53 protein-coding genes are annotated in these 55,786 nt (G+C 58.7%); 14 read left to right on the top strand and 39 right to left on the bottom strand.

Features of this window, described 5'->3' with window-relative positions; all coding sequences use genetic code 11:
• Positions 1–289: 289 nt before the first annotated feature.
• The 6 genes from OKC42_RS20050 to OKC42_RS20025 are packed head-to-tail and all read right to left on the bottom strand — an operon-like array spanning position 290 to position 5,117.
• On the bottom strand, positions 290–1,468 hold the full coding sequence (locus OKC42_RS20050; protein WP_270820749.1) for a hypothetical protein: 1,179 nt from the start codon (positions 1,466–1,468) through the stop codon (positions 290–292).
• Positions 1,469–1,470: 2 nt separating this feature from the next.
• Complete coding sequence (locus tag OKC42_RS20045) at positions 1,471–2,133, bottom strand: energy transducer TonB (RefSeq protein ID WP_021230422.1); 663 nt, start codon at positions 2,131–2,133, stop codon at positions 1,471–1,473.
• Positions 2,130–2,531 (bottom strand): ExbD/TolR family protein, encoded by a 402-nt coding sequence (locus OKC42_RS20040; RefSeq protein ID WP_005339369.1) that lies wholly within the window; start codon positions 2,529–2,531, stop codon positions 2,130–2,132. The genes OKC42_RS20045 and OKC42_RS20040 overlap by 4 nt, the downstream gene beginning before the upstream one ends.
• Positions 2,528–3,058: a MotA/TolQ/ExbB proton channel family protein gene (locus OKC42_RS20035; RefSeq protein ID WP_042037184.1), complete on the bottom strand. Its 531-nt coding sequence runs from the start codon at positions 3,056–3,058 to the stop codon at positions 2,528–2,530. Before OKC42_RS20035 ends, OKC42_RS20040 begins: the two co-directional genes overlap by 4 nt.
• Positions 3,055–4,359 (bottom strand): MotA/TolQ/ExbB proton channel family protein, encoded by a 1,305-nt coding sequence (locus OKC42_RS20030; protein ID WP_270820745.1) that lies wholly within the window; start codon positions 4,357–4,359, stop codon positions 3,055–3,057. The genes OKC42_RS20035 and OKC42_RS20030 overlap by 4 nt, the downstream gene beginning before the upstream one ends.
• Entirely contained in the window at positions 4,356–5,117 is a 762-nt protein-coding gene (locus OKC42_RS20025; protein ID WP_005357258.1) for a DUF3450 domain-containing protein, read from the bottom strand. The genes OKC42_RS20030 and OKC42_RS20025 overlap by 4 nt, the downstream gene beginning before the upstream one ends.
• Before the next feature lie 210 nt (positions 5,118–5,327).
• Between OKC42_RS20025 and OKC42_RS20020 the strand changes: the two genes are divergently transcribed.
• On the top strand, positions 5,328–6,104 hold the full coding sequence (locus OKC42_RS20020; protein ID WP_270820744.1) for a helix-turn-helix transcriptional regulator: 777 nt from the start codon (positions 5,328–5,330) through the stop codon (positions 6,102–6,104).
• A 59-nt stretch (positions 6,105–6,163) separates the two neighbouring features.
• Here OKC42_RS20020 and glmS read toward each other — a convergent pair whose 3' ends face one another.
• Positions 6,164–7,996 (bottom strand): glutamine--fructose-6-phosphate transaminase (isomerizing), encoded by a 1,833-nt coding sequence (glmS, locus tag OKC42_RS20015; protein ID WP_270820742.1) that lies wholly within the window; start codon positions 7,994–7,996, stop codon positions 6,164–6,166.
• A 56-nt stretch (positions 7,997–8,052) separates the two neighbouring features.
• The gene (locus OKC42_RS20010) at positions 8,053–8,826 is read right to left on the bottom strand and encodes a DeoR/GlpR family DNA-binding transcription regulator (protein WP_005355851.1); all 774 of its coding nucleotides are present in this window, start codon (positions 8,824–8,826) and stop codon (positions 8,053–8,055) included.
• Positions 8,827–8,948: 122 nt separating this feature from the next.
• Here OKC42_RS20010 and blrA point away from each other — a divergent pair, with 122 nt between their 5' ends.
• The 6 genes from blrA to OKC42_RS19980 all read left to right on the top strand — a co-directional run bounded on the left by blrA (position 8,949) and on the right by OKC42_RS19980 (position 15,488).
• Entirely contained in the window at positions 8,949–9,623 is a 675-nt protein-coding gene (blrA, locus tag OKC42_RS20005; protein WP_013724228.1) for a beta-lactam response regulator transcription factor BlrA, read from the top strand.
• On the top strand, positions 9,620–11,041 hold the full coding sequence (gene blrB, locus OKC42_RS20000) for a beta-lactam sensor histidine kinase BlrB (RefSeq protein ID WP_270820741.1): 1,422 nt from the start codon (positions 9,620–9,622) through the stop codon (positions 11,039–11,041). Before blrA ends, blrB begins: the two co-directional genes overlap by 4 nt.
• Positions 11,042–11,125: 84 nt before the next feature.
• Complete coding sequence (blaOXA, locus tag OKC42_RS19995) at positions 11,126–11,920, top strand: OXA-12 family class D beta-lactamase (protein ID WP_181270121.1); 795 nt, start codon at positions 11,126–11,128, stop codon at positions 11,918–11,920.
• Between the two features lie 83 nt (positions 11,921–12,003).
• Positions 12,004–12,483: an Lcl C-terminal domain-containing protein gene (locus OKC42_RS19990; protein ID WP_144716045.1), complete on the top strand. Its 480-nt coding sequence runs from the start codon at positions 12,004–12,006 to the stop codon at positions 12,481–12,483.
• 117 nt (positions 12,484–12,600) lie between these two features.
• The gene (gene creD / locus OKC42_RS19985; protein WP_270820738.1) at positions 12,601–13,956 is read left to right on the top strand and encodes a cell envelope integrity protein CreD; all 1,356 of its coding nucleotides are present in this window, start codon (positions 12,601–12,603) and stop codon (positions 13,954–13,956) included.
• A gap of 134 nt (positions 13,957–14,090) precedes the next feature.
• Entirely contained in the window at positions 14,091–15,488 is a 1,398-nt protein-coding gene (locus OKC42_RS19980) for a DUF4832 domain-containing protein (protein WP_270820737.1), read from the top strand.
• A 32-nt stretch (positions 15,489–15,520) separates the two neighbouring features.
• On the opposite strand, the gene OKC42_RS19975 is transcribed toward OKC42_RS19980, so the two are convergent.
• The 26 genes from OKC42_RS19975 to mioC all read right to left on the bottom strand — a co-directional run bounded on the left by OKC42_RS19975 (position 15,521) and on the right by mioC (position 41,588).
• Positions 15,521–15,928: a hypothetical protein gene (locus OKC42_RS19975; protein ID WP_236375844.1), complete on the bottom strand. Its 408-nt coding sequence runs from the start codon at positions 15,926–15,928 to the stop codon at positions 15,521–15,523.
• Positions 15,925–17,052 carry a glycosyltransferase family 4 protein gene (locus OKC42_RS19970; RefSeq protein WP_270820733.1) on the bottom strand — a complete coding sequence of 376 codons (1,128 nt, stop codon included), beginning with the start codon at positions 17,050–17,052 and terminating at the stop codon, positions 15,925–15,927. The genes OKC42_RS19975 and OKC42_RS19970 overlap by 4 nt, the downstream gene beginning before the upstream one ends.
• Positions 17,039–17,530, bottom strand: coding sequence for a serine acetyltransferase (locus OKC42_RS19965; RefSeq protein ID WP_270820732.1), 492 nt, complete (start codon positions 17,528–17,530; stop codon positions 17,039–17,041). The genes OKC42_RS19970 and OKC42_RS19965 overlap by 14 nt, the downstream gene beginning before the upstream one ends.
• Positions 17,527–18,741: a glycosyltransferase family 4 protein gene (locus OKC42_RS19960; RefSeq protein WP_270820730.1), complete on the bottom strand. Its 1,215-nt coding sequence runs from the start codon at positions 18,739–18,741 to the stop codon at positions 17,527–17,529. Before OKC42_RS19960 ends, OKC42_RS19965 begins: the two co-directional genes overlap by 4 nt.
• A complete protein-coding gene (locus tag OKC42_RS19955) occupies positions 18,738–19,748 on the bottom strand; it encodes a glycosyltransferase family 2 protein (protein WP_270820728.1) in 1,011 nt (336 codons plus the stop codon). Before OKC42_RS19955 ends, OKC42_RS19960 begins: the two co-directional genes overlap by 4 nt.
• Positions 19,745–21,124 (bottom strand): capsular biosynthesis protein, encoded by a 1,380-nt coding sequence (locus OKC42_RS19950; protein ID WP_270820726.1) that lies wholly within the window; start codon positions 21,122–21,124, stop codon positions 19,745–19,747. Before OKC42_RS19950 ends, OKC42_RS19955 begins: the two co-directional genes overlap by 4 nt.
• Positions 21,121–22,335: a lipopolysaccharide biosynthesis protein gene (locus tag OKC42_RS19945; RefSeq protein WP_270820725.1), complete on the bottom strand. Its 1,215-nt coding sequence runs from the start codon at positions 22,333–22,335 to the stop codon at positions 21,121–21,123. The genes OKC42_RS19950 and OKC42_RS19945 overlap by 4 nt, the downstream gene beginning before the upstream one ends.
• On the bottom strand, positions 22,332–24,473 hold the full coding sequence (locus OKC42_RS19940) for a GumC family protein (protein WP_270820723.1): 2,142 nt from the start codon (positions 24,471–24,473) through the stop codon (positions 22,332–22,334). The genes OKC42_RS19945 and OKC42_RS19940 overlap by 4 nt, the downstream gene beginning before the upstream one ends.
• Positions 24,474–24,488: 15 nt before the next feature.
• Positions 24,489–25,028 carry a polysaccharide biosynthesis/export family protein gene (locus OKC42_RS19935; RefSeq protein ID WP_205125260.1) on the bottom strand — a complete coding sequence of 180 codons (540 nt, stop codon included), beginning with the start codon at positions 25,026–25,028 and terminating at the stop codon, positions 24,489–24,491.
• A 1-nt stretch (position 25,029) separates the two neighbouring features.
• A complete protein-coding gene (locus tag OKC42_RS19930) occupies positions 25,030–26,388 on the bottom strand; it encodes an outer membrane beta-barrel protein (protein WP_236272333.1) in 1,359 nt (452 codons plus the stop codon).
• Positions 26,372–27,775 (bottom strand): undecaprenyl-phosphate glucose phosphotransferase, encoded by a 1,404-nt coding sequence (locus OKC42_RS19925; protein WP_236272334.1) that lies wholly within the window; start codon positions 27,773–27,775, stop codon positions 26,372–26,374. The genes OKC42_RS19930 and OKC42_RS19925 overlap by 17 nt, the downstream gene beginning before the upstream one ends.
• A 20-nt stretch (positions 27,776–27,795) precedes the next feature.
• Positions 27,796–29,163, bottom strand: coding sequence for a bifunctional UDP-N-acetylglucosamine diphosphorylase/glucosamine-1-phosphate N-acetyltransferase GlmU (gene glmU / locus OKC42_RS19920; protein ID WP_069555138.1), 1,368 nt, complete (start codon positions 29,161–29,163; stop codon positions 27,796–27,798).
• Between the two features lie 93 nt (positions 29,164–29,256).
• Complete coding sequence (locus OKC42_RS19915; protein WP_005339345.1) at positions 29,257–29,685, bottom strand: F0F1 ATP synthase subunit epsilon; 429 nt, start codon at positions 29,683–29,685, stop codon at positions 29,257–29,259.
• An 18-nt stretch (positions 29,686–29,703) separates the two neighbouring features.
• Positions 29,704–31,092, bottom strand: coding sequence for a F0F1 ATP synthase subunit beta (atpD, locus tag OKC42_RS19910; protein ID WP_005339344.1), 1,389 nt, complete (start codon positions 31,090–31,092; stop codon positions 29,704–29,706).
• A 33-nt stretch (positions 31,093–31,125) separates the two neighbouring features.
• Entirely contained in the window at positions 31,126–31,992 is an 867-nt protein-coding gene (gene atpG, locus OKC42_RS19905; RefSeq protein WP_005339343.1) for a F0F1 ATP synthase subunit gamma, read from the bottom strand.
• Between the two features lie 43 nt (positions 31,993–32,035).
• A complete protein-coding gene (atpA, locus tag OKC42_RS19900) occupies positions 32,036–33,577 on the bottom strand; it encodes a F0F1 ATP synthase subunit alpha (protein ID WP_005339342.1) in 1,542 nt (513 codons plus the stop codon).
• Positions 33,578–33,592: 15 nt separating this feature from the next.
• Positions 33,593–34,126, bottom strand: a complete 534-nt coding sequence (gene atpH, locus OKC42_RS19895) for a F0F1 ATP synthase subunit delta (protein ID WP_005339341.1) — start codon at positions 34,124–34,126, stop codon at positions 33,593–33,595.
• Between the two features lie 13 nt (positions 34,127–34,139).
• A complete protein-coding gene (atpF, locus tag OKC42_RS19890; protein ID WP_005339336.1) occupies positions 34,140–34,610 on the bottom strand; it encodes a F0F1 ATP synthase subunit B in 471 nt (156 codons plus the stop codon).
• Between the two features lie 54 nt (positions 34,611–34,664).
• Positions 34,665–34,907: a F0F1 ATP synthase subunit C gene (atpE, locus tag OKC42_RS19885; protein WP_005307205.1), complete on the bottom strand. Its 243-nt coding sequence runs from the start codon at positions 34,905–34,907 to the stop codon at positions 34,665–34,667.
• A 58-nt stretch (positions 34,908–34,965) separates the two neighbouring features.
• Positions 34,966–35,748, bottom strand: coding sequence for a F0F1 ATP synthase subunit A (gene atpB, locus OKC42_RS19880; protein ID WP_005339335.1), 783 nt, complete (start codon positions 35,746–35,748; stop codon positions 34,966–34,968).
• An 8-nt stretch (positions 35,749–35,756) separates the two neighbouring features.
• On the bottom strand, positions 35,757–36,167 hold the full coding sequence (locus tag OKC42_RS19875) for an ATP synthase subunit I (RefSeq protein ID WP_019445506.1): 411 nt from the start codon (positions 36,165–36,167) through the stop codon (positions 35,757–35,759).
• Between the two features lie 190 nt (positions 36,168–36,357).
• The gene (locus OKC42_RS19870) at positions 36,358–37,266 is read right to left on the bottom strand and encodes a ParB/RepB/Spo0J family partition protein (RefSeq protein WP_005342343.1); all 909 of its coding nucleotides are present in this window, start codon (positions 37,264–37,266) and stop codon (positions 36,358–36,360) included.
• Positions 37,263–38,066: a ParA family protein gene (locus tag OKC42_RS19865; protein WP_005357226.1), complete on the bottom strand. Its 804-nt coding sequence runs from the start codon at positions 38,064–38,066 to the stop codon at positions 37,263–37,265. The genes OKC42_RS19870 and OKC42_RS19865 overlap by 4 nt, the downstream gene beginning before the upstream one ends.
• A 26-nt stretch (positions 38,067–38,092) precedes the next feature.
• Positions 38,093–38,719, bottom strand: a complete 627-nt coding sequence (rsmG, locus tag OKC42_RS19860; protein ID WP_005339331.1) for a 16S rRNA (guanine(527)-N(7))-methyltransferase RsmG — start codon at positions 38,717–38,719, stop codon at positions 38,093–38,095.
• Positions 38,720–38,740: 21 nt separating this feature from the next.
• Complete coding sequence (gene mnmG / locus OKC42_RS19855) at positions 38,741–40,630, bottom strand: tRNA uridine-5-carboxymethylaminomethyl(34) synthesis enzyme MnmG (RefSeq protein ID WP_005357220.1); 1,890 nt, start codon at positions 40,628–40,630, stop codon at positions 38,741–38,743.
• 508 nt (positions 40,631–41,138) lie between these two features.
• Positions 41,139–41,588: an FMN-binding protein MioC gene (mioC, locus tag OKC42_RS19850; RefSeq protein WP_005355827.1), complete on the bottom strand. Its 450-nt coding sequence runs from the start codon at positions 41,586–41,588 to the stop codon at positions 41,139–41,141.
• A gap of 396 nt (positions 41,589–41,984) precedes the next feature.
• On the opposite strand from mioC, the gene OKC42_RS19845 reads away from it, so the two are divergent.
• The 5 genes from OKC42_RS19845 to fhuB all read left to right on the top strand — a co-directional run bounded on the left by OKC42_RS19845 (position 41,985) and on the right by fhuB (position 49,517).
• Positions 41,985–44,081 (top strand): TonB-dependent siderophore receptor, encoded by a 2,097-nt coding sequence (locus OKC42_RS19845; protein WP_270820719.1) that lies wholly within the window; start codon positions 41,985–41,987, stop codon positions 44,079–44,081.
• A gap of 79 nt (positions 44,082–44,160) precedes the next feature.
• Entirely contained in the window at positions 44,161–45,807 is a 1,647-nt protein-coding gene (locus OKC42_RS19840; RefSeq protein WP_236297242.1) for a multidrug ABC transporter permease/ATP-binding protein, read from the top strand.
• A gap of 46 nt (positions 45,808–45,853) precedes the next feature.
• Positions 45,854–46,618, top strand: a complete 765-nt coding sequence (locus OKC42_RS19835) for an ATP-binding cassette domain-containing protein (protein WP_270820716.1) — start codon at positions 45,854–45,856, stop codon at positions 46,616–46,618.
• 35 nt (positions 46,619–46,653) lie between these two features.
• Positions 46,654–47,538, top strand: coding sequence for an ABC transporter substrate-binding protein (locus OKC42_RS19830; protein WP_270820751.1), 885 nt, complete (start codon positions 46,654–46,656; stop codon positions 47,536–47,538).
• Complete coding sequence (gene fhuB, locus OKC42_RS19825; RefSeq protein WP_270820715.1) at positions 47,535–49,517, top strand: Fe(3+)-hydroxamate ABC transporter permease FhuB; 1,983 nt, start codon at positions 47,535–47,537, stop codon at positions 49,515–49,517. The genes OKC42_RS19830 and fhuB overlap by 4 nt, the downstream gene beginning before the upstream one ends.
• Positions 49,518–49,940: 423 nt before the next feature.
• On the opposite strand, the gene OKC42_RS19820 is transcribed toward fhuB, so the two are convergent.
• From OKC42_RS19820 to intI1, 5 genes are all read right to left on the bottom strand, one after another.
• The gene (locus OKC42_RS19820; RefSeq protein ID WP_270820714.1) at positions 49,941–51,260 is read right to left on the bottom strand and encodes a type II toxin-antitoxin system HipA family toxin; all 1,320 of its coding nucleotides are present in this window, start codon (positions 51,258–51,260) and stop codon (positions 49,941–49,943) included.
• Positions 51,260–51,514 carry a helix-turn-helix domain-containing protein gene (locus OKC42_RS19815; protein WP_270820713.1) on the bottom strand — a complete coding sequence of 85 codons (255 nt, stop codon included), beginning with the start codon at positions 51,512–51,514 and terminating at the stop codon, positions 51,260–51,262. Before OKC42_RS19815 ends, OKC42_RS19820 begins: the two co-directional genes overlap by 1 nt.
• A gap of 169 nt (positions 51,515–51,683) precedes the next feature.
• On the bottom strand, positions 51,684–52,112 hold the full coding sequence (gene hepT / locus OKC42_RS19810) for a type VII toxin-antitoxin system HepT family RNase toxin (protein ID WP_270820712.1): 429 nt from the start codon (positions 52,110–52,112) through the stop codon (positions 51,684–51,686).
• Entirely contained in the window at positions 52,105–52,554 is a 450-nt protein-coding gene (gene mntA, locus OKC42_RS19805; protein ID WP_160836704.1) for a type VII toxin-antitoxin system MntA family adenylyltransferase antitoxin, read from the bottom strand. The genes hepT and mntA overlap by 8 nt, the downstream gene beginning before the upstream one ends.
• A 635-nt stretch (positions 52,555–53,189) precedes the next feature.
• On the bottom strand, positions 53,190–54,203 hold the full coding sequence (gene intI1, locus OKC42_RS19800) for a class 1 integron integrase IntI1 (protein WP_000845048.1): 1,014 nt from the start codon (positions 54,201–54,203) through the stop codon (positions 53,190–53,192).
• 291 nt (positions 54,204–54,494) lie between these two features.
• On the opposite strand from intI1, the gene OKC42_RS19795 reads away from it, so the two are divergent.
• Positions 54,495–55,049 carry a fluoroquinolone-acetylating aminoglycoside 6'-N-acetyltransferase AAC(6')-Ib-cr5 gene (locus OKC42_RS19795; RefSeq protein ID WP_063840321.1) on the top strand — a complete coding sequence of 185 codons (555 nt, stop codon included), beginning with the start codon at positions 54,495–54,497 and terminating at the stop codon, positions 55,047–55,049.
• Between the two features lie 96 nt (positions 55,050–55,145).
• Entirely contained in the window at positions 55,146–55,598 is a 453-nt protein-coding gene (locus OKC42_RS19790) for an NAD(+)--rifampin ADP-ribosyltransferase Arr-3 (RefSeq protein ID WP_001749986.1), read from the top strand.
• Positions 55,599–55,786 lie beyond the last annotated feature (188 nt).

Here is a 55,786-nt window from a genome sequence, read left to right as displayed (position 1 = left end):
GTGAGTGCCCACACAGATTGCTTGATTCAAATTGTTAAAGAGCGTCACGCTTGTCGCGTTGAGGAGGCGCATATTACGCTCCTCACTTCGAAAGTCAAGCGATTGTTTTCGCTTTTCTTTCGGCGCCCACTTCACTAGGAAGCTGGCTCATCAGTTCGGCGTGTTCCGCCGTGCTGGTAGGGGCGCATTATAGGGAGCCGCGCCGGGATGACAAGGGCTTTTTGCAAAAATGCGTTCGTTTGCTGAAAAAGCGAACTGAACACCCCAAAACAACCCCTTGGCATCTCTTTTACGCCGCTTTTTTGCTCAACTCTTCGCTTTGTGCCCGGATATAGTTGACCCAGCTGGTTGCCTTCTGCTGCCAGTTATCCTGTTGCTGCAGCTCACGGGCCAGTTCCAGCGCCTGGGCATACTGCTCCTTATTAAGGTGTGCCTGCACCAGCAGCGCTTTGGCACGATTGCCTTGCTCGCCTTTTACCGACTTGATGGCGGCGAGCTGGGTCATGGCAGCATCTGTCTTCCCCTGTTGCAGCAGCAGTTCGGCGGCGCGCATAGCGGCTTTGGGCTGACCATGCTGGTTGGCGAGCAGCTGCCAGCTATCGACCGCTTGTGACCACTCCCGGGCACCTTCCCATAATTGGGCCAGCAGTTGGCGATTTTCGGCACTTTGCTTCATCTGTCCCTTGGCCATGGCCGCCTCCAGCAGACGGGCACCACGATAAGGCAGCCCTTGCCAGGCATAGAGGCGGATCAGCTGATTGCGGGCAGACGCATCATCCATCAGTTTTCTATCGATAGCTGTTTGCAGCAGAGCCAACGCCTGATCGCCACGTTTGGCGGAGAGGTTGAGCGACACCGCCTGCTGCCACCATTTGCTCTCTGTCGGCTCGTGACGGATCAGCTCGGCCGCCTGATCGGCCGCCACGCCATAACGTTGCTGGGCGGTGAGGGCGGATAGGCGAATAATTGCGGCCTGCTTCTGCCAACCCTTCTTCAACAACTGTTCGCTCTGGCCGGCGGCGTCACCGTACTGCTTGTTGTGGTAATAGAGGCCGGCCAGACGCAGGCGTAGTGCATCGTCTTGCTTGAGTGCCAGTGCCGCCTTGTAGCTGGCGATGGCACCAGACCAGTTGGATTGCTGGGCCTGAATATCGCCGCGCAGTCGCAGCAGCTGGAGCTGTTGCTGCTCGGGCCACTCTTTATAGGCAAGAGCCTGTTCGACATAACGGCTCGCCTGGGCGGTCTGTTGCAGATTGGCCGCCAGCGAGGCTTGCAACTGCGCCAGCCAGGCACGCTCGGCATCGCTATTTGGCTTGAGGCCGGATGCCTTGCTCTGGGCTTGTTGCCACTGACCGGACTGATAGAGCTTCATCACGGGTTCAAGCTGACGGGAGAAGTGAGGGCTGACCTCCATCGCCAGACAGGCTTGGCCGACCAGGGCCAGCAGACAGATCCAGATCCGCAACATAGTTATGACTCCAGTTTGAATTTGAGCGTGATGACTTGCACCAGCTTGTCGGTGGCGCCCGGTCTCGGCTGATAGCGCCACTTGTTGATCGCCTGAATGGCCGCCCGCTCGAACTGACGCTTGGGCTTGGCCTCGACCACTTCCACATCCTGCACGCCACCTTCCGCATTCACGCTAAAGCGCAGGGTGACGAATCCTTCGATCCCTGACTGTTGGGCACGATAGGGGTAGACCGGCTCGATCCGTTGCAGCGGCATCAGCATGTCACCGGCGCCGATACCCGCTCCCTGCTGCTGGCCGTGGTAGTTGCCACTCAATACCGGTGCGGTACTGGTCGCCACGCCGGGGGCATAGACCTGCACCGCACTGAGGCTGGAGACCAGATCCAGACTCGGCTCAACGGCCGCCAAAGGGGCCGCGGCAGGCATCGGCAGCGGTGTCGAGGCCAATGCAGCGGGAGGCTCTGGCAGAGGCTCGGGCTCCTGCGGCACCGGACGCTCGCGCACCTGCACCTCGGTCACCTCGTTCTGCATATTGATGACGATGGGCTTCTGTTCGCTCGCCACCTTCTCGCCCCGGGGCGGTTCAACCAGCGTGGCCATGAACAGCAGGATGCCCAGACTGAGGGCAACCCCCAGCCCCAGGCTCATCAGCTTGTATTTCATTTCGGCGCCACCGCCACAGCGATATTGGCGATACCCGCCGCCTTGGCCTCATCCATCACCCGCACCACCTTGCCGTGGGGCACCCGCTCGTCGGCCTGGATCACCAGACTGGCATCGGGTTGCTCCGCCAGCAGACGGGCGATGGTGGCCTGTACCCGCTCCACATCGATCTGCTTGCGGTCGAGGAAGATCTGACCCTGAGCCCCGATCGCCAGCATGATGCTGGAAGATTTCTGCGCCTTGGCCTGACTGGCCTGGGGTCTGTGCACCTCGAGTCCTGCTTCACGCACGAAGGAGGTGGTGACAATAAAGAAGATCAGCATGATGAACACGATATCCAGCATGGGGGTCATGTCGATCTGCACTTCGTCACGCTGGCGTTTGGATTGCCGTCTCATTGCATTACCTTCTCTTCTCGCAGGCCGTCCCGGGTCTTGGCCAGCGCACGCTTGGCCTGACTCTCGAGCCGACTGAGTAACAACACGCCGGAGAGCGCCACCACCATGCCCGCCATGGTGGGGATAGTGGCGCGGGAGATCCCGCCCGCCATGCTCTCCGGGTTAAAGCGGTTGGCCGCGGCCAACGCATCGAATACGCCGATCATGCCTGTCACAGTGCCCAGCAACCCCAGCATGGGACAGAGCACCACCAGGGTGCGGATGAAGATCAGATGACGGTTCAGTTCCAGCTCCGCCTGCGCCAGCCAGCGGCTGCGGATTGCCCGGGCGTGCCAACTGTGGCGCTCGCGGCGAGCCTGCCAGCGGCCGAGCAGCTGTTGCTGCAAGGGGCCGAAACCCAGATTGAGGTAGAGCAGCCGCTCGATCATCAAAATCCACATCAGCACCAGCAGGGCCAGAATGACCCAGAGCACAGGGCCGCCACGGCCCATGAAACTCTGCAGCTGTTGCCAGATGTCGAGCATCATGCTGCTCGCTCCATCCCGCCGTTATTGCTCTCGGCGCGCTCGGCCAGAATGCCGGCTACCTGCTGCTCCAGTACATTGGAAAGCTCGGTGAAGCGCGATTGCAGCAGGCTGTGGGCCAGGATCAGCGGAATGGCCGCAACCAGACCCTGTACCGTGGTAACCAGCGCCATGGAGATGCCGCCCGCCATGATCTTGGGATCGCCGGTGCCAAACTGGGTGATGGCCTGGAAGGTGCCGATCATCCCGGTCACGGTACCGAGCAGACCCAGCATGGGGGCGATGGCCGCGATTACCTTGACCATGCCGATGCCGCGCTCCATGCGAGGAGTCTCCTGCAGGATCGCCTCATCAAGACGCAGCTCGAGGGTCTCCATGCTCAGCTCGGGGTGTTTGTCTGCCACCGTCAGCACCCGGCCGAGAGCGTTGTCGGCGTGATACTCACCGCTCTTGAGCTGGCGGCGCACCCGACCCAGTTCGCGGGAGAGGCTCCACAGCCGTACCGCAGCGATACCCAAACCGATGGCGGCCAACAGCACGATAATGGCGCCGACCTGACCACCTTGTTGTACCTGCTGCCAGAAGGTGGGCGCCTGTGCCAGCATCGCCAGCAGAGTGCCATGCGAAGGATCCAGCCGCAGCGCTTCCCCTTCCTGACCCTGATAAGCCGCAACGGCAGAGAGCACGCTACCGGGCAGACCCAGTACCGGGCTCAAGCCTTCGGCAGTCGGTTGCAGGAAGCCTTCGCTCCCCAGCAGGGCAAAACTGCCAACCCGGGTCAGCGACTGCTCGCTGGCAGCCCCCTGGGCATCGAGCACCTTGCCGTTGAACTGAGCAATCCGGCCAGATTCGCGGATCTCCTGCAGCAGCGTGGCGGGCAGCAGGGCGAGGGCGGCGCGATCCGGCACCTGTTTATCCTGTGCCATGGCTTTCAGCGGGGCGAGACGCTCCGGGTACTGGCCCTCGACGGCGGATTCGCTCAGCAGCTTGACCGCATCGCTGGCGCCCTGACGGGTGACCGCGAAGATCTCGTTCATGTCGCCGGAGGCTTGCTCCCACTGGGCGTTAAGCTCGACCAGCTGCTTCTCGTTGCTGGCGAACTTGCCAGCCAGCTCCTTGCTCAAGCGCTGGGCCTCGGCCAGTCTGGCGCGGGCAGTGCCGAGCTCCTTGGCAACGGTCGCCAGATCTTGCTGAGCCTGCTGTTCACGAGCCTGTTCCTGCTGCTGCCACTCATCAGCGACAGCGGCATTGGCACCGCAGGAGAGAGCAATAAGGAGGGGGAACCACTTCATGGTGACTCTCATGATTGGGCCTCCTGACTACGGCTGACAGAGAGGGGGACATTGAGCAACTGGGGAACTTTCTTGTCGGCGGCCACATCCATCGCCTCGGCGATAGGGGAGAGCCACTGGCTGTCGAGGGCTTGCCACTGCTTCGCCTCGGCAGACCAGCGCCATGCCTGACTGCGATCGGCCGTCATTGCCAGCAGGGAGACCCGACCCAGCGCCAGCACATCGACCCGACGCGGGGCACCATCCAGCTCCAGCTCGGCGGAATAGCTGTCCATCCGGCTGCCATATTCGGCTTCGATCTGATAGGCCTGCAGCAACTGACGGAATTTCTCCGCCTCGCTAACGTCTGCGCGGGCCAGGGTCGCTTTCAACTGTTCAACCCGCGCCAGCCGATCTTCCTTGCGCAGCGGGATGTCGTTTTGCACCAGCTGTTCCAGATCTGCCTGCATCTGCAACATCAGCGGGATCAAGCCCTGACGGGTCTCTTGCACCGCTTCCAGCTGCTGGCTCAATTTACCCAGCTCATTTTGCTGATCGGCCACCAGAGATTGCATGTAGCGGTTGTAGGCTTCGAGGTCACGCAGTTGCAGCTGGGCATTTTGCAGCTCCAGTCGTGCGGCAACGGCGGCATCGGCGGCTTTTTCCACCCGCTGCTGGGAGGCTTTCCCGGCAGCTATGCTGTTCTTGAGGGCGGGAGCAACCAGCTCATCCCCGATGGCAGCAAAGTGGACTGACAGTGGCAGCAGGGCCACACCCCATAATTTGTTCATTGAAATACATCTTACTAATGATAACTATTATCATTATCTCAAATGCAGGGCGGACTGGCAACGAGAGGATTTTCTTGGCCTTTATGCACAAAAACAGGATAATTTTTAAGCACGCACGGAATAAGTGGCGCCAATAGCCACCGCACAAATATAAATAACGATAAAAAATCTTTTCGATCAGTGTGATAGAGATCGAAAAAGGAGAAAGTAATGCTCAACGATGCGATCTGGGAACATATCGACAAGTTCACCAAGGCAACAAAAACCAGTGATATCCAGCAACTGCTGGAGCGCTTCAGTCATCAAATGGGCTTTGATTACTTTCGGCTGCTGATTATTTTCCCCATCAGCATGCAAAAATCCCACGTGGCACTGTTCAACAACTGTCCGACCACCTGGTTTGACGCCTACAGCGAAAACCAGTATCTGACCCAGGATCCGGTGGTCTATCTGGGGCTGAAACAGACCCAGCCGATCTTCTGGAACAAGCTCGACTGCGATTCGCCCTGGCTACCCAGCGCCAGCCGCGACGTGATGAACCTTGCGGCTGATTTCGGGGTACGCAATGGCGTCTCCTTTCCGCTGCACACCCCGCAGGGCGAGCACGGCATCCTCTCTTTCATCACCAAGGAGAAATCCAACTCCGACCTGATGTTTGAAAATGTCCCGCTGCTGTCGTTCTGCGCCAGCTACATCTTCAACTCCGCGCTGCAACTGATAAAAAGCAGACCGGATATGATGAAATACCTGACCGAACTGTCGGATCGGGAGAAGGAGTGCCTGTTCTGGGCCAGCGAGGGCAAGACCTCCTGGGAGATCGCCACCATCCTCGGCATCAGTGAGCGGACGGTCAACTTTCACCTGACCCAGGTGACCAACAAGACCGACTCAAAGAACCGCAGTCAGGCCATCGCCAAAGGGATCTCCAGCGGCATCATAGTGCCCTCCCTCGACGAGGTCACCATCACCAACCTGCGGCTGTCGTAACCCCTCAGCCGAAACAAAAAGAGCCGCAATTGCGGCTCTTTTTCATTTGAGAGAGTGACTTACTCGACGGTCACCGATTTTGCCAGGTTGCGCGGCTGGTCCACGTCGGTGCCCTTGATCAGGGCAACGTGGTAGGAGAGCAGCTGCAGCGGCACGGTATAGACGATGGGGGCGATCACCTCTTCCACATGGTTGAGGTTCGTGACCCGCATGGTCTCGTCGCTATTGAAGCCGGTATCGGCATCGGCGAACACGTAGAGGATACCGCCACGGGCGCGCACCTCTTCCACGTTGGACTTGAGCTTCTCCAGCAGATCGTTGTTCGGCGCCACCACAATGATGGGCATCTCGGCATCGATCAGCGCCAGCGGGCCATGCTTCAGTTCACCAGCGGCGTAGGCTTCGGCGTGGATGTAGGATATCTCTTTGAGCTTGAGCGCCCCTTCCATGGCGATGGGGTACTGGCTGCCACGGCCGAGGAACAGGCTGTGCTGCTTGTCGGCAAACTCTTCGGCCAGGGTTTCGATATCCTTGGCCAGCGCCAGACTCTCTTTAATACGCACCGGCAGGGCTTGCAGCGCCTTGACCAGTTCGGCTTCGGCAGCCGCGCTCAGGTGGCCACGGCAGTGACCGACCGAGGCCACCAGCATCAGCAGGCCAGCCAGCTGGGTGGTGAATGCCTTGGTGGAGGCCACACCAATTTCTGCCCCCGCGCGAGTCATAAAGGCCAGATCCGATTCACGCACCAGCGAAGAGCCCGGCACGTTGCAGATAGCCAGCGAGCTCATGTAGCCGGATTCCTTGGCCAGACGCAGCGCCGCCAGGGTATCGGCGGTCTCGCCGCTCTGGGAGAGGGTCACCAGCAGGCTGTTGGGGCGCACTACCGATTTGCGATAGCGGAACTCGGAGGCGATCTCCACATCGCAGGAGACGCCAGCGATCTCTTCGAACCAGTAGCGGGCCACCATGCCGGAGTGATAGGAGGTACCGCAGGCAACGATCTGCACGTGCTCGACCTTGTCAAAGATGGCGCGCGCGCCGTTGCCGAACGATTCGACCACCACGTGATCGCTGCCCAGACGCCCTTCCAGGGTGTTGGTGATCGCTTTGGGTTGCTCGTGGATCTCTTTGAGCATGTAGTGACGGTATTCGCCCTTGTCACCGGCATCGTGGGAGAGTTCGGACTCCTGCTCTTCACGCACCACGGCGTTGCCGTTGGTATCGAAGATCTGTACATCGCGACGGGTCACTTCGGCCACATCACCCTCTTCCAGGAAGATGAAACGACGGGTCACCGGCAGCAGCGCCATCTGATCGGAGGCGATAAAGTTCTCGCCGATACCGCGGCCGATCACCAGCGGTGAACCGGAGCGGGCCACCACCACGCGGCTGTCGTCGCGGCTGTCCATCACCACGGTACCGTAGGCACCGCGCAGCTGCTTCACCGCAGTCTGCATGGCGGCCAGCAGGCTACCGGCGCTCTTCAGCTCGTGATGAACCAGATGGGCAATCACTTCGGTATCGGTGTCGGAGCTGAACACATAGCCCAGCGCCTTCAACTCTTCCCGCAGCTCTTCGTGGTTCTCGATGATGCCGTTGTGCACCACCACGATATGCTCGGAGACGTGAGGGTGAGCGTTGCGTTCGGAGGGCTCGCCGTGAGTGGCCCAGCGGGTATGAGCGATGCCGGTACCGCCATGGACGGACTGCTCGTCGAGCGCCTTGGCCAGCTCGGCCACCTTGCCCAGACGGCGAACCCGCTGCAACGGCTGGTTGGCGCTGAACACGGCCACACCGGCTGAGTCATAACCGCGGTACTCCAGACGGCGCAGGCCCTCTACCAGAATTTCAGCCACATCACGTTGGGCAACAGCCCCGACGATGCCACACATACACTTCTCCTTGAGATGCAAATCGTAAAGTCAGTTGGATGGTTCAGAGCTCGATGTCAGCAAGTGACCGGGGCGCAGATAAGCGTCACCCCCTGGGCTTGAATCTGTTCTCTGGCCTCGCTGGCCAGCCCCTCGTCGGTCACCAGGGTATGGATGCTCGACCAGGGAAGTTCGAGATTGGGGATCTTGCGGCCGATCTTTTCCGATTCGACCATCACAATGACCTCCCGCGACACCTCGGCCATGACCCGCGACAGGCCCACCAGCTCGTTGAAGGTGGTGGTGCCACGCTCCGGGTCGATACCGTCGGCACCGATAAAGAGCTGGTCGAAGTCGTAGGAGCGCAGCACCTGTTCCGCCACCTGCCCCTGGAAGGATTCGGAGTGAGGGTCCCAAGTGCCACCGGTCATTAACAGGGTAGGCTCATTTTCCAGCTCGCGCAGGGCTCCGGCCACATTGAGGGAGTTGGTCATCACGATGAGGCCGCGCTTGTTGCCCAGCATGGGGATCATGGCGCTGGTGGTGCTGCCGCTGTCGATGATGACGCGGTTGTGATCACGCAGCCGCTCGGCCGCCGCACGGGCAATGGCTAACTTTCGGTTCGAAACTTGTTCAGGGTTGACCTCGACCACCATCTCGCTCGGCAAAGGGACAGCACCACCGTAACGGCGCAGCAGCAGACCACCGGTCTCCAGTACCGCCAGATCTTTACGGATGGTCACTTCGGAGGTAGAAAAGTGTTTGGCGAGAGCGTCGACGCTCACTTCACCCTGCTCTTGTACTAGGGTCACTATGGTGTGACGGCGTTGTTGAGTATTACGTTTGGTCATTTTTAAGTTTCGATTCGAAAGAACATCGAAATATTAGCCCCTTTTTCGGAAAAATAAAACAGCAAATAGGATCCGATTTGGTTCGATGCCAGAATGGGGTGCCAATTTGCGACGAGGATGCCATGCAAAAGAGAGTCATCTGGCTGGTGGAGGATGAGGCCAGCATCGCCGACACCCTGATTTACGCCCTGCAGACCGACGGGTTCGAGGTGGAGTGGTTCATGCTGGGCCAACAGTTGCTGACACGACTGGAACAGACTCGACCCGACTTCCTGATCCTCGATGTGGGGCTGCCCGACATCAGCGGCTTCGAACTCTGCAAGCAGGTGAGGGCGCTGACCGATATCCCCCTGATGTTCCTCACCGCCCGCAGCGAGGAGATAGACCGGCTGATCGGGCTGGAGATCGGTGCCGACGACTATGTGGCCAAACCCTTCTCGCCACGGGAAGTGTGTGCCCGGGTGCGGGTCATCCTGCGCCGCAGCCAGCCCGTCGCCCCCCAGCCCAGCGCCCTGCTGGTACTGGATGAGGAGCGGGCCCGCATCCATTTTCGCGGCCAACCGCTGGCCCTCACCCGCTACGAATATCTGCTGCTCAAGACCCTGATGCTTGCGCCGGGCCGGGTCTACTCCCGCCAGCAGCTGATGGATCTGGTGTGGCAGGATGCGGAGGAGAGTCTGGATCGCACCGTCGATACCCACATCAAGACCATCCGCGCCAAGCTGCGCGAACATGATCCCGAGGCCAACCTGATCCTCACCCATCGCGGACTGGGCTACAGCCTGGAGCTAGCATGAGACTCGGGTTGCAACTGCTGTGCGGCCTGCTACTGATCTTCGCGCTGGCCGCCTGGTTCGTGCTGGAAATCTTCGTCGAGGAGATAAAACCGGGAGTGCGCAGCGCCACCGAGGATACCCTGGTAGACATGACCCAGCTGCTGGCGCCGCTGGCGCTCGATGATCTGAAAGAGGGGAATATGATGAACGGGCGGTTGGCCAGCGCCTTCGCCCGCCTCAACCAGAATCCCATCAATGCGATGATCGATGGCCACCTCAAGCAGCAGGCGGAGTACCGCATCTATGTCACTGACCAGAAGGGTATGGTGATTTACGACTCCGACGGTACAGATCTGGGCAAGGACTATTCCCGCTGGAACGATGTCTACCGCACCCTGCGCGGCCAGTATGGCGCCCGCAGCACCCGCACCGATCCCGAGGATGCCGCCAGCTCGACCATGTATGTGGCGGCGCCGCTGCGGGAAGGGGCCGAGATCATCGGCTCCCTCACCGTCGCCAAACCGAATCGCACCCTGATGCCCGCCATTGAACGGGGGGAACAGGAGCTGCTGCGGGCCGGCGGCCAGATGCTGCTCATCTCGCTGCTGATCGGCAGCCTGCTGGTGTGGTGGCTCAACCGCGCCATCGGCAAGCTGGTGCACTACGCCGACTCGGTCAGCAAGGGGGAGGCGGCACCGCTGCCGCAGTTGCACACCGTCGAGCTGGATCGGCTCGGCCGCTCGCTGGAGACCATGCGCCACCAGCTCGATGGCAAAAGCTACATCGAAGCCTATGTTCACAGCCTGACCCACGAGCTGAAGAGCCCGCTGGCCGCCATTCGCGGGGCAGGGGAGATTTTGGCCGAAGCGCCGCCCCCCGAAGTTGCCAAACGCTTTATCGGCAACATCAATCTGGAAACCGCCCGCATGCAGCAGCTGATCGAGCGAATGCTGCAACTCGCGCGGCTGGAGTCGGGGCAGGGGCTGGATCGCCAGTCGGTGGAACCGGCAAAACTGGGCAAGCGCACCCTCGACGCCCGCCAGATCATCGCCCAGCGCCGTCAGGTCGAGTTGGTGGCCGAGCTGGCCAGCGCGCCGAAACAGAAGTGGGATCCGCTGCTGGTGGAGCAGGCCATCGGCAACCTGCTGGATAACGCTATCGACTTCTCTCCCGCCAACGGGCAAGTCACCCTGAGCGGCAGCCAGCAGGAGGAGGGCTACTGTTTTCGGGTCACCGACAGCGGCCCTGGCATCCCCGACTACGCCCTGCCGCGCATCTTCGAGCGCTTCTACTCCCTGCCGCGCCCGGACAAGGGGAAGAGCAGTGGTCTGGGGCTCAGCTTCGCCCATGAAGTAGCCCACCAGCATGGCGGTCGTCTGACCCTGAGCAACCGGCCGGAAGGGGGCGCGCTGGCGGAACTCTGGCTGCCGTTCGCCTAGCCCCCCCCCCCGCAACTTCACATTCCCCACACAAAGCGGCATTAGACTGCCGCTTTCTCTCATCCATTTGCTCAAGGAAATGCTATGTCCCGCCTGCTTCTCTCCAGCCTGCTGGCTGCCGGTCTGCTCGCAGCCCTGCCTGCCTCCGCCGCCAGCGGCTGCTTTCTCTATGCTGACGGCAACGGCCAGACCCTCTCCAGTGAAGGGGACTGCTCCAGCCAGCTGCCGCCCGCGTCCACCTTCAAGATCCCGTTGGCGCTGATGGGTTACGACAGTGGCTATCTGGTGGATGAAGAGCATCCGGCACTGCCCTACAAGCCGAACTACGATGGCTGGCTGCCCGCCTGGCGCGAAACCACTACCCCACGCCGCTGGGAAACCTACTCGGTGGTCTGGTTCTCCCAGCAGATCACCGAATGGCTGGGGATGGAGCGCTTCCAGCAATATGTCGACCGCTTCGACTACGGCAATCGGGATCTCTCCGGCAATCCGGGCAAACATGACGGCCTGACCCAGGCCTGGCTCAGCTCCAGCCTCGCCATCAGTCCGGAGGAGCAGGCCCGCTTCCTCGGCAAGATGGTGAGCGGCAAGCTGCCGGTCTCGGCGCAGACCCTGCAGTACACCGCCAATATCCTCAAGGTGAGCGAGATCGACGGCTGGCAGATCCACGGCAAGACCGGCATGGGCTACCCGAAAAAGCTGGATGGCAGCCTCAACCGCGATCAGCAGATCGGCTGGTTCGTCGGCTGGGCCAGCAAACCGGGCAAGCAACTGATCTTCGTCCATACCGTGGTGCAAAAGCCCGGCAAGCAGTTCGCCTCCCTCAAGGCGAAAGAGGAGGTGCTGGCCGCCCTGCCTGCACAACTTAAAAAGCAGTGAGATCGCTGCCCGCCAGATAAACCCCGATAACCACGGTCAGCCCACCAGCGACGGGCTGACCGCCATTCGTAAACGAGACAAACATGAAATTATTTCTATTGCTGCTCTGGCTTCCGGCCAGCATGGCGTTGGCTGCCTGTGATCTCTCCGACCGCCTGACGCGGCAGGGAGAAGTCATCCATGATCGGCTAAACCACCTCGAATGGCAGGCGTGCAGCCTAGGCAGCCAGTGGCAGGAGGGGAAAGGGTGCGTGGGCACACCGGCCCTGCTGACACTGCTTGAAGCCAAGGATGAAGCAGCCCGCCTTGGCGAGGGGTGGCGACTCCCCAGCATCGAGGAGCTCTTCACCCTGCTCGACGAAGATTGCCGGGCGCCAATGACAGACCCGCGTTTCTTCTCCGATATCCATGACAACGGGGAAAATGCAGCCCCCTACTGGACCTCCAGCTCCATCGAGGAGATGCCGGAACTGGTCTACTACATCGACTTTATACACGGGCTCATCGACGGCCATACCGATCGTTTCGCGCAAGCCGCTCGGTTGGTGCGCTCCCACCCCTGAACAATCCCACGGCGCCTGATGGCGCCGTTTTTCAACAGTTCACCGCCACTTCACACAAGCCCATCACCACTTCACGCCGGACTGACAGACTCACTCCATCCAACAAGGAGACGTGTCATGGTCAAACAGATATTCACCCACAAGATATTTCTGCTGCTGTTGCTCAGCCTGTTGTTGATGGTGCCGGTGCAATCCATCATGGAGCTGAACCGGGAGCGTCAGGCTTACCGCAATCAGGCCATTCACAGCATCATGGCCAGCAGCAGCGGCCCGCAACGACTGATGGGGCCCATTATCGTGCAGCCCTATACCCGTTCGGTGACGGTCGAGCAGGAGGGCAAGCGCTTCGTCCGTCAGGAGCAGATCTACCGCTACCTGCTGCCGGAGCAACTGGATATCAGGGCCAACATGGAGGTCACCCCGCGCAAGCTGGGCATCTATCAGGCGCAGGTCTACCAGACCCGGCTCTCCCTCTCGGGCCGCCTGCCAACCCGGCAGAGTCTGCTGAATGACGCGACCTCACCGCTCGGTGAAACGGCCGAGCTGGTGGCGGGCAAACCCTACCTGAGCCTGGTGCTCTCCGATGCCCGCGGTATCAACAGCGTCCCCGAGCTGCAGCTCGGCACACAGCGGATCCCGTTTGCCCCCGGCGCCCGCCTCGGTGATGCGCTCGCGGGTATCCATGCCCCGATCGACAGCCTGCCGCAGCAGGATGGCACCTTCCATCTGGAGCTCAATCTACAGGGGATGAACGCCCTCGACATAGTGCCACTGGGCAAGGAGAGCACCCTGCAGCTGGCAGGCAACTGGCCCCATCCCAACTTTATCGGCGACTTTCTGCCGGGCAGTCGCACCCTGAGCCCACAAGGGTTTGAGGCCAACTGGCAAACCAGCTGGTTCGCCAGCGACATGGAGACCCACTTCAACCGGATGATGAACGGGGGCGATAGCAATCTCTCCACCTTCAGCGTCAGTCTGGTGCAGCCGGTGGATCACTATCAGCTCAACGAACGGGCGGCCAAATATGCCCTGCTCTTCATCGGCCTCACCTTTATCAGCTTCTTCATGTTCGAGCTGCTCAAGGGGCTGAGGGTCCACCCGATCCAGTACGCGCTGGTGGGTATGGGGCTGGCCATTTTCTATCTGGTGCTGCTGGCGCTGACCGAACACCTCGGCTTTGGCTGGGCCTATCTGGTGGCCGCGCTGGCCAGCGTACTGCTCAACGGCTTCTACCTCAGTCATGTGCTGGGTGGCCCGAAGCAGGGGATCGGCTTCGCGGCGCTGCTCGGGCTGGTCTATGCCATCCTCTACAGCCTGCTGCAGGCCGAAGAGATCGCCCTGCTGCTCGGCGCCCTGCTCTTGTTCGCCACCCTGACGCTGATCATGATGCTGACCCGCAAGCTCGACTGGTATCAGGTGATGGGACAACAGAGTGTCGAGTCCCGCCCAGCCGGACATGACAATGACGACTGAGGGCACAACCTCCGTCAATCTCTGACCTAGACAACAAAGGCTTCAGTCGGTTCTTCTCGAAAACAGCGGAACCGGCTGGGCCTTTGTCCGCCAATTTCCTAGCATGCAACCATGTTCCACAAGCGGACGATCACATGAAAATGCATCCGGGCAGGATCCTGCTCTATTCCGGCTTGCTATGGGCTCAGGGAGCTCTGGCCGGTACCCTCACCATTCATCCCGAACCGGTCGACGACCTCTTGCACAATCCCGGCGTCGGTATCGAGGAGTTTCACAACAGCTGGGGTCATCCCCTCTCTCTGGCTGAACATCCGATCAGCACGGTCGACTACTTCCGCTTCTACTGGAGCGAGCTGGAGCCACGGGAGGGCGAATACAACTTTGCTCTGATCGACAGGGCCATCGTTCAGGCACAGCACGCCACCCCGAAACAGTCGATTGCCCTCAGGGTCATGACCCTTGATGAGCCCTTCTCGGGCAGCAAGATCCCGGAGTGGCTTATCAACAAGGGGATTCGGGGAGAGTGGGTGAACAACCACCAGACCTTTGTGCCCGACTACAGCGACCCGCAGTTCCTCGCCCGGGCCACCCGGCTGTTCCAGGCGCTGGGAGACCATTACGATGGCAATCCGGCGCTGAGTCATGTCGACATCGGCATGATAGGTTCATGGGGGGAGTGGCACATGAGCAACTTCCCCGGTCCGACGCTGGAACAGCGCTACAGCAGCGAGCAGCTCAAACCCTATGTTGACCTGCAGATGGCCGCTTTTCCGCGAACCCCCAAGCTGATGCTGATCAACAACCTGCCCATGTTCGAGTATGCCGTGGGCAAGGGAGCTGGCTGGCGGGCAGACTGCCTCGGCGACTGGCACCACTTCTCCCAAAGCTGGAGCCACATGCGCAATGCCTACCCGGAACGACTGGCGAGCGCCCGCGCCGATGTGGCGAACTTTGATTACAGCTGGCAGAGGGCTCCGGTCAGTTTCGAGGTGTGCGGCAAGCTGAGCGAGTGGCCAGGCCAGCAGCAGTACACCATGGAGGAGGTCAAGGCCACCTTTGACTGGGCGCTGGCCCAACACGCCTCCACCATCAATCTCAAGTCGGATCCGGTTCCCCCCCAATATCGACCCATCGTCGACAATGCCCTGCGCAAGCTGGGCTATCGCATCGTGCTGGACCAGCTGACCCTAAAGGGAACCATGAAGCCGGGGGCTACCCTTACCCTCAACGGCAAATGGCACAACGACGGGGTAGCGCCGGCCTATCGCAACTGGCCGCTCACTTACCGGCTGGTCAACGAGGAAGGCCTGGTCGGCGCCATGCTGGTGACCCGCAACGACATGACCCGCTGGATCCCGGGCAGCAAGGCTACCACTCGCGACAGCCTGACCCTACCGGGCCGGATGGCACGCGGTCACTACTATCTCGAGCTGGCCTTCATCGGTCAGGACAAGCAGCCCGCACTGCAGCTCGGTATTGCAGGCCTGGAAGAGAGTGGCTGGTATCGTCTGGCCGAGATCGACATCCAGTAACGCAAGAGGGCTCCCGCAGGAGCCCTCTTTCATCACATCAGCACGCTCTTTTTGAACAGATCCCACACCCCGAACGAGAAGTGCTTGAAGATGTCGATGCCAAGGGCCGACTTCACCAGATAGAGCAGCAGCACCATGCCGCAGATCCCCAGAAGCAACAGCAGGGTAGTCAGCAGCACCTTGAGGTGAAAGCGAAAGCCGCTTTCCCGCCCGCGATGACGGCGATCCCGTCCCATCAACACCACCAGATAGCAGCGCCAGCGACCGATGCCGAAGGCGCTGTTGACGTTGATGGCGTGCGACTTGCCATCACTCATCAGCCGCAGCGCCTTCTCGATACCGTCGCGCTGAGTTTCACTCAGGCTCTCGGCCACCTCGGGGGAGAGAGCACGGTAGAAGCGGTCGATCGCCCCCTGCGGTTTCTGCGGTAATTGGCTCATTGGTTTTCTCCTGCGGGTATGCCCAGAGCCTTGCGGTAGACCGCCATAGTCTGGCCGGCGATCCGCTGCCAGTCATACCGCTGCAGATAGTCGCTGTAATCGACCTTGCCGCGAGTCAACTGGGCGTTGAGTCGCTCTGCCAGCGCACTCACATCGCCGACCGGAAAATAACACTCCTGTTGCAGTGCCACCGCCAGATTGGCGGGAATGTCGCTCACCACCACCGGCAGGGAAAAGGAGAGCGCCTCCAGCAGGGCTATCGGCAACCCCTCGTGATAAGAGGGCATGGCAAACAGGGTAGCCTGTGAAAAGACGCTGATCAGCGCCTCGCCATTGAGGAAACCGGTACGGATCACCCCCGGTGTTTCATCCGCTATGCGCTGCAGGCGCTCGCTGTAGGGGGTCGGGTGATCCGTATCCCCCACCAGCACCAGCGGCAGCTCGGTATCGAGCTGGCGGTAGGCGGCGATGAGATCGTGCAGCCCCTTCTCTTCGACGAAGCGGCCCACCGCCACCAGATAGTTGCCAGCGGTCAGCCCGAAACGGGCCAGCGTCAGCTCCCTCTTGTCCGCTGCCGGCAGCTCGACCCGTTTCACCCCGTTGTAGATGAGGTGGGCATCCTGGCGATCGTACTGGCGGCGGATCGCCTCGTTGATCACTTCGGAGATGACGATCACCTCGCTGGCATAGCGTACCGCCCAGCGCTCGCCAAGGCGCAACACCCACTTGGCCAGCGCCCCCCACTTCTGGCGGTCATAGTCGGGGCCGTGATGGGTAAAGACCACCCGCTTGCCAAGCAACCTCAGCAGCGGCACCACCAGCCCCGGGCCGATGGCATGGACATGCACCAGATCGCAGGCATGGCTGCGGCAGTAAAAAGCCGCGAGCAGAGAGTGGAGGATTGCTTCCAGTGACTTCTTTTTGGGGGCGGGCAACGCCTTGAGAGCCACGCCCTCAAACTCGCCGCTTCGGTAATTCACATAGGGGGCGCGAGCCAGCACGGTCGCCGCCACTTCGAACTGGCGGTGCAACTCCGGATAGAGGGACTGACAATGGGTTTCGACACCGCCCAGTACATGGGGGATCCCCCGGGTACCGAGCACGGTCACACTAATCTGCTTCATGATCTTCTCGAATGATTCTGGCGGGATTGCCCGCAACAACGGCGCGAGCCGGGACGGAACGAGTGACGACGGTGCCGGCACCGACACAGGCATGATCACCAATGGCGATGGCCCCGATAACGATGGCGCCGGTGCCGAACTCGACCCCGTCCCCCACGCTGGGTGAGAGAAGCTGACCGCTCTGACGATCTGGCTTGTTGCCCAGGGTGCAGTTGTGGCGCAGGATGCAGTCACGCCCCATCTGCACACTGTCGCCGATGACAATATTCTGCGGGTGATAGAGGCGCAGACCCCAACCCAGCCGGGCTCTTGGCGAGATATCGAGGCCGCACAGCAGCTTGAATCCCTTGAGCAGCAACAAGCAGGGCAACCTCATAAAGCGGCCTCCCTGTGCCAGCCGGTAGCAGAGCAGGAACAGGCGCGCCGTCTTGCTCGGATTGAGTGCCAGTTCGGCTTTCAGATCGTGCCAGAAACTCATCTCTGCTCCTCCAGCAACGACTGGTAGAGCGCCAGCAGGGCTTGCTGGTGGCTGGCGAGGGAGTAACTGTCGATCAACCGCTGACGGGCCGAACGCCCCATGGCCGCCGTCTGCTCCGGCTCGGCCACCAGCCTGTCCATGCAGCGGGCCAGCTCGTCGGCATTACCCGCCTCGAACAGCAAGCCATCGAGACCGTCGCGGATCTGCTCCGGAATCCCGCCAATTCGAGCCCCGATCACCGGTTTGCCATAGGCCATCGCCTCCAGTACCGACATGGAGCAGTTCTCGTACCACTCGGACGGCACCACCACTGCCTTGGCGTGACGCAGCAGATCGAGCAACGCTTCCCCCTGCTTGAACCCCAGCAGTTCGGCATTGGGATAATGCTGCCCGAGGTGCGCCTGCAGCGGGCCACCGCCCACAATTTTGAGACCCGCCGGCCGCGTCATGCACTGATGGGCACGGGCAAGCGTCTCGACCCCTTTCTCGGCCATCAGGCGCCCGAGGAACAGAAAGTACCCACGATCCTCTCCACTTTCGCGGCTCGACTCGACATCTATGCCATTGAGGATCACCTCGATGCGGGAAGCGGGCAGCCGGGTACGAAGCATCCCGGCCATGAAGGCGCTCGGCGCCACCAATGCATCGACCTGCTCATAGTTGCGGCACCACTGCTGCCAGGCCGCCTCGGCAGAGAGCAGCAGGCTCTTGCCCCATGACCCCTCCTGCCACTGATGGCGAAATAGCTTGAGCCAGGAACCCTCGATCCGGGTCAGATCGAACGGCTCGCCATCGACCAGCATGCTGTAGTTGGGACAGGCCACCTTGTAGTCGTGGGCTGTCAGCACCGTCTTGCAGCCCAGGGATTTGGCCACCCGGATGATCGCCGGGGTGAGCTGGTGGTAGATGTTGTGAAAGTGAACGATATCGGGCCGCTCTGCACGGATAAGCTCCGCCAGCCGATCACAGGCCTCCTGATTGTGGATGAAGCGAACGGCGATCTTCAGCCGATCGAAGAGCCCGTGCCGCTGGTGATAATCGACGTTGGCCGGAAAGTAGCCGCTTTGGGGCGAGGGGAGGTTATCCGGATGCTGCATGGCAAAGTCGATCACCTGATGACCCGCCTGACGCACCATCTCCCGCTCCTGAAAGAGGACGGTCTCGGCACCTCCCTTCATGAAAAAGAACTTGTTGGCAAAGAGCACCTTCACGGCAATGACTCCTGGAGCAGACGATGGGCGGGCGCCTCGCGCGCAGAGCGCTGGGGCAACAGCAGGCCGCGCACCAGCCCGGCTGCATAGATGGAGAGGTTCATGACACTGCGCAGGGCATCTTGCAGGGAGCGGTTCTTCAACCACTTGAGAGCGATGAAGCCACACAGCGGTGTCAGCGCCAGCAACGGCAACCAGAACGGCAGTCCGACTACGAAAAGCAGCACGCAGAACAGGAGTGTCAGCAGGTAGAGTCCGAACAGCAGCTCGGAGCGGATCACCGACAGCACCTCGCGAAAATAGGGCTGCCCCCACGCCGAGCGCACCAGCTCGCCGCTGGCAAACAGATACCCCATGCGCCAGCGGTAACGGATCAGGGCAAGGGAGTCCATGGTGTGGGAGGTGTGAAAGAAGAAGGGGACATCGAGCCGCTCCAGCCGATAGCCCGCCTGACGCAGCCGGATACCCAGCTCCGCCTCTTCGTAACCGTGCAGGTTGCGATTGGTGAGATAGCCGATCTGCTCGATGGCGCTGCGTCGAAACAGGCCGCCACCACACAGCCAGCGCGACTCGCCCAGCGGATAGATCTGGTTGATGCGCTGCTTGCGCGACTTGAACTCATAGCTGTGGGCATCATCCATCTCGGCCCGCCCGGCCACGCCACCGCAATCGGGGTGGGAGTGCATGTGCGCAAGGGCGGCCGGCACAAACTCCGGCTCCAGCTTCATGTCGCCATCGAGCAGCAGCAGGAACTCCCCTTCGCTGAAGAGGTAGCCAAGCTGTGGCCCCACGCCGCAACAGCGATCGGCCGGGTCGGTCAGGCTCACCACAGTCACCCCCAGCTGGCAGGCAATCGCCTGGGTGCGGTCGGTCGAGAGACTATCCGCCACGATAATCTGGTGGGAGTAGTCGGCCAGAGCGCTCCTGATGCTGGCTATGGTGTCGGCAATCACTGCCTCCTCGTTGTAGGTCTTGATGATGACGGAGATAAGGGGGGATGGAGTCATGACACCTCACAAGAGCTGGTGGCCTGCCGAACCGAAGAACGGATCACCAGGGCGGCACCCAGCACGAAATAGAAGAGGAACTGCTGCACCGGGATCAGCATCAGCAGCTGGCTGTAAGGCAAGCTCAGCAGGCAGGCGATCCCGAACGCGATGAAAGCAGGTTGGTAGCTGAGCAGACGCACATCAGCCGTGCTCAGCAGCTGACGATCCAGCAACGGATGGGGACGGCAGCACCAGAGCAACAGAACGATCAGCACGATGAAGATCAGGGTGCCCATCAGTCCCACCTCCCACAGCAACACGCTGAGGGAAGTGGAGTCGAGCAGCACGTTGAACAGGGGGTTGAGAAAACCGGGCAGGGTGCTGCCATGGTTAGTGGTGTTGAGGCCATAACCAAACAGCAGATTGCTGAGACCGTGGTGATCACCGTTGCTGGCCCAGAAAAAGAGCGTCGTCACCCGCCCCAGCTCGCCGGTTTCCGGGTTGATGTGGTTGGGATCGAAGATATAGTCGAGGGAGTCGATAAACAGCGCAATGGCCCCCTGTTGCCCGGCCCCCTCGAACGCGGATGAGTAGGAGGCAGCCAGCACCAGAACGGCCACTGCCACCAGCGCCGTCATCGCCAGCGCAATCAGCAGCAGACGCTTGAGGTCATAGCTCTTCATCCCCCTGACATAGCTTGGCGAGAGCCAGACCCAGGCCAGCAGCAAGGGGGACAACAGGATGACGAACTTCACCTCGGCCAGCACGCAGATGGCAAAGGCGGCAAGAATGTGAAAAGCAACCGAACGACGCGAAATGAGGCCATGGCGAAACTCGGATAGCTTGATCAGCATCACCAGCAGACAGAAGAAGCCGAGAGCACCGGTATTGCCGCCCCCCATGGGATCCCCCCCGAAGGTGCCGACCACCGAGTCCCACTTTTCAAACTCGCCACGCAGTGCCACTCGTTTCGGCACCACCACCAGCACCTGAAACAGCACCACCGGGATCTGCAGGTAGAAGACCCACTCCACCAGCTTCATGATGCGGTAAATCTGTGACTCGCGGCAGAAGCCCAGTAACAGGCAGGGGAGCAGCAGAGAGAGCGCCAGCTCGTTCTTGAAACCGATGATAGTCACCATGCCCCCCTGCTGAAGCAGGGTGCCCAGCAGCGCCAGCACCAGCAAGCCACTGTAGAGCAGCAGCAGCACCTTCCCCTGATAGTCGAGCCGCAACGGGCTGTAACGCGTCTGCAACGGCAGCAACATCAAGGTGGCAATCGCCAGCAGGAAGGGCAGCCAGAGGAAGGCTGTAATACCGGTGACGTACTGGGCCAGGCCGCAGATCACCAGCGACAACAGCAGATTGGCCTGCATGATAAAGGCACTGTTCACTGTGCCAGCTCCATCCGCCCCTGCAACTCTGCAGCCCGGCGGTTGACCCGCAAAAAGACGAAGCCGTAGCGCACCGCAGTCAGCAAAGAAAAGGCCAGCACACAAAGCTCGTACTCCTGTTGCAGCCAGGGCAACAGCACGAAGGCGATCACCACGACCAGCAGCTGCTCAAGCTGGATCCGCAAAAAGTAGCGGGGCGAGCCGAACACCAGCTCGATTACGGTCAGCGGGCAGATGGCTACCGCAGTAAACACATAAGGCAACATGTAGCGGGAAGTATCGATGGAGGCGATCCACTCCGCATTGAAGAACCACTTCATTACCAGCGGATAGCAGATGAGGATCCCGAGGGTGGCTGCACTGCCCATCGCCAGCAGCAGCAGCTTCACCTTGCGAAACTCCTCTCCGTTGAAACGGCGCTGGCGAAAATCCTCCGACCATCGCGAGAAGATGGAGTGGCGGATAGCGTTGCCGACAATCACCACGGGCGCCAGACAGAAGCGGTTGACCACGGCAAAGTAGCCCGCCACCAGAGGGGAAAACCAGAAGTTGATCAGCACGGTTGGCAGATTGGCCGTCACCATCGCCAGCACTTCGGCACTGCCGACACCAGCCAGATGCGCTTTATGGCGGGAGAAGAAGTGCAGCAGGCGGTGCGGGGAAGCCTCCCTCAGCATGGAACTGTGCCAGGCAAAGGCAGACCACAACCAGCCTCCGATCACCAGCAGCAACAGACAGGCCCATAACTGATAAAAGTGCACCATGTCAGGGGCAAGCAGCAGGCAGAGCAGCACCACGGCAGAGGCCGAGATACGCTGCAGACCGAGCCGCTGGTAGTGACCGGCCCGCAGAGCCAGATTCTCGGCGATGAGGATCAGCCCGTGGGTCACGGTCAGCAGGTAGAGCGGCCAGAGCGGCAGCGAGAAAAAGCAGACCACCACCAGCACATAGGGAATGGGGAGCAGCCAGACCTGCAACAGGGAAAAGATCAGGTTGCCGGGCAGCTCGGCCTCCTCCAGCTTGGGCAACAGCAGTTGCGAGGCAAAGGTGGCAAGTTGGGCACCGATCAGCACCAGACTGTAGCTGAGGGCATAGAGCCCGACCGCAGCCATGTCGAACTTGTGCGAAAGTGACCAGACCGAGAGCGCCCCGATCAGCAGGGATAGCACGGAAGCACCACCTATGGTGGTGATGCTGCGCAGCAGTTTCATAGTACGCCCCGGGTGGGAGCACCACAGAATCTCAGGTTCTCAGCCCCTTCCAGATCCCGCTCGGCGACCTGGGTCAGCACAGTCCCCAGCACCGCCACTCTGGCATCCCGCAGCTGTGTCATCACGCTCAGCACCCGGCTGGCCGGCAGTTGCCCGGATTGAACCACATGAATGGCACCATCCAGCGGTTGCCCCAGCAGTAAAGCATCCTTGCCGACCTCCAGCGCAGGAGTGTCCACTATGATGCGGTCAAACTGCCCGGCAAGGGTTGCCAGCAGTTCGCTCCAGCGCGGGGAACCAAGCAGTGCCAGCGGGGAAGATACCGGCTGACCAGCAGGCAGCAGGGTCAATCCCTCTTTTGGCACCAGACAGGCAGCCAAGTCGGCTTCGCCCGAGAGCAGCTCGGCTAACCCCGGTCTGGCTTCCTGCCCCAGCAACTGGCGACCGAGGGCGCCCCGGCGCAAATCCCCATCCACCAGCAGCACCCGCTCATGGCGGGCAAAGCTGGCGGCGCAAAGTGCCGCCAGCGTCGACTTGCCCTCACCAGCACGGGTCGAGGTGATCATGATGCGCTGCAGCTGACCCGACTCCAGCCGCATAATGGCGTAGAGATCATCTGCACTGGCTCCCACTCTGGGATTGACCGCCCCCACCCGCAGCAGGGCACTCTGATCCTGCAAGGCTGCCAGCCGCGGGATTTCGCCAAGCACCCGCCCACCGAGCTGGGAGACCAGCTGGCTCAGACGATCCAGGGTATTGCGCAGTGCTCCGGCAGTGATAACGGCCAGCACGGCAACCATGCCCGCCATGATCACCACCATCAGCAGAAACAGCATCTTGTTTGGCTTGGCGGGCAACAAGGGCACCGATGCAGCATCGTAGAGGATGGCATTCGACTCGTGCAACTGAGCGTTCAGGCGGGTCTCTTCCTGACGGCGGAACAGCTCGTTATAGAGCTGACGGGTCTTGTCGATATTGTTCTTCAGATTGTTGTACTCATCCTTCTTGACTGCCAGCGAGGAGAACTCCCGCTTCTTCTCGTCAAGCTGGGTGAGATACTCCTGCTCCTTGCGCTGGCTGCTCTGGTAGCGATCCTCGATACCGTCGGCAATCTCCCGCATCAGCTGGTTTGACTGGGTATTGAGCGCCTTGATGCGCGCTTCGGCCTGCAGAATACGGTCATGCTTGGGGCCATAACGCTTGGCCAGCTCGGAGAGCTCCTGCTGGGCCTTGATGAGGGCGATGCGCAGATCCTGCATCTGGGGATGGTTGGAGACCTCGGGCAGGGAGGCCAGCGCCGCCGGATTGCGGCCGTACTCCTGAATGGACTGGAATTCGGCCTGCGCCGCCAGCCGCCGCTCGCGGGCATCCGCGTACTTGTTGGTGATGATGCCGAGCTCTTCGGTTTGCAAACCATCTACGCCGCGAAACGTCAGCAGATCATTGCGGGCAAGAAAATCGCCGAGCTGCTTCTCCTGCTTCTCCAGACTGGCCTTTATCTCGACCAACCGGCTCTGGTTCCAGTGCGATGCCGTGGTGTTGGCATCGACCCGCTCCTCCACATTGAGATCGATGTAGGTCTGGGCCACCTCATTGGCGACGCTGGCGGCCAGCTCGGGAGAGCGGGATTCGAACCCGATGCTGACCAGCTGGGTATCGTGCACCGGCGAAATAGAAAGATGTTTAGCCAGATACTCCATTGCGTGCTGGTTGCGTGAGGAGGCATCCTCCTGATGTCCGGCACTCCAGAATCCCTTGATGCGGCTCAGCCAGCTGTCCGGATTGGGCTGCCCGTTGAATTCCGGCAACTCGGCCAAGCCCAGATGAGTGACCACCTTCTCTGCCACCCGGCGTGACTTGAGCAGCTCGAACTGGGTGTTGTAGTACTCGCGGCGGCTGGTATCGACCCGATAGACGGGCTCGATAGGTGAAGCGCTGTTGGCATCAGCCTTCAGCAGCAGGGTCGCACTGGACTGGTAGTAGGGTGGCATGCTGAGGATAAAGGGGGCTGCCACAAGGGTCACCACGGCGGCAAACAACACCACCTTCCACCAGTTTGCCTTGAGCACCCGCCAGGGGCCGCTGAAATCGAGGCGGCTCTCTAGCGCACGGCCATTTTCAACCAACAATGAAGTCATGAAGAGCGTCCTGGATCAGAAGAAACTTTGTTCGATGGTGATGATGTCGCCGGGATTGAGTTGCCGTTGCAGGCTCACCTCTTCCAGCAACTGATCGCTGCCATTGAGGCGCAGGCTGATATCCCGTCTAGCGGCGCGATCGGTGAAACCACCCGCCAGCGCGACGGCCTTCTCCACCGTCAGGCCGGGCTGGTATTCGTAGCCACCCGGGTGAGCCACCTCGCCAGCTACAAACACCTGACGAAAAGTGGTCACGTTGACCGTCACCATGGGGTCGAGCAGCACGCCGTGCTTGAGCCCTCTGGTCAGCAGCTCGGCCACCTCAGTGGTGGTGTGGCCCATCAGCAGCACCTGACCCAGATAGGGGTAATTGACCTGGCCACTGGTATCAACCTTGAACTTCATCGACAGATCCGGCTCGCCATACACCCGGATTTCAACCTCGTCACCCGGCGCAAGCCGGTAGGCGGAATCGTTGCCTTGCGAACCCTGACCAGCCCAGACCGACAGGCTGAACAACCAGCCAAGCAGAAGCACCATCACGCTTTTGTTCATGTTAAATGGCTACCTTGAGTGAAAGAGAAAGCTGTTGTTTGTCGTAACCGAGGGCACGGCCATAGCACTTGCCGCCGATGTCGATGGGCTGTCCGGCAAAGCTGGAACCGGAGTCGGCCTGCTGGTAGTGGAGCCCCAGATTGACGGAGGGACGAATGTCGTAGCTGATGCCCATGCCCCAGCGATGGATATCGTCCTGACGGTGGCGGTTGTCGTTACCACAGACCACCGACTGGTGATAATCATCCCGGATATCGTGATAGGAGAGCGTGGTCGCCACTCCGGGTGACCAGTGGTGCTGCCACTCGGCGCCATATAGCTGGCTGCTGACATAGCCGCCGTCACCACCCGGATCACGAATGGTGCGGCTGGAGATCAGCGCAAGCTTGCTGTAATCGAGCGGTTGCCACTCCAGGCGCAGATCCCAGTTCAGCCCTTTGAAACTCTCCGCCTGAGGATCATTGACGAAACGCTTGTAGATCCCGCCGATATTGGCATCGATCCGGGTCTTGCCAGTCAGCTGGCTCATCACCCCGGTGATAAGAAAAAACTCGTCGGAATCCTTGTGCGGATTGGCCGGGTAGCGTCGCAGATTGGTCTGCAGGGTGTAACGAAAACGGCTGACATGACTCACCTGATCGAACAGCTCGACAATAGCGGTGTTCTCCTGCCACTCCTGCTCGGCCATATAGCGTTCAAAGTCATGCTGGTAGAGGTGCTTGTCGAGATAGCCCAGATCCTTGTGGGAGAGCGCCAGCTCCAGCTTGCCTCTGGCATCGGGAGCGCCGTAACTGTAACGGCCACCCACTTCGCTGCGTTTGAACCGCAGCGGCTCATTTATCTGAAACCTGCCAAATGTGCCATCACCACAGAGCGCACGACCTTCCTTCTCATCAGCGTCGCTGGGACAGGGAGAAGTATCTCCCCGCAACATAAAGCCTTCGGTCAGCCCCTCGCCACGCGCCTCATGGCCCAGCCGATACTGGTACATCAGTTTGAAGGCGTTGCGCAGGGAGAAACGCCAGCTGCCGTCAAACTGGAACTGGTGATCGGCATAGTCATCGGCATGACTGCTGTCATAGCGACGATAGTCACCCAGATAGCTGAACTGATAGCGATCCAGACCGCGTTCGCCCACCATGCGAAATTCCGGGGTGATCCCGATGAAATCTGAGCCTATCGCCTGACTACTGTCGCGCAGCCACAATAGGTTGCTGTCGTGACCATAACGATTCTCCACATCGGTCTGGATCTCCAGACCAAGCGGCCCCTGATGGGATACGGGAGAAACCTCGGCACGGACTGAAAGAGAGGGGGAGAGCAGCACTCCGGCGCAAATGAGGCTAGTAAGCGGATGCACCGACAAACCCCTTGAATACTGTCAGGAAAATGATTTTTAAATCCAGTCCGAGCGACCAGTACTGGATGTACTTGAGATCGAACTTGACCCGCATCTCCATCTTGTCGAGGGTGTCGGTTTCACCACGAAATCCATTTATCTGGGCCAGCCCGGTAATCCCCGGTTTCACCTTGTGGCGCAGCATGTAACGCTCCACCAGTGAGCGGTACTGCTCGTTGTGCGCCACGGCATGGGGGCGCGGCCCAACGATCGACATGGAACCCTGAATCACATTGAAAAACTGCGGCAGCTCATCCAGCGAGGTACGACGCAAAAACGCACCGAATGGCGTCACTCTGGGATCGCCTCTGGTTGCCTGAGTCACCACGGAATCATTCTCCATGACGCGCATGGAGCGGAATTTCCAGACCTGGATCCGTTTCCCCCCCAGGCCGTAGCGATCCTGCTTGAAGAGCACAGGTCCGGGTGAAGAGAGACGCACCCCGAGTGCCACCAGCGCCATGACCGGAGAGATGAGCAGCAGGATGAGTGAACCCAGCACCAGATCTTCAATCCGTTTGAGCAGGGCGGCGCCCCCTTCAAACGGGGAATCGAAAAAGCTGAAGGTATAGATATCGCCCACCCGATCGATGTGGGATACGGTCAGACCGTACTCGTAGAAATCGGGTACCAGATAGGTATCGACCGTGGTATCGGAGAGTTCGTAGAGGTAGTGATTTATGCGCTCCCGGGCAGTCAGGGGCAGCGCCAGATAGACTTCGTCGACCAGCCCTTTGCGGGCCAGCTCGAGCAGTTCGTCGACATCACCCAACAGAGGACTGCGAGTCGGGTAACCGAAGCGCTCTTCGCTGCGGGCATCGAAAAATCCGAGCATCTGGATAGCGTGACGCGGACTCTCCCACAGGGATTTCTCCAGCGCCAGTCCAGCCGGAGTCACGCCAATGATGGCCACACGACGACAACAGGAAGCACCGCTGAACCAGAGGGTCACCAGTCGGTACAGCACCCGATAGCTGGTAGAAATAAGACAGGCCATGGCAAGCCAGAGCACAGCCAGCTCCAGCGGGAAAGGGTGGTAGGGTTTAAAGATGGGAACCAGATAGACCAGCAGGTAGAGCAGGGTAGCTGTTACCAACCAGGAGAAGATGAGGCGCAGCAGAGACTGCGCCAGATGTTTACGAACCCGGCTGCAATAGAGCCCGGTATTCTGGGAAACCAGAAAGAAGACCACCATGCCCAGCGTGGCCAGTGACATCTCGTCCAACCCATGAAACAAACCAAAGTGCCGCGAAAGCAGCACCATTGAGACTGAAATTCCCACCAGATCGACAAAGCGGGAAAACAGACTGTGGCTCGCGTCTGCGAGCTTGATGATTCGTTTGTTCATGGGTCGCCTTCATACTGATATCACTTATCAGTTTTCTTGACCGGACGAGCCCAGTTCTTGATGTGACGCTGGGGTACCCGGGTTATCACGAGTTCATTTTCACCCACGTCCTTGGTAATAGTAGAGCCGGCACCCAGGGTGGCCCCCTTGCCGATGCGAACAGGCGCTACCAGTTGGGTATCAGAACCGACGAACACATCGTCCTCGATGATGGTCTGGAATTTGTTGACCCCGTCGTAGTTGCAGGTGATGGTACCGGCACCGATATTCACCCCGGCTCCGATCTCGGCATCACCCAGATAGGTCAGATGACCGCACTTGGAACCAACCCCCAGACGGGCCTTCTTCATCTCGACGAAGTTGCCAACGTGCGCATCCTGCTCCAGAACCGCCCCCGGACGCAAGCGGGTAAACGGACCCACTGAGCACTGATCTGCCACCTGTGCACCCTCGATAACCGAGTAGGGTTTCACCTCGGTGTGATCGCCAATGACACAATCTTTCAGTACGCAACCGGCTCCGATACGAACGTGATTGCCGAGAGTCACCTTGCCCTCAATGATGACGTTTGCATCAATAACAACCTCTTCACCAATTTCCAAAACCCCACGCAAATCAAAGCGTGCGGGGTCGATCATGGTTGCACCTGCAATCATCAGTTTCTCGGCCTGCATCTGCTGATAGCTGCGCTCAAGTTGGGCCAATTGCACCCGATTGTTGGCCCCTTCAACTTCAGCGGCACGCTCTGGATGCACGGCGGCAATCGGGCAATTATCGCCGTGCGCCATGGCGATCACATCGGTCAGATAGAACTCGCCCTGGGCGTTTTTGTTGTCGAGACGAGACAACCATTGACGCAACTGGCCCCCATTGGCCACCAGCACGCCTGTGTTCACCTCACGAATGGCCAGCTGTTCGGCATTGGCATCCTTCTGCTCGACGATACCGACTACCTGACCATTTTCACGGACGATGCGGCCATAGCCGGTGGGGTTGTCCAGTACCACGGTCAGCAGTGCCATCCCGTTTTCAGCCTTGGCAGCAAGCAGTCGCTGCAGGGTCTCTGGCTGGATCAGCGGGGTATCGCCGTACAGCACCAGCACATCGTCTTCATCCTTCCAGAACGGGATAGCTTGGGCGACGGCGTGACCGGTCCCCAGCTGTTGCGCTTGCAGCACCCAGTTCACATCGGCCGCCACGATCCGCTCTTTCAGCAGCTCGGCACCGTGGCCATAGACCAGATGCAGCTGCTCGGCACCGACCTGACGTGCAGTATCGATCACATGGGAAACCATAGGTTTGTTGGCTACCGGATGGAGTACCTTGGGCAGGGAAGAGCGCATGCGGGTACCTTTACCCGCAGCCAGGATCACGACGTTGAGGGACATAAATTGACCTTTGGAACATGAGAAATACTCGGCGGAGTCTATCCAACGGGTAAAAAAAAAGCGACCCGAAGGTCGCTTTTTACATCACCGTTATTAGCGGTAATTCTTTTTGACGATATCGATGACTCGCAGTTGAGCCATCGCCTTGGCCAGCTCGGTGGCGGCCTGGGCGTAGTCGATATCACCATGGGAGCTGTGGATCCGCTCTTCGGCTGCGCGCTTGGCTTCCTGGGCTTTCGCCTCATCCAAGTCGTCAGCACGAATCGCGGTGTCCGCCAGCACGGTCACGGATTCAGGTTGTACTTCCAGCATACCGCCGGAGATGTACAGCACCTCTTCAGTTCCGTTCTGCTTCACCAAGCGGACCAGACCCGGCTTGATGGCAGTCAGCAACGGAGCATGACCGTGGCGGAGACCCAACTCACCTTCGGAGCCTGATACCTGAGCGGATTGCACGCGACCGGAAAACAGTTTTCCTTCGGCGCTCACCACGTCCAGGTGAAAGGAGATCATCTCTGCCATGGGCCCTCCTGTCGAGGCTTACAGTTTCTTGGATTTCTCGACGACTTCGTCGATACCGCCAACCATGTAGAACGCCTGCTCGGGCAGATCGTCATACTCGCCTTTCAGGATGCCCTGGAAACCACGGATGGTCTCTTTCAGCGGCACGTATTTACCCGGAGAACCGGTAAACACTTCTGCTACGAAGAACGGCTGGGACAGGAAACGCTCGATCTTACGGGCACGGGCTACGGTCAGTTTGTCTTCTTCTGACAGTTCATCCATACCCAGGATGGCGATGATGTCCTTCAGCTCTTTGTAGCGCTGCAGTACGGTCTGAACGCCACGAGCGGTCTCGTAGTGCTCTTTGCCAACCACCAGCGGATCCAGCTGACGAGAGGTAGAGTCCAGCGGGTCAACGGCCGGGTAGATACCCAGTGCCGCGATTTGACGGGACAGTACGACAGTCGCATCCAGGTGGGCGAAGGTGGTCGCCGGAGACGGGTCAGTCAAGTCATCCGCAGGAACGTAAACGGCCTGTACGGAGGTGATGGAACCGGTCTTGGTGGAGGTGATACGTTCTTGCAGAACACCCATCTCCTCGGCCAGAGTCGGCTGGTAACCTACTGCAGAAGGCATACGGCCCAGCAGTGCGGATACTTCGGTACCAGCCAGGGTGTAACGGTAGATGTTGTCCACGAAGAACAGTACGTCACGACCCTCGTCACGGAACTTCTCGGCCATGGTCAGGCCGGTCAGCGCAACGCGCAGACGGTTTCCGGGCGGCTCGTTCATCTGACCGTAAACCAGAGATACTTTGTCCAGTACGTTGGACTCCATCATCTCGTGGTAGAAGTCGTTACCCTCACGGGTACGCTCACCAACACCGGCGAACACAGAGTAACCACTGTGCTCGATCGCGATGTTACGGATCAGCTCCATCATGTTTACGGTTTTGCCTACACCGGCACCACCGAACAGACCAACCTTACCACCCTTGGCGAACGGGCATACCAGGTCGATAACCTTGATGCCGGTCTCCAGCAGATCGTTGCTGTTGGACTGATCTTCGTAGCTGGGGGCAGCGCGGTGGATAGACCAGCACTCTTCTTCACCGATCGGACCTTTTTCGTCGATTGGCTCGCCCAGTACGTTCATGATCCGACCCAGAGTCGCAGTACCGACCGGAACCTGGATGGATTTACCGCTATTCACTACTTCCAACCCACGACGCAGACCGTCGGAGGAGCCCATGGTGATGCAACGAACGACGCCGCCACCGATCTGTTGCTGAACTTCCAGCACCAGACCCTGGCCTTGACCTTCGCTAACGACCTTCAGTGCATCGTACACCTGGGGCACGGCATTCTGCGGGAACTCGATGTCCACCACAGCGCCGATGATTTGGACGATGAAACCGTTACTCATGTCAAATCCTCTAAACCTTTGATAACCCTTGCCTTACACCGCAGCAGCACCGGATACGATCTCTGTCAGCTCCTGGGTAATACTGGCCTGACGGGCCTTGTTGTATACCAGTTGCAGATCGTTAATCAGGTTACCGGCGTTGTCAGTCGCGGCTTGCATGGCAACCATTCGGGCTGCCTGTTCACTTGCCAAGTTTTCCACTACGCCCTGGTAAACCTGAGATTCGACGTAGCGAACCAGCAGGGTATCCAGCAGCTTCTTGGGATCCGGCTCATAGAGGTAATCCCAGTGGTGTTTCTTGGCGAGCTTGCTGTCTTCAGTTACGGGCAAAGGCAGCAGTTGATCGACCCGTGGTTGCTGCACCATGGTGTTGACGAACTTGTTGTACACCAGATACAGCTTGTCAATCTCACCGTTGTCGTAAGCCTTCAGCATGACCTTGACTGAACCAATCAGGTCATTGACGCTCGGACTATCGCCCAGTCCTGCGACATGAGCTTTAACCTTGGCGCCGTGCCGTTCAAAGAAGTTGGAGGCCTTGTTACCGATCAATGCCAGGTCAACCTTGGCACCTTTCGCGCTCCATTGCTTCATATCATTGAGGGCAGCCTTGAACAGGTTGATGTTCAGACCACCACACAGGCCACGGTCGGTGGAGACGACGATGTAACCCACTCGCTTGACCTCACGTTCGATGAGGTAGGGGTGCTTGTATTCCAAGTTCCCCTGAGCGATATGGCCGATCACCTTGCGCATGGTTTCAGCGTACGGACGGCTGGCAGACATGCGTTCCTGCGCACGGCGCATTTTGCTTGCTGCCACCATTTCCATAGCGCCGGTGATCTTCTGAGTGTTTTTCACACTCCCGATCTTGTTACGTATCTCTTTTGCGCCGGCCATCTCTTACTCTCCATCAAGTGGCAGCTCACGCTGCCACACACGCTTACCAGGTCTGGGTTGCTTTGAAGCTATCCAGCAACGCAGTCAGCTTGCCAACGATCGCGTCGTTGTAGTCGGCTTTGGCATTGATTTCAGCCATCAGCTCGGCATGCTGGGTATTGGCGTAAGAGAGCAGAGCGGCTTCGAAGTCGACGATCTTGTTCAGCTCGACATCGGAGAGATAGCCTTTCTCGGCGGCGAACAGCACCAGAGACTGGTGAGCCACGCTCAGCGGAGAGTACTGCTTCTGCTTCATCAGCTCGGTCACTTTCACACCGTGATCCAGCTGCTTGCGAGTCGCCTCGTCCAGATCGGAAGAGAACTGGGCGAATGCCGCCAGTTCGCGATACTGGGCCAGCGCGGTACGGATACCACCGGACAGCTTCTTGACGATCTTGGTCTGAGCAGCGCCACCTACACGGGATACAGAGATACCCGGGTCAACCGCCGGACGAATACCGGAGTTGAACAGCTGTGAAGTCAGGAAGATCTGACCATCGGTGATGGAGATCACGTTGGTCGGAACGAACGCAGATACGTCACCCGCCTGGGTTTCGATGATTGGCAGTGCGGTCAAAGAACCGGTTTTGCCTTTCACTTCACCCTTGGTGAACTTCTCTACGTACTCGGCGTTAACGCGAGCAGCACGCTCCAACAGACGGGAGTGCAGATAGAAAACGTCACCCGGGTAGGCTTCACGTCCTGGCGGACGGCGCAGCAGCAGGGAGATCTGGCGATAAGCTACGGCCTGCTTGGACAGGTCATCATAGATGATCAGCGCGTCTTCACCGCGGTCACGGAAGTACTCACCCATGGAGCAACCGGCATACGGAGCCAGGTACTGCAGAGCAGCCGCTTCGGAGGCAGAGGCAACCACCACGATGGTGTTGGCCAGGGCGCCGTGCTCTTCCAGCTTGCGCACCACGTTGGCGATGGTGGAGGCCTTCTGGCCAATCGCAACGTAAACACACTTAATGCCGGAATCTTTCTGGTTGATGATGGTGTCGATCGCGATGGCGGTCTTACCAACCTGACGGTCACCGATGATCAGCTCACGCTGGCCACGACCGATAGGGATCATGGCATCGATGGCTTTCAGACCGGTCTGGACCGGCTGGTCAACAGACTTACGCTCGATAACGCCCGGTGCGATCACTTCGATCGGCGAGAAGCCATCGTTGTCGATCGGACCTTTACCGTCGATCGGCTGACCCAGGGTGTTCAACACCCGGCCCAACAGACCACGACCTACCGGCACTTCCAGAATGCGGCCAGTACCTTTTACTTTCATTCCTTCTGACAGACCGTCATAGGAACCCATAATCACCGCACCGACGGAGTCACGCTCCAGGTTCAATGCCAGAGCGTAGCGGTTGCCCGGCAGCTCGATCATCTCACCCTGCATGGCATCAGCCAGGCCGTGAATACGAATGATACCGTCGCTCACAGAGACGATAGTACCTTCGTTACGCGCTTCGCTCTTTACATCAAACTGCGCAATGCGCTGCTTGATCAGCTCGGCGATTTCAGTGGAATTCAGTTGCATGCTCTAATACCCCAATCAAGATTGCAGCGCGTCAGCCATGCGATCCAGCTTACCGCGGACTGTGCCGTCGATTACCAGATCACCGGCCTTGATGAGCACCCCGGCCATCAAGGACGCATCGATGCTGCAATTCAGCTTCACTTTGCGCGCGAGACGTTGTTCCAGAGAAGCCTGAATATTGGCTTTCTGCTGGTCGGTCAGTTCGATCGCCGAAATCACGTCAGCCTGAACCTCTTTATCCAGTTCAGCTTTGAACGCTACAAATTCAGCAACGACCGCCGGCAGCACACCCAAGCGACCATTCTCGGCCATCACCCGGATCAGGTTCTGGCCATGCACGTCGAGTTGCTCACCGCAGACACCGACAAACAGCGTTGCCAGCTCTTCGGCGGCCACAGAGCCGTTTACCAGGTTGTGCATGGTCTCGTTTTCCACTACTTGCGCAGCGAAACCGAGCATACCCAGCCACTGGTCAACCGCCTTGTGCTCAACGGCAAACTCGAAAGCAGCCTTGGCGTAGGGGCGAGCGATTGTAGTCAGTTCAGACATAGCCCCGTTCCCGTTACAGTTCTGCTACCAGTTTGTCGACGATGTCGCTGTTGGCAGCCTGGTCGATTTGACGCGCCAGGATCTTCTCTGCACCAGCAATGGCAAGAGCAGCAACCTGCTTACGCAGTTCTTCTTTGGCACGATGACGTTCAGCTTCGATCTCGGCACGGCCCTGAGCCAGGATTTTTTCCCGCTCAGACTGGGCACCAGCGGCAGCTTCATCAATGATCTGGGCTTTACGTTTGTTAGCCTGCTCAATGATTTCAGCAGCCTGCAGCTTGGCTTCTTTCAGCTGATCGGTGGCGTTGGCCTTGGCCAAATCCAGATCTTTCTTGGCACGTTCGGCAGAAGAGAGACCGTCAGCAATAGCTTTCTGACGGGCTTCGATGGCAGCAATCAGCGGCGGCCATACGTACTTCATGCAAAACACTACGAAGAAGAAAAAAGCAATTGCTTGGCCGAGGAGGGTGGCATTGATATTCACAGCCGATGTCCTCTTAAGTTAGTTAATGGGTTATGCCTGGAGAGTCGTAACGACTTAGCCAGCAACCGCAAACATCACGTACAGACCCAGACCAACGGCGATCATCGGGATCGCATCCACCAGACCCATTACGATGAAGAACTGGGTACGCAGAACAGGGATCAGATCCGGTTGACGAGCAGCACCTTCCAGGAACTTGCCGCCCAGGATACCGATACCGATGGAAGCGCCGATAGCAGCCAGACCCATCATCATTGCAGCAGCGATGTACAGCAGGTCCATGTTCAAGTTTTCCATGAGGATCTCCAGTTATTTAGATGTAATTGATTGTATAAAAAGGATTATTTGAGTTGCATCAACCATGGTCTTCCTGCGCCATCGACAGATAGACGATGGTCAGAACCATGAAAATGAATGCCTGCAAAGTGATGATCAGGATGTGGAAAATTGCCCAAGGCACGGACAGGATCCACTGTGACCACCAGGGTAACAAACCAGCAATCAGGATAAAGATCAGTTCGCCAGCATACATGTTGCCGAACAGTCGAAGACCCAGAGAAACAGGTTTGGAAATCAGCGTAACAGTTTCCAGGATGAGGTTAACCGGGATGGCCGCCGGGTGGTTGAAAGGCTGAAGCGTCAGCTCCTTCACAAACCCGCCGATACCCTTGACCTTGATGCTGTAATACAGGATCAAGAAGAACACGCCCAAAGCCATGGACATGGTGATGTTAACGTCAGCAGAGGGAACCACACGCAGATAGGGAATACCCATCAATTGTGCAGCGTGAGGGATAAAGTCAACGGGGATCAGATCCATGAAGTTCATCAGGAAGATCCACACAAACACCGTCAGCCCCAAAGGTGCGATGACCTTGTTGCGGCCGTGAAAGATGTCTTTGACGTTACCATTCACAAACTCGACCAGCATCTCCACAAAGCACTGCAGCTTACCCGGCACCCCGCTGGTAGCGTTAACGGCTACTTTGCGGAACAGCAGGATAAACAGGGCGCCTAGCACGACGGAAAATACCATTGAGTCGATATTGACCGTCCAGAACCCGGACCCGACTTGAAGGTGGGTCAGGTGGTGGGAGATATATCCCTGAGGAGTCAGGACTTCTCCGGTTGCAGACATGAGTTTTCCTAATAGTGGTTGTTAAGCGTGAATGAAACCATCCACTGTACAACGAGGGCGAGGATATAAGTGGCGAAAAACGAGACGGTAACGACCTCGACTCCCGCACCAAACATCAGGGCGAATAGACCTGTTGTAGAAATGAGCTTAATCCCTGCCCCACCATAAAAGTCCCGCAAAACCAGGCCCACACTCTCGGTTGTCACCTTGCGGCGCAGCACCCAGACAGTAAACAAGGCTTGAGGAACCCAGTACATCCCCCCTCCGTAGAGGGCGGAATAACCGGCGCTGGCACCAGTCAGGTAAAACCAGACGGCACTCATCGCCAGGATCAGGATGAGCTGACAAACGAGCATAACCAAGGCCAGTGTCAAACCTTCCAAGGCTATTTTCTGCTTCACCAACCTACCTCTGAACATTACAGAACTGTAAAAAATCGGGATCCGAAGACCCCATGTTAACAGCTCTTAAAGCCGGTCAAATTATACCCTTGAGGGCAGCTATTGCAATATGACAAAAATCCTTAATTTTTGCGGCTTTCCGCGGCAAATCAGGGTTATGGTCATATCAAAAGGAATGGATGTTTTATTACTACAAAAAGCGTAAAAATCACGATTCCGACACGCCAAAATAGCCCAATATACGGTCCAAATCGGACAAATTCTCGTAACTTATTACTAACTTCCCGCTATCCCGCTTGCCAGGCTGAAGTTGCACCTGATTGCCAATTTTTTCTGCCAGTTGGCGCTCCAGGTAGCCGATCTGCGGATCACGGGCCGGTTCGACCCTGGCTTTTGCCGGTTCGAGCGCTTTTTGCACCAGCTTCTCGGTATCGCGTACGGTCAGCCCTTTCTGGGCAACCAGCTTGGCCAGTTCAGACTGGGCCTGGCCGCTCAGGGCCAGCAGGGCACGGGCATGGCCCATGTCCAGGTCGCCATGCTCGACGAAACGCTTCACATCGTCGTTGAGCTGGTTGAGACGCAGCAGGTTGGTCACCGTGGTGCGGGACTTGCCCACCGCCTCGGCCACCTGCTGGTGGGTGAGTTCGAATTCGGTCAGCAGTCTTTGTAGAGCGACCGCCTCTTCGATGGCATTAAGGTCTTCCCGCTGAATATTCTCAATCAGCGCGATGGCGACGGCAGCCTCGTCGGGTACATCCTTGACGATGCAGGGCACCACCTCGAGCCGCGCCAGCTGGGACGCGCGCCAGCGCCGTTCACCGGCAATGATTTCGAAGGATTGTTCGCCGAGAGGACGTACCACGATGGGCTGGATCACCCCCTGAGCGCGGATGGAGTTGGCAAGCTCTTCCAGTGCATCCTGGGACATGTCCTTGCGGGGCTGGTACTTGCCGGACTGCAACCACTCCACCGGCAGCTTGCGCAGCTCGCCCTGATTGGTGGGGGCCATGGCCTCTTCAGTACGTTGATCGCTCATCACCTGTTTCTGGCGGGCAGCCGTGCTGGTACTGAGCAGGGCATCCAGCCCCTTGCCCAGTCCACGTTTTTTCGGAGTCATATGCTCTCTCGGTCTGCGATGGTCGCCTGACGTTCCTGCTCCTGGCGGCGCAGGATCTCGCCAGCCAGTGCCAGGTAGGCCTTGGCGCCCACCGATGATTTGTCATAGTGCATGGCCGGGGCACCGAAACTCGGGGCCTCAGCCAGTCTAACGTTGCGGGGAATGATGGTGCGGTAGACTTTGTCGCCAAAGTGCTGTTTTAGCTGATCGGACACATCATTGGCCAGCCGGTTGCGGTGATCGAACATGGTGCGCAGCACCCCTTCGATCTTGAGCTCCGGATTGACCACGGCGGCCAGCTTGCTGATGGTGTCGACCAGGGCGGTGAGCCCCTCCAGCGCGTAATATTCGCACTGCATGGGCACCAGCACGGAGTCGGCGGCGGCCATGGCGTTCACGGTCAGCATGTTGAGAGAGGGCGGGCAGTCGATGAAGACATAGTCGTATTTGTCCCGCACCGAAGCCAGCGCATTGCGCAGGCGGATTTCGCGGGCGAAAAATTCCATCAGACGGATTTCGGCCGCGGTCACGTCGGCGTTGGCGGCAATCAGGTGATAGCCCCCGGTGGTTTCGGGGATGATCACTTCGCTGATGGGGGCATCCTCGATCAGCAACTCATAGGCGGTGCGCTCGACATCATACTTGTCGACACCACTGCCCATGGTGGCATTGCCCTGCGGATCCAGATCGATCACCAGCACCTTACGCCGGGTGGCAGCCATGGAGGCGGCCAGATTCACACAGGTGGTGGTTTTACCCACTCCACCCTTCTGGTTGGCTATGGCGATGACTTTTCCCACACGATCCCCTAAATGAAACTGCGACCCTATTCGGGCTGGATATGTTTGAATTCCAGCAGATGACGTTCGCCTTCCAGCTCCGGCACCCGCAACTCATGACAGGCTACCAGACGGATATTGGCAGGCAACTGGGCCAGCTCCTGCTCGGGATATTGTCCCTTGAGCGCCAGGAAGCAGCCCTGTTCTGACGGCAGGTGGTGACACCAGCTCAGCATGTCCTCCAGCGAGGCAAATGCCCGACTCAGTACACCATCAAATCCCACCTCGGGTTGATACTCTTCAACCCGGGATTTGACCGGCGTCACATTGGTCAGACCCAGCTCCTGGATCACCTGACGGATGAAGTTGATCCGCTTGCCCAGACTGTCAAGCAGGACGAACTGCTTGTCCGGATTGATGATCGCCAGCGGCAATCCCGGCAGGCCGGGACCTGTCCCCACGTCGATGAAGCGCTCACCGTGCAAGTGGGGGCTTACCACCAGGCTATCGAGGATATGCTTGACCAGCATGGCGTCCGGATCTCGCACCGAGGTGAGATTGTAAGCCTTGTTCCACTTGTGCAGCAACTCGACCAACTGCACCAGTTGGCTCTTTTGGGTATCGGTGATAACAATTTCGGCCTGCTTGAGCAGGCCGTTCAATCTTTCCAGCATATTTTCCAACGGTAAGAATCCTCAGGCGGTTTTACGCAGCAGGCCGTGTTTTTTCAGGTGAACCAGCAGGATGGAGATGGCCGCCGGGGTGATACCGGAGATGCGGGAAGCCTGACCAATGGTCTGCGGCTTGGCATCGTTCAGCTTGGCTTTCACCTCGTTGGAGAGGCCGTTCACCTCGCGATAATCCAGATCCAGCGGCAGCAGGGTGTTCTCGTTGCGCAGCTGCTTTTCCACCTCATCGTGCTGACGCTCGATGTAACCGGCGTACTTGATCTGGATCTCAACCTGTTCGGCCGCGGCAGGATCAGTCACGGAAGGGCCGACCCCTTCGATGGCCATCAGCGCATCATAGGTCACCTCGGGGCGACGCAGCAGTTCTTCCAGACTCTGTTCGCGGGTCAGCGGGGTGTTGACCAGGGCGTTGACCGCTTCCAGTGACGGGTGTTGCGGGTGGATCCAGGTTGAACGCATGCGCTGACGCTCCAGCTCGACCTGTTCCATCTTGGCGTTGAATTTGCTCCAGCGCTCGTCATCCACCAGACCCAGCTCGCGACCGATGGCAGTCAGGCGGATATCGGCGTTGTCTTCCCGCAGCAGCAGGCGGTATTCGGCGCGGCTGGTGAACATGCGGTAAGGCTCGCGTGTCCCCAGGGTGGAGAGATCGTCCATCATCACGCCCATGTAGGCCTGATCCCGACGAGGGTTCCAGGGATCCTTGTCCTGGGCACGCAGGGCCGCGTTCAGACCGGCCATCAGGCCTTGTGCCGCCGCCTCTTCGTAACCGGTCGTGCCGTTGATCTGGCCGGCGAAGAACAGGTTTGGAATGCACTTGCTCTCCATGTTGGCCTTGAGATCCCGCGGATCGAAGAAATCATATTCGATGGCATAGCCGGGGCGGGTGATGTGGGCGTTCTCGAAGCCACGCACGGAACGGACGATCTGCACCTGCACGTCAAACGGCAGGCTGGTGGAGATCCCGTTCGGATAGAGTTCGTGGGTGGTCAGGCCTTCCGGCTCGACGAAGATCTGGTGCGCCGTCTTGTCGGCGAAACGGGTGATCTTGTCTTCGATCGACGGGCAGTAGCGCGGGCCGATCCCTTCGATCACACCGGCGTACATGGGGCTGCGATCCAGGTTATTGCGGATCACCTCGTGGGTACGCTCGTTGGTGTGGGTGACGTAGCAAGGCACCTGACGGGGATGCTGGCTGGCATTGCCGATAAACGAGAAGACGGGGCGCGGATCGTCGCCGTGCTGTTCCTGCATGACGGAGAAATCGACGCTGCGGGCATCGATGCGCGGCGGGGTGCCCGTCTTGAGACGATCGATACGCAGCGGCAGTTCACGCAAGCGTTGGGCCAATGCGATCGAGGGAGGATCCCCGGCACGGCCGCCCTTGTAGTTTTCCATCCCGATGTGGATCAAACCATTCAGGAAGGTACCGACCGTCAGCACCACTGTCTTGCCACTGATGCGGATCCCGCTCTGGGTGACCACACCGGCAACACGATCCCCGTCCATGATCAGATCGTCACAGGCCTGCTGGAAGATCTTCAGGTTCGGGTAGTTCTCCAGCATCTGGCGAACGACGGCCTTGTAGAGCAGGCGATCCGCCTGGGCACGAGTGGCTCGCACTGCCGGGCCCTTGGAGGAGTTGAGGGTGCGGAACTGGATCCCGCCAAGATCGATGGCACGCGCCATGATCCCGCCGAGTGCGTCAACTTCCCTGACCAGGTGTCCCTTGCCGATCCCGCCGATCGCCGGATTACAGGACATGTGTCCCAGCGTATCGATATTGTGGGTCAGCAACAGGGTGTTCATGCCCATACGGGCTGCCGCTGTTGCTGCTTCGGTTCCGGCATGACCGCCACCGACGACGATCACATCAAATTGTTCATGGTATTGCATTGGGATCACCTTGATCTGCACGCCTGAAGATCTTTATTTGCCTGGGCTAAAGGGCGGAACATTCTATCTGTTTCGCGTCCTGAGGGGAACGTCTACTTAACGTTCAGTATGAAGGGAGGATCCACTAATTAGATCTTAAGGATCTTTAGATCGATCTTTTACTGGATCTCTTATTAGGATCCGCCCTTTCTGTTGATAAGCACTTTTTGATCATAAAGATCATTAATTTAAGGACGATCCTAGCTTGTGGAAAAGCTTGGATCCAGGCCCGGTGAACGAGGGGATAACCAGGACTTTTATACACAGAGGTCTGTCGGTCTGGATCTAATACATGGATAACTATAGGTTTTGCAGAGCTTTACACCGTAGTTATGCACATTACCCCTGGGCGTTGTGGGTAACCTTGTAGAACAACTCCCCCGGATCAATCTGTTAATAACATGGTGGATAGTCGATCTGGGGATAAGTGGGGAGATCAAGCTTTTTTTCAGGATCTCCCGCACGCTGATCAGGCGATCATCGTCATCCAGTCGCGGATCCACACTTCTGCGGCATCTTCGGGGATCTCGTGTTGGGTCACATCGATGTCGAGCCGCTCGCCGATCCGGCTGGCACCGCACTCGGCCAGCAGGCGATCCAGCGTCTTGCCACCCTGGCAAAAGGTGTCATAACTGCTGTCGCCAAGGGCGATCACGCCATATTTCAATGAATTAAGATCCGGATGCTGCTCGGCAAGATCCTTGGAGAAGGGTTGCAGGTTGTCGGGCACATCCCCGGCACCATGGGTGGAAGTGACCACCAGCAGGATGGATCCCGCATCATCCAGCACCTCTGCCAGCTTGGCCGGGTTGTGGATCCGGGTCTGGTGGCCAGCCTGTTCCAGCAGGTTGGCGACGTGGTCTGCGACATATTCGGCGGCGCCCAGCATGGAGCCGACGACGAGATTGAGTTTGGCCATGGAATGGATCCTGATTTCAGACAAAGAAACGGAAAGCCGGATTCTACCGCCAAAGGGTGTGGATAAATATGGATAAAGCTTGGGGATAATGGATCCAGTCAGATAATGCAGCCGGATCCATCCTGCCGATCTTTTTTCTGCTTCTTTATATTCCTCTCCATTTTCTTCTCCGCTCATGGCTCTCCTGATGACTCCCATCCCCTGCGAGATCCTGCCAATGATGCAGCTAGATAACAATGTAGATGCAAATGATTAGCAATTATTGAATCGATTCGATCACGGCTCCTGTAGTAGGATTGCGCTGCTTTATTCGCCCATGGAACAGGGTGATGTCGTGACAAACGACCACAAATAACAATTAAAACAACATAACTCATTGATAAACGAGACTTTAATATGATTGCGCAAAAATACACTACAGGACCCGGCAAGAAGGGCGCCTTCGGCGTGCTTTCGCTCTCCGGTTTGCTCGTCTCCCTGCCGCTGATGGCCGAACAAACCACCGCTGAGCTGCCCAAAGCCAGCGAAACCATGGTGGTGACCGGTACGGCCATGAAGGTGGAAGTGCCGATGGCCGAGACCCCTCGCGCCGTCTCCGTGGTTAATCGCGAGGAACTGGATCTGCACGCCGTGTTGCAGCTGGATGAAGCGATTCGCTACCGTTCCGGCGTATTGACCGGTCTCTATGGTTCCGACAACAACACCGACTGGTTCAAGGTGCGTGGCTTCGATGCAGCCTCTTATCTGGATGGCAACCGCTTGTTTGGCACCGGCTACTACGTCTGGACGCCGGAACCGTTCGGTCTGGAGAGTGTGGAGGTGCTGAAGGGGCCAGCCTCGATCCTTTACGGTGAGGCGCCTCCGGGTGGGGTGATCAATGCAATCAGTAAGCGACCGACCGCCACGCCGCAAGGGCAGGTAGATCTGCAGCTTGGCAGCCGGGATCATCGTCAGGTCGGGGTAGATGTCTCTGACGCGCTCTCCGACAACAGCCGCTACCGCATGGTTGCTCTTTATAAAGAGCGTGATGGTGTGCTTACCGGCACCTACAACGATCGCGTTTATCTGGCGCCGAGCGTTACCTTCGATCTTTCGGATCGTACCAGCCTGACCCTGCTGGCCAGCTTCCTGCACGACGAAGGGGTCCCGACCAACGGCTTCTTCCCGGTCTATGGCACCCTGAATACGTCAGGTGGCCAGATTGATCCCTCCACCAACCTGAGTCAGCCGGATTACGATCGCAACCGCAATACCCAGATCTCCACCGGTTATGAGCTGGCCCACCAGCTCAACCAGACTTGGGAGTTCAAGCAGAACGTCCGCTTCAACTATAACGATCTGCTGCTGCGCCAGACCTATATCTTCCCGACCTATGAAGGCACAACCGCCAGTCGTGGCCTGGTTTACCGCGATGGCAATACCAAGAGTGCCACCATGGACAACCAGATGGTGGGCTACTGGAACACCGACAGCACCGAGCAGACCTTGTTGCTGGGGGTTGATCTGCAGCGTCATGTCAATGAAGGGGTCGAGGCCGACAACTACGGTATGGGCTCCATCAATACCATGAACCCGGATTACAGCGGCTTCCCCGGTTTTGACGAATCGACCGCTACTCACCAGAAGAGCAGCAAGGGCCAGAGCGGCCTCTATGCCCAGCACCAGATCCGCTGGGACGATCGCTGGTTGCTGACTGCCGGTGGCCGTTTTGACTATGTGGAGACCCACAACACCAATACCAGCAAGGACGAGCGCCAGTACGATCACGAGCTATCCCTCTCGGGCAGCCTGATGTATCTGGCTGACAACGGCCTCTCTCCCTACTTTGCCTATGCCGAGTCGTTCGAGGTGCTGCCGGGGATCGATCCTAACACCCGAAACTCCTACAAGCCGCTCAAGGGCAAGCTCTACGAGACCGGCATGAAGTATGCGCCTGCCTTCCTCGACGGTTACATCAATCTGGCGCTGTTCGATTTGGCCCAGACCAACTCGCTGGTCTCTACCGGTTCCGGCCAGCAGACCCAGGCGGGTGAAGTGACCTCTCAGGGGGTTGAGCTGGAAGGGAGCGTGCAGGTGACCGATGCACTGCGTCTGACCGCTGCTTATACCTACACCGATGCCAAAACCAACGACACCGGCAGTGGCGATCGCCGTGCCAGCCTGATCCCGCGCCACCAGGCCTCCTTCTGGGGTAACTACAAGGTGCAGCAAGGGGTGGCTTCGGGTCTGGAGCTGGGGAGCGGTGTGCGTTATATCGGTTCCAGCGTGGGTATTGGCGCCGTGAATGCGGACTATACCCCCATCTACGGCTCTGCCGAGGTGCCGGCCCATACCGTCTGGGATGCGATGATCGGGTATGACTTTGCCAAGAACTGGCGTGCCCAGCTCAACGTCAACAACCTGCTGGGTGAAACCTACGTGGCCAGTTGTGACTACTACTGCTACTACGGCGAGCCGCGCAGCGTAGTGGGCAGCATCAACTACCGCTGGTAATCGAAGTCGGGCGGGAACCGGATTCCCGCCCTTCTTTTCACCCGCAGTTGTTCTGATCTCTCTGGAATACCGGTCCGTTATGGAACTTTTGTCTCTGGTTTATCGTCAATATCGTTGGCCTTTTATCGCCATTACCCTGCTCAGTCTGCTCAGTGCCGTCAGCGGGATTGGCGTCATTGCTTTTATTAATCAGTCTCTTATCGAATCTATAGGTGATCCGCTGCCGATCCTCGGTCAGCTGGTCGGCCTGATTGTGCTGCTGCTGGTGATCACACTCGGATCTCAGCTGGCCCTGACCACTCTCGGTCACCATTTTGTCTACCGGTTGCGCGGCCGTCTGCTCAAGCAACTGCTGGATACCGATGTCGCCCGCATCCGCCAGATTGGTCAGGGGCCACTGCTGGCCTCCCTCTCCAGCGATATCGGCCAGATCACCATTGCCTTCGTGCGCCTGCCTGAGCTGGTGCAGGGGCTGGTGCTCACGCTGGGTTCTGCCTTCTATCTCGGCTGGCTCTCTCCTGCGTTGCTCGGGGTGACCGCGCTCTGGGTCACCGTCACCATGGTGGTGGGCTGGTTGCTGGTGAACCGTGTTTATCGCCATCTCTCCCACATGCGTCAGGCCGAAGATCGGCTCTATCAGAACTATCAGGCCATCATCGCGGGCAGCAAGGAGCTGGCGCTCAACCGCGAGCGGGCTCACTTCGTTTACCACCAGCTCTATGAGCAAAATGCCCGTGACTACCGCCAGCAGATCATTCGCGCCGACACCTATCACCTGAGCGCGGTGAACTGGTCAAATATCATGATGCTGGGGGCGATCGGTCTGGTCTTCTTTCTGGCCAACGGCCTTGGCTGGGCCAACACCAATGTGGCCGCCACCTTCGCGCTGACCCTGCTGTTCCTGCGCACCCCGCTGTTGCAGGGGATTGGCGCCCTGCCGACCCTGCTTGCCGCTCAGGTGGCGTTCGACAAGATCGCCGCCCTCAATCTGGCCGAGCCGGATGCGGACTTCCCGCTGCCGCCCGCCATCCGCCCCTGGCAGCGTATCGAGCTGGAGCAGGTGAGCTTTCACTATCAGGGGGAGGGCGGCTTTGCCGTTGGCCCCATTGATCTTGTCATCGAAAAGGGGGAGCAGATCTTCATCATCGGTGGCAATGGATCCGGCAAGTCGACGCTGGCCATGCTGTTGACCGGCCTTTACCAGCCGGTATCGGGCCGCATCCTGTTGGATGGTGAACCCGTCACCGATCGCAACGGCTATCTGGCGCTCTTCTCCGCCATCTTCACCGACTATCACCTGTTCCAGCACCTGCTGGGGCCGGAACCCAAGGATGAGCTGGTGGCCGAGTGGCTGGAGCGGTTGCAGATGGGCAGCAAGCTCACCATCGAGGATGGCTTTATCGCCGATATCGATCTCTCTCAAGGGCAGCGCAAGCGGGTCGCCCTGCTGCTGGCGCTGGCCGAGCAGCGCGAGGTTATGCTGTTTGACGAGTGGGCCGCAGATCAGGATCCCCAGTTCCGCCGCATCTTCTATCAGGTGCTGTTGCCGCGCCTCAAGGAGATGGGCAAGACGGTGATTGCCATCAGTCACGACGATCACTACTTCCCGCTGGCCGATCGCCTGCTGGAGATGCGTCAGGGCCAGCTCACCGAACTGACCGGCGTGCGCCGTGCCGCAGTGAGCCGCGATGCGATCGCCCATCTGGATTGCGAGGTGCCGGTTTGATACCGGCACCGATGAGACTGGCGGCAAGCCAGCACAGGAATTGCTTATGTTCGAGATGAAATCAGCCTGCTTCACGGTCAATGACCGCACGCTGCTGCACCCCACCGACCTGCGTTTCGAGCAGGGACAGGTCTATGGCCTCATCGGCCACAATGGGTCGGGCAAATCGACCCTGCTCAAGCTGCTGGCACGCCAGCAACCCCTCAGCGACGGCGAGATCCTGTTCGATGGCAAGCCGCTACCCGACTGGGGCAACCGGGAGTTTGCCCGTCAGGTGGCCTATCTGCCCCAGCATCTGCCGAGCGCCGAGAATCTGCTCGGGCGGGAGCTGGTGGAGATGGGCCGCTACCCCTGGCGCGGCCTGCTGGGCCGGATGGGGGCGGAGGATCACCGTCAGGTCGAGCGGGCCATCGCCCTTACCCATACCGAACGCTTTGCCGATCGGCTGGTGGATACCCTCTCCGGCGGCGAGCGGGGGCGGGTCTGGCTGGCGATGCTGCTGGCCCAGGAGAGCCGCTTCATCTTGCTGGACGAGCCGCTGGCCGCGCTGGATGTGGCCCATCAGGTGGAGGTGCTGACGCTCGTCAAGCAGTTGAGCCGTCAGCTAAACCTTGGGGTCATCATCGTCATTCACGACATCAATATGGCCTCCCGCTTCTGCGATCGGCTGGTGGCGCTCCACTCCGGCCGCCTGCTCACCCACGGCGAACCTGAGGGGCTCATGACCAGTGAGACTCTGCACGCCATCTATGGTATTCCGATGGAGGTCATTCGCCACCCGGCTCATGCTCATCCCATCGCCATCGTCTGACCGGGGGGGCTCTCTTGAACCGTTTATTGAAGAAGATGGCACCCTGCCTTATTAGCCTGCTGCTGCCACTTGCGGCGCAGGCCGAAACATCCCCGATCGCCTCTGCACCGCTACCCCGTATCGCCACCGTCGACTGGACCATAGCCGAGACCCTGCTGGCACTCGGGGTGACTCCGCTGGCGGTGGGGGATGCTGGTCCCTATCAGGCCTGGGTCGGCGAGCCACGGCTACCTGCCGGAGTGGTGGATATCGGCCTGCGTACCCAGCCCAACCGTGAGCTGCTGGCGGAGCTCAAACCCGATCGCATCCTCATCTCGCCGCTGGCGGCCCCGCTGGCGCCAACTCTTTCCCGTATTGCACCGGTGAGCACCATTGCCCTCTATGATGGGCAAACCGATCTGTGGCAGCGGTTGCACGAGGTGACCCTGACTCTCGCCCGTATGGTGGGCAAAACCGCCGAGGGCAAACGGCTGCTGGCCGAGCTGGATCGGGATCTCGCCAGCATGCAGGCCAGATTGCCTGCGGATCTGCCGCCCCTGCTGGTGGTGCAGTTTATCGATGAGCGCCATGTGCGGGTGTTTGGTCGCCACAGCCTGTTCGATGCGGTGATGACGCGGCTCGGCCTGCGTAATGGCTGGCAGGAGCAGACCAATGACTGGGGTTTCTCGGTGGTCAGCATCGAGCAGTTTATGACCTTGCCAACCGCGCGGCTGGTGGTGGTCGATCCCATTCCGGTCGGGGTGAGCGAACGGCTGCAGGAGCCTGGGCTGTGGCAGCATCTGCCGCTGGTACGCCAAGCCCCCGTGCTGCATCTGCCTGCGGTCTGGAGTTTTGGTGGCGTATTGGCCGCCCGCCGTTTCGCCGGTCAGCTCAGTGATGCATTGTTGCAAGATGCCGAGCGTATGGAGGCGAGCCGATGAAGCGACTGCTCACATCGCCGCTGCTGCGGCCGGTCTCGATCCTGCTGGGGTTGACCCTCTCGCTCGCGTATTGGGAGCTGGCTCGCCAGCTGCCCGGTGCGCTCTGGTGGCAGAGCCTCTTCGCCCCCAATCTGGATGATGTCAGCCAAGCGGTGGTGCATTTCAGCTGGCTACCCCGCTTGGCTGTCACCCTGTTGGCCGGGGCGGCGCTCGGGCTGGCGGGCACCCTGATGCAGCAGGTGCTGCGCAACCCGCTCGCGTCACCGACCACCTTGGGGGTAGCCTCCGGTGCCCAACTGGCGTTGATGATGGTGACCCTGTTTGCCCCCTCCTGGTTGCTGCTGGGGCGGGAGTGGATCGCCATGGCCGGCGGCAGCCTCGCGATGGCACTGGTGTTTGCCCTGGCCTGGCGTCGTCAGCTCAATCCGGTGGTCATCGTCTTTGCCGGGCTGGTGATCAACCTCTATCTGGCGGCCATCAGCATGGGGCTCTTGCTGTTCTTTCAGGAGGAGCTGAAAGGCTTGCTGGTGTGGGGTAGTGGCTCGCTAGTGCAGAACAGCTGGAGCGGGGTGAGTTATCTGTTGCCCCGCCTGCTTGCAGCCGCTTTGCTGGCCGCAGTACTGGTGCGCCCGCTGGCGGTGCTGGAGCTGGATGATGCCAGCGCCCGCAGTCTGGGGGTCTCCCTGCAGCATCTGCGTTTTGCCGGACTTGGGCTGGCGGTGTTTGTCACCGCTTGCGTGGTGAGCGTGGTGGGGCTGATCGGCTTTATCGGGCTGGCAGCGCCCGCCATGGTGCGGCTGCTCGGGATCCGCCAGCTTGGCCAGCGGTTGTTGTGGGCACCGATCCTCGGCGCCCTGCTGCTGGCGGCGACCGATCTGCTGCTGCAGAGTCTGAGCCGCTTCTGGCCAGTCTTGATCCCCACTGGCGCCATGACAGCCATGCTGGGGGCTCCGCTGCTGCTCTGGCTGATCCCGCGCCTTGGCATCAAGTCGGGTACGCCAAAGGCAAACGCCAGCCTGCTGGTGGCTCGCCATCCGGCACCGGCTCGCCTTGTCGGCCTGTTGCTGGTCGGGCTGCTGCTGGCCATGGTCGCCTCCCTGCTGGTTGGACAGGGAATGACGGGCTGGAGCTGGCCGAGCTGGCTCCGCTGGCAGGCCCAGCTGGAGTGGCGGTTGCCGCGCACTCTGGCGGCGGGGGCGGCTGGCGTGCTGCTGGCGCTGGCGGGCACCCTGTTGCAGCGGGTCAGCAACAATCCTATGGCGAGCCCGGAGCTGCTGGGGGTGAGCGGCGGCACCTTTATGGGGGTGATAGCGACGGCGTTGTTGCTGCCTGCATTGCCCCTGCCGCTGATGCTGATCGGTGGCCTGCTCGGTGCCTTCGCTTGTCTCTTGCTGCTGGTGCTGGTCAATCGCAAGCACGGCTTCCAGCCGGAGCGGATCTTGCTCTCAGGTATCGCCATCACAGCGTTGTTTGAGCCGCTGCAGGCCATCGCGCTGGCCAACGGCGACCTGCGGGTGCAGCAACTGCTCTCCTGGATGTCCGGCTCCACCTATTACGTCACCCTGCCGGTGGCCTATGGGCTGGTGGGGCTGGCGCTGTTGATGCTGGCCGCCTGCCTGCTGGTGAGCCGCTGGCTCGATCTGCTGCCGATGGGGGCGGCGGTAGCCACTGCACTCGGTATTCGCCTCAACCGTGCCCAGCTTGCCATCCTGCTGCTGGTGGCCGTGCTCACCGCCAGTGCCACCCTGGTGGTGGGGCCGCTCTCGTTCGTCGGTCTGTTGGCACCGCATATGGCCAAGCTGATGGGGCTGGTGCGGGCTCGCTGGCACCTGCTTGGGGCCGCCGCTTCCGGCGCCCTGTTGATGGTGTCGGCGGACTGGGTCGGCCAGCAGATCCTCTTCCCGCTGGAGGTGCCGGTCGGGCTGGTCTCCACCTTGTTAGGGGGCGCTTACTTCATGTGGTGCCTGCGTCGCCTCTAGGTTTGCGGACAAAAAACGCACAACAAAAAGCCCGGGATGAACCCGGGCTTTTTGTTGCCTGCTGTGCGGAGAGTTACTTGCCGATGCAGAATGTAAATAATCTATTATCTTCAATATGTTAGTGACTTTTCGGGGGCAGCTTGGGGTAAAGGTAACTAAAACAGCATATTGAGAGGCCGCTCACGGGTTTCTGCTATCGTGCAGCGTTCCCACATAGTCTATTCTCGATCGTGCAGCCTTCCCACATGAATCAACGCGATGCTACTACACGCATTCAAAACCGCTTTTTAGGTGAGTTTTGAACATATTTTGCACCGACCATAGCACCGTCCGGTGCCTGGAAAGCCGCTTTTACTCTTCGAACCGTGCAAACTTCCCATAGGTGGTTAGGCTAACCGTGCAATCATCCCACATACCGCCAATTTAATCCCAGCCCTTTATCAGCCTGGCTGAGCGGGCTTTTAGGCCCTCTAGAATGGTGCTGCTGATGGCATCGGGGAAGCCCGCTGGCAATTGCTGTGTAACACGCTCAATAACATCATCAACGGAGTTGGCCAGTTCTGTCAGGATCTCTTCCATAGCAGAACGCTCAAATCCCACAGCTTTCGCCGTTTGGAAGAAATGACGCGGGAATATCTGCTCAATGGCGTATTTCTTTCCCTTGCTGCTTGCTAGGCCCATAGCGAGCTTGGCGTCCCTTCGGTTGAGGCCTCGGCCGCCAAACACTGGATAGACAGATAGGATGTCGTAAAAAGGGGTCAGGCGAAAACGCCCTTCCGGTTCAATAAAGACCGAGAAGTTCTTTGCATGGCCATCGGTGGCCGCCAGCAGCCAGAACAGGACCTGAGATTTCATGAACAGGTAGCGATCCTGTTCTGGTGTCGCAGAGCCCAGCAAGGTTTTCATGATGTCAGTGATCCCTGGTCCTCCATGGCTCTCGTATTTCCGTGCTGACGGAACATTCAATACCTGACAGAAATCTTCTTGGGGAAGGCGCATGATCCAACTGCGATCGGCAGCGTAACGTCTGTCGAAGCGTTCCACAGCCAGTGCTTTGACCTGGCCAACCTGCATCATGAAGCAGTGAGGTACGGGTAGACCAAACTCCCTGGCAATCAGAGTGCAGAGATATTCGTTTTCTACGCTCTGGGAGAGGTCTATCGAGTAGGAGTGGCTTTCAATCTTGCCGATAGGGAGTTTGATAATGTGGGTTGTCGGCGTTGCGTTGAGTGGCAAGTACCAACGGCCATCGAGATAGAGCAGCGCAGTCTTTTCTTGCGCCCCGGCGATAGAGATCCTGAACTCCTCTTGCTCCCTGACCATCCCCAAAGGGATTCCTGATTTGTAGCTGGTCAGGATCTGCTCGAGCTCGTCATCGGAAAGTGCCTTGTAGTCGATTCGCCTGACATCTGGAACGTCGTGCCCTTCGGTAACCAGCTGTAATGCCCCTACGCTATCCTGGCCAATGCAACTGAGCAGATCGAAGGGCTGGGTTGATGCCGCTTGATAGCGTGCTACAACCCTGTTCCTCACCTCTGTATTATCTGGCAGCAGGTTGTCGAAGAAGTTATAGGCTTCATCACCCCGGTAGGCCTGATGGCGCAATGGCATGGAGAGTGAGATCGGACGGCTGCCCGATTGTGCTAGCCATGATTCATGGTACTGAAACTGATGGGCACCGCTGGTAGTTTTGGTGAATGTGCCTACCCGATAGCCGTTCATGTAGACAGCCAGATTGGCCATTACCACTCCTCCTTCCAGCCCGATGCCGGACTGTCGGATGACTCATTGCGGGGTTTGATGTCCAGTGACAATTCGAGTGCTGCGAGGATTTTGAACAGGGTCTCCAGCTTGGTGGACTCAGGATTGAGCTCGAAGTTGGAAACTGTGTCTTGCCTAATCCCCACTTTCTCGGCCACTTTGCCTTGAGAGAGCTTTTGCGAAAGCCTGGCATCCTTGATACAGGCGCTCAGCTGCTTGGCGCTGGTTACTTTCATGATTCGACAACCTGGTAGCGTGCCTTCTTCCAATTTACACGCTATGGCAGGTATATCAATGTTTACCTGTTGTAGGAGGTAAATATAACTTACACGCTATAGGCGGTATTTAGCACTTATCCTCTATAGCGGGTAAGAGAACGGTAAACGGAGATATGACGTCGAAGTTTCAATCAATATGGGCAGCCAACCAGTCGAGACCTTGCTCTGCAAACGTGAACAGCTGGTCGCTATAGCCTTGAGCAATGACGCTACGGATGATCTCGGGGTCGATATTCAGATAGTCGTGCACTAGCGCATTGCGAAGGCCAATGATCTTGCGCCAGCCGATTAAGGTGTCGGGGGATAGCGCACCACGCTGGGCCAGGATTTCGAATGCCTGATAGGCATCCTGTGGGGTATGACTTGCCAATGCTTTAGCCCAGTGCTTTGCCACGCCAATACACGCTTCGATAGACACTTGTAGAGTTCGCTCAGCTGCGCGGTACTCCAGATTGGAAAGCGCCCGCAGCGCCAGAATAGCCCGTATCTCTGACAGCTCGGCCTTATAGCGCGACAGGCTGATACGTAAAGCTCCTATATAGGCGTTATCACTCATCTTTACTCCACTCCTCAGAATGATGTTTGCTGATATAGGCTTGGCGATGGGGATAACCAAGTTCCATCTGCGACATTATCCGCGCCTCCTCTTGCAAACGCCGCCCCTCATCACGGCTATAGAGAGGACGATTTGCATCTACTACCGCAAAAGCCAACGGAATCGGGGCCTGATTGATATCGACGACCGAAAGTTTCCCCTCTGCCAATCCCAGGGCACGTTGCCACTCCAGCGCGAGCAGTTCAGGGCGCAAGCGGTTTTCCAGTGCAGTACCCAGTGGTCCACTCTGTTTGATTGGATCAAAGGCCACCGCCAGATCCCAGTCGCTGGCAGGACCTGCAGTCCCCTTGGCACGGGAGCCGTAAAGCCAAAGCACCTGCACCTGGGGGTTGCTGTTGGCTAGGGTAATCAGCTGGTGAATAACATCGCTGTCGGGTTTCATATTGGTACGGCCATTTGGTCGCTTGAGACAGAGTTCTGGTTAGTATGGTGCCACATGGTTGGGCTTTTGTACGTAACTTCCAGTAGCCTGCCGCGCTGCGCTTGGCTGCTGGCTTGTTCGGTGAGTCGAAAAAATGACTCACCTCAAAGCCCAGCTTCTGTAGATTTCCTCCTTTGGCATCCCATTCAGCAGATCAGGAATGGTGAGCAACGTCGCTTAAATACCCAAATACAACTCAAAAGCGACTTTGTGATGACGGATCACACTTAAAGTTTGTGCTGTCAGATCAAAAGGCTATCGAAAGGTTGTGTTTCGATCGTCATGTGGTGGTTCTAAAAAGGTATACCCCATAAAAACCACTCAATATCCTCTCGAAAACAATATTGAAACCACTTATATTGAACCAACAATTCAGAACCAGTTTAAACAGACCTGTCGTTTTCAGAAGACGGCTGCACTGAACGTCAGAAGCCGACTGCACTATAGCAGCGGAGGGGTTGGATCCATCAGGCAACGACGGGCTGCTGCCGGCCATCAGCGGACGCAGGGAGGACTTTCCGCAACCGGCCGTTCGATGCGGCACCGATGGCCTTCGCGCAGGGGTAGTGAATCCGCCAGGATTGACTTGCGCTGCCCTACCTCTCACTAGTGAGGGGCGGCAGCGCATCAAGCGGTGAGCGCACTCCGGCACCGCCAACTTTCAGCACATGCGTGTAAATCATCGTCGTAGAGACGTCGGAATGGCCGAGCAGATCCTGCACGGTTCGAATGTCGTAACCGCTGCGGAGCAAGGCCGTCGCGAACGAGTGGCGGAGGGTGTGCGGTGTGGCGGGCTTCGTGATGCCTGCTTGTTCTACGGCACGTTTGAAGGCGCGCTGAAAGGTCTGGTCATACATGTGATGGCGACGCACGACACCGCTCCGTGGATCGGTCGAATGCGTGTGCTGCGCAAAAACCCAGAACCACGGCCAGGAATGCCCGGCGCGCGGATACTTCCGCTCAAGGGCGTCGGGAAGCGCAACGCCGCTGCGGCCCTCGGCCTGGTCCTTCAGCCACCATGCCCGTGCACGCGACAGCTGCTCGCGCAGGCTGGGTGCCAAGCTCTCGGGTAACATCAAGGCCCGATCCTTGGAGCCCTTGCCCTCCCGCACGATGATCGTGCCGTGATCGAAATCCAGATCCTTGACCCGCAGTTGCAAACCCTCACTGATCCGCATGCCCGTTCCATACAGAAGCTGGGCGAACAAACGATGCTCGCCTTCCAGAAAACCGAGGATGCGAACCACTTCATCCGGGGTCAGCACCACCGGCAAGCGCCGCGACGGCCGAGGTCTTCCGATCTCCTGAAGCCAGGGCAGATCCGTGCACAGCACCTTGCCGTAGAAGAACAGCAAGGCCGCCAATGCCTGACGATGCGTGGAGACCGAAACCTTGCGCTCGTTCGCCAGCCAGGACAGAAATGCCTCGACTTCGCTGCTGCCCAAGGTTGCCGGGTGACGCACACCGTGGAAACGGATGAAGGCACGAACCCAGTGGACATAAGCCTGTTCGGTTCGTAAGCTGTAATGCAAGTAGCGTATGCGCTCACGCAACTGGTCCAGAACCTTGACCGAACGCAGCGGTGGTAACGGCGCAGTGGCGGTTTTCATGGCTTGTTATGACTGTTTTTTTGTACAGTCTATGCCTCGGGCATCCAAGCAGCAAGCGCGTTACGCCGTGGGTCGATGTTTGATGTTATGGAGCAGCAACGATGTTACGCAGCAGGGCAGTCGCCCTAAAACAAAGTTAGATGCACTAAGCACATAATTGCTCACAGCCAAACTATCAGGTCAAGTCTGCTTTTATTATTTTTAAGCGTGCATAATAAGCCCTACACAAATTGGGAGTTAGACATCATGAGCAACGCAAAAACAAAGTTAGGCATCACAAAGTACAGCATCGTGACCAACAGCAACGATTCCGTCACACTGCGCCTCATGACTGAGCATGACCTTGCGATGCTCTATGAGTGGCTAAATCGATCTCATATCGTCGAGTGGTGGGGCGGAGAAGAAGCACGCCCGACACTTGCTGACGTACAGGAACAGTACTTGCCAAGCGTTTTAGCGCAAGAGTCCGTCACTCCATACATTGCAATGCTGAATGGAGAGCCGATTGGGTATGCCCAGTCGTACGTTGCTCTTGGAAGCGGGGACGGAAGGTGGGAAGAAGAAACCGATCCAGGAGTACGCGGAATAGACCAGTTACTGGCGAATGCATCACAACTGGGCAAAGGCTTGGGAACCAAGCTGGTTCGAGCTCTGGTTGAGTTGCTGTTCAATGATCCCGAGGTCACCAAGATCCAAACGGACCCGTCGCCGAGCAACTTGCGAGCGATCCGATGCTACGAGAAAGCGGGGTTTGAGAGGCAAGGTACCGTAACCACCCCATATGGTCCAGCCGTGTACATGGTTCAAACACGCCAGGCATTCGAGCGAACACGCAGTGATGCCTAACCCTTCCATCGAGGGGGACGTCCAAGGGCTGGCGCCCTTGGCCGCCCCTCATGTCAAACGTTATGCAGCCAAATCCCAACAATTAAGGGTCTTAAAATGGTAAAAGATTGGATTCCCATCTCTCATGATAATTACAAGCAGGTGCAAGGACCGTTCTATCATGGAACCAAAGCCAATTTGGCGATTGGTGACTTGCTAACCACAGGGTTCATCTCTCATTTCGAGGACGGTCGTATTCTTAAGCACATCTACTTTTCAGCCTTGATGGAGCCAGCAGTTTGGGGAGCTGAACTTGCTATGTCACTGTCTGGCCTCGAGGGTCGCGGCTACATATACATAGTTGAGCCAACAGGACCGTTCGAAGACGATCCGAATCTTACGAACAAAAGATTTCCCGGTAATCCAACACAGTCCTATAGAACCTGCGAACCCTTGAGAATTGTTGGCGTTGTTGAAGACTGGGAGGGGCATCCTGTTGAATTAATAAGGGGAATGTTGGATTCGTTGGAGGACTTAAAGCGCCGTGGTTTACACGTCATTGAAGACTAGTCCTTTGCATAACAAAGCCATCAAACCGGACGCCAGAGATTCCGCGCCTGTTGCGCATGGCTTCGCCATTTTATGCGCAATAGGCGCGCCACCCTGTCGCCGTTTATGGCGGCGTTAGATGCACTAAGCACATAATTGCTCACAGCCAAACTATCAGGTCAAGTCTGCTTTTATTATTTTTAAGCGTG

It is taken from the genome of Aeromonas sp. Y311-2 (genome assembly GCF_027706025.1).
GTDB lineage: Bacteria > Pseudomonadota > Gammaproteobacteria > Enterobacterales > Aeromonadaceae > Aeromonas > Aeromonas veronii.
This window is presented reverse-complemented; position numbering and strand designations above follow the sequence as displayed.

Excerpts from the sequence above, each read along its gene's own strand:
- OKC42_RS19955 (WP_270820728.1), bottom strand. The coding sequence starts at position 19,748 with ATGACTCCATCCCCCCTTATCTCCGTCATCATCAAGACCTACAACGAG.
- OKC42_RS20020 (WP_270820744.1), top strand. The coding sequence starts at position 5,328 with ATGCTCAACGATGCGATCTGGGAACATATCGACAAGTTCACCAAGGCA.
- mntA (WP_160836704.1), bottom strand. The coding sequence starts at position 52,554 with ATGAAACCCGACAGCGATGTTATTCACCAGCTGATTACCCTAGCCAAC.
- blrB (WP_270820741.1), top strand. The coding sequence starts at position 9,620 with ATGAGACTCGGGTTGCAACTGCTGTGCGGCCTGCTACTGATCTTCGCG.
- atpB (WP_005339335.1), bottom strand. The coding sequence starts at position 35,748 with ATGTCTGCAACCGGAGAAGTCCTGACTCCTCAGGGATATATCTCCCAC.
- OKC42_RS19935 (WP_205125260.1), bottom strand. The coding sequence starts at position 25,028 with ATGAACAAAAGCGTGATGGTGCTTCTGCTTGGCTGGTTGTTCAGCCTG.
- OKC42_RS19980 (WP_270820737.1), top strand. The coding sequence starts at position 14,091 with ATGAAAATGCATCCGGGCAGGATCCTGCTCTATTCCGGCTTGCTATGG.
- OKC42_RS20045 (WP_021230422.1), bottom strand. The coding sequence starts at position 2,133 with ATGAAATACAAGCTGATGAGCCTGGGGCTGGGGGTTGCCCTCAGTCTG.
- creD (WP_270820738.1), top strand. The coding sequence starts at position 12,601 with ATGGTCAAACAGATATTCACCCACAAGATATTTCTGCTGCTGTTGCTC.
- blrA (WP_013724228.1), top strand. The coding sequence starts at position 8,949 with ATGCAAAAGAGAGTCATCTGGCTGGTGGAGGATGAGGCCAGCATCGCC.
- OKC42_RS19790 (WP_001749986.1), top strand. The coding sequence starts at position 55,146 with ATGGTAAAAGATTGGATTCCCATCTCTCATGATAATTACAAGCAGGTG.
- OKC42_RS19830 (WP_270820751.1), top strand. The coding sequence starts at position 46,654 with ATGGCACCCTGCCTTATTAGCCTGCTGCTGCCACTTGCGGCGCAGGCC.
- OKC42_RS19965 (WP_270820732.1), bottom strand. The coding sequence starts at position 17,530 with ATGAGTTTCTGGCACGATCTGAAAGCCGAACTGGCACTCAATCCGAGC.
- atpD (WP_005339344.1), bottom strand. The coding sequence starts at position 31,092 with ATGAGTAACGGTTTCATCGTCCAAATCATCGGCGCTGTGGTGGACATC.
- OKC42_RS20030 (WP_270820745.1), bottom strand. The coding sequence starts at position 4,359 with ATGAGAGTCACCATGAAGTGGTTCCCCCTCCTTATTGCTCTCTCCTGC.
- OKC42_RS19840 (WP_236297242.1), top strand. The coding sequence starts at position 44,161 with ATGGAACTTTTGTCTCTGGTTTATCGTCAATATCGTTGGCCTTTTATC.
- OKC42_RS19835 (WP_270820716.1), top strand. The coding sequence starts at position 45,854 with ATGTTCGAGATGAAATCAGCCTGCTTCACGGTCAATGACCGCACGCTG.
- OKC42_RS20035 (WP_042037184.1), bottom strand. The coding sequence starts at position 3,058 with ATGATGCTCGACATCTGGCAACAGCTGCAGAGTTTCATGGGCCGTGGC.
- atpA (WP_005339342.1), bottom strand. The coding sequence starts at position 33,577 with ATGCAACTGAATTCCACTGAAATCGCCGAGCTGATCAAGCAGCGCATT.
- OKC42_RS20010 (WP_005355851.1), bottom strand. The coding sequence starts at position 8,826 with ATGACCAAACGTAATACTCAACAACGCCGTCACACCATAGTGACCCTA.
- glmU (WP_069555138.1), bottom strand. The coding sequence starts at position 29,163 with ATGTCCCTCAACGTCGTGATCCTGGCTGCGGGTAAAGGTACCCGCATG.
- OKC42_RS20040 (WP_005339369.1), bottom strand. The coding sequence starts at position 2,531 with ATGAGACGGCAATCCAAACGCCAGCGTGACGAAGTGCAGATCGACATG.
- mioC (WP_005355827.1), bottom strand. The coding sequence starts at position 41,588 with ATGGCCAAACTCAATCTCGTCGTCGGCTCCATGCTGGGCGCCGCCGAA.
- atpE (WP_005307205.1), bottom strand. The coding sequence starts at position 34,907 with ATGGAAAACTTGAACATGGACCTGCTGTACATCGCTGCTGCAATGATG.
- OKC42_RS19990 (WP_144716045.1), top strand. The coding sequence starts at position 12,004 with ATGAAATTATTTCTATTGCTGCTCTGGCTTCCGGCCAGCATGGCGTTG.
- OKC42_RS20025 (WP_005357258.1), bottom strand. The coding sequence starts at position 5,117 with ATGAACAAATTATGGGGTGTGGCCCTGCTGCCACTGTCAGTCCACTTT.
- OKC42_RS19845 (WP_270820719.1), top strand. The coding sequence starts at position 41,985 with ATGATTGCGCAAAAATACACTACAGGACCCGGCAAGAAGGGCGCCTTC.
- OKC42_RS19975 (WP_236375844.1), bottom strand. The coding sequence starts at position 15,928 with ATGAGCCAATTACCGCAGAAACCGCAGGGGGCGATCGACCGCTTCTAC.
- OKC42_RS19945 (WP_270820725.1), bottom strand. The coding sequence starts at position 22,335 with ATGAAACTGCTGCGCAGCATCACCACCATAGGTGGTGCTTCCGTGCTA.
- OKC42_RS19815 (WP_270820713.1), bottom strand. The coding sequence starts at position 51,514 with ATGAAAGTAACCAGCGCCAAGCAGCTGAGCGCCTGTATCAAGGATGCC.
- blaOXA (WP_181270121.1), top strand. The coding sequence starts at position 11,126 with ATGTCCCGCCTGCTTCTCTCCAGCCTGCTGGCTGCCGGTCTGCTCGCA.
- intI1 (WP_000845048.1), bottom strand. The coding sequence starts at position 54,203 with ATGAAAACCGCCACTGCGCCGTTACCACCGCTGCGTTCGGTCAAGGTT.
- OKC42_RS19925 (WP_236272334.1), bottom strand. The coding sequence starts at position 27,775 with ATGAACAAACGAATCATCAAGCTCGCAGACGCGAGCCACAGTCTGTTT.
- OKC42_RS19970 (WP_270820733.1), bottom strand. The coding sequence starts at position 17,052 with ATGAAGCAGATTAGTGTGACCGTGCTCGGTACCCGGGGGATCCCCCAT.
- OKC42_RS20050 (WP_270820749.1), bottom strand. The coding sequence starts at position 1,468 with ATGTTGCGGATCTGGATCTGTCTGCTGGCCCTGGTCGGCCAAGCCTGT.
- mnmG (WP_005357220.1), bottom strand. The coding sequence starts at position 40,630 with ATGCAATACCATGAACAATTTGATGTGATCGTCGTCGGTGGCGGTCAT.
- atpH (WP_005339341.1), bottom strand. The coding sequence starts at position 34,126 with ATGTCTGAACTGACTACAATCGCTCGCCCCTACGCCAAGGCTGCTTTC.
- OKC42_RS19820 (WP_270820714.1), bottom strand. The coding sequence starts at position 51,260 with ATGGCCAATCTGGCTGTCTACATGAACGGCTATCGGGTAGGCACATTC.
- OKC42_RS19915 (WP_005339345.1), bottom strand. The coding sequence starts at position 29,685 with ATGGCAGAGATGATCTCCTTTCACCTGGACGTGGTGAGCGCCGAAGGA.
- atpG (WP_005339343.1), bottom strand. The coding sequence starts at position 31,992 with ATGGCCGGCGCAAAAGAGATACGTAACAAGATCGGGAGTGTGAAAAAC.
- OKC42_RS19875 (WP_019445506.1), bottom strand. The coding sequence starts at position 36,167 with ATGTTCAGAGGTAGGTTGGTGAAGCAGAAAATAGCCTTGGAAGGTTTG.
- OKC42_RS19870 (WP_005342343.1), bottom strand. The coding sequence starts at position 37,266 with ATGACTCCGAAAAAACGTGGACTGGGCAAGGGGCTGGATGCCCTGCTC.
- rsmG (WP_005339331.1), bottom strand. The coding sequence starts at position 38,719 with ATGCTGGAAAGATTGAACGGCCTGCTCAAGCAGGCCGAAATTGTTATC.
- fhuB (WP_270820715.1), top strand. The coding sequence starts at position 47,535 with ATGAAGCGACTGCTCACATCGCCGCTGCTGCGGCCGGTCTCGATCCTG.
- glmS (WP_270820742.1), bottom strand. The coding sequence starts at position 7,996 with ATGTGTGGCATCGTCGGGGCTGTTGCCCAACGTGATGTGGCTGAAATT.
- hepT (WP_270820712.1), bottom strand. The coding sequence starts at position 52,112 with ATGAGTGATAACGCCTATATAGGAGCTTTACGTATCAGCCTGTCGCGC.
- OKC42_RS19940 (WP_270820723.1), bottom strand. The coding sequence starts at position 24,473 with ATGACTTCATTGTTGGTTGAAAATGGCCGTGCGCTAGAGAGCCGCCTC.